Source organism: Aeromonas sp. s4 (assembly GCF_040907855.1).
GTDB lineage: Bacteria > Pseudomonadota > Gammaproteobacteria > Enterobacterales > Aeromonadaceae > Aeromonas > Aeromonas caviae.
Genome location: NZ_JBFOCP010000056.1, coordinates 1 through 56,635, shown reverse-complemented (window position 1 = coordinate 56,635; position 56,635 = coordinate 1). Strand labels below are relative to the sequence as shown.

Below are 56,635 nucleotides of genomic sequence, written 5' to 3'. Positions count from 1 at the left end.
GAAGGGGATGAGGATGTCGCTCTCCAGCTGGCTCGGCTTGGTGTGGCTCTTGCCCGCCAGGGTCAGGATGGATTTGCCCTCCGGGGTATTGTCACCGAGCGAGGCCAGCATGGCGGCCTGGGCCAGCAGGGAGGGGTCCACGCCGGGGGCCGGGATCAGCTCGTCCGCCATCCGGTTGCCGAAAGTGATGGTGCCGGTCTTGTCCAGCAGCAGGGTGCGCACGTCGCCGGCGGCTTCCACCGCCCGGCCCGACTTGGCGATCACGTTGAGCTTCACCAGCCGGTCCATGCCGGCGATGCCGATGGCGGAGAGCAGACCGCCGATGGTGGTCGGGATCAGGGTGATGAACAGCGCCAGCAGATAGAGCCGGGGCACCTGGGTACCGTTGTAGTCGAGGAACCAGGGCAGGGTGGCCACTACCAGCAGGAAGATCAGGGTCAGCCCCACCAGCAGGGCGTCCAGCGCCATCTCGTTGGGGGTCTTCTGCCGCTTGGCCCCTTCCACCAGGGCAATCATGCGATCCAGCGTGCTTTCGCCCGGGTTGTTGCTGATGTGCACCCAGATCTGGTCGGAGACGACGGTGGTGTTGCCGGTCACGCCGCTGCGGTCGGTGCCCGACTCGCGGATGACGGGGGCGGATTCGCCGGTGATGGCCGCCTCGTTGACCGAGGCGATGCCGGCGACCACTTCGCCGTCGGCCGGGATCATCTCGCCGCTGCGCACCAGCACCAGATCGCCCTTGTGCAGGCTGGTGGCCGGTACCCACTCGCCCTTGTCATCCTGCGGGCTGGTGACTCGACGTGCCTTGAGCTGGCTCATGCCGGCCTTCAGGCTGTCGGCCCGCGCCTTGCCGCGCCCCTCGGCCAGGGTCTCGGCGAAGTTGGCAAACCAGAGGGTGAGCCAGAGCCAGGCGGTCAGCTGCCAGGCCAGCGAAGGAGAGACGCCGGAGAGCGGTTGCCCCAGCAGCGACTCCAGGGTCGCCATCACGGCCGCCAGCCAGAGGGTGAACAGGATGGGGCTGCCAAACAGCGCCCTGGGGTTGAAGCGATAGAGGGCTTCCACCATGGCCTGCAGGATCTGTGATTTCTGTTTCTTGCCCTTCACCTGAATGGTGTCGGTGCTCATTGAAGCGGACTTGCTCATTGGAAAGCTCCCTGCATCGAATAGTTGGTCACGCAGATCAGTGGGGTGTGCCGCATCAGAAGGCACCTCCCAGCAGGCTCAGGTGTTCCGCCACCGGGCCCAGCGCCAGCACCGGCAGGAAGGAGAGACCCCCCATCAGCAGCACGGTGACGATCAGCAGGGTGATGAAGAGCGGGCCGCTGACGGGGAAGTCCCCTTCGCTCGTCTCCTGGCGCGGGGCGCAGGCCAGCTGGCCGGCGATGGCCAGCACCGGAATGATGTAGCCGAAGCGGCCGAGCAGCATGGCCAGCCCGATGGCGATGCACTGCCAGCTGTCGGCGGCGGCAAAGCCGGCGAAGGCGGAGCCGTTGTTGCCGGCGGCCGAGGCGTAGGCATAGATCAGCCGTGACAGGCCGTGGGGGCCATCGTGACCGATGACGGTGGCGGAGTTCGGCATCAGCAGGGTAATGCCGCCGATCACCAATACCCCGACCGGCATCACCAGCATGCTGGCGACCACCCACTTCATCTCGGTGATGCCGAGCCGTTTGCCCAGATAGGTGGGGGTGCGCCCCACCATCAGGCCGCACAGGAACACGGTGAGCAGCACGAACAGCATCATGCCGTAGATGCCGGCACCGACGCCGCCGAACACCACTTCACCCAGCAGCATGTTGATCATGGCGACCATGCCGGCGAGCGGGGCGAAGCTGTCGTGCATGGCGTTGACCGAGCCGTTGGAGGCGGCGGTGGTGGCCACTTCCCAGATGCTGGACAGCACGGGGCCGAAGCGGCTCTCCTTGCCTTCCCAGTTGCCGGCTTCGCTGGTGAGGTGGGCGAGGGCCGGATCCGGTTTCAGCTCCTGGCCGATGGCGAGGCAGAGCCCCAGCACCAGCATGATGGTCATGGCGATGAGGATGGCGCGACTGTGAGCCAGATCCTTCACGTAGCGACCCAGGGTGCAGACCATGGCGGCGGCCAGCGTCAGCAGGGCGACCATCTCCAGCCAGTTGGAGAGGGCGGTCGGGTTCTCGAACGGATGGGCCGAGTTGATGCCGAAGAAGCCACCGCCGTTGGAGCCGAGCTGCTTGATGGCGATCTGGGAGGCAGCCGGGCCGAGCGGCAGCAGCTGCTCCTGGCCTTCCAGTGCGTGGAACGGCAGGTAGGCAGACAGGCTCTGGGGCACCCCCTGCCAGACCAGCAGCAGCGCCAGGATCAGCGCCATCGGCAGCAGCATGTAGAGACAGAAACGCACCAGATCCTGCCAGAAGTTGCCGAGGTGGGTGGTCTGCTGGCGGGCGATGCCGCGAAACAGGGCGATGGCGACGGCAGCGCCGGTGGCGGCGGAGACGAAGTTCTGGGTGGTGAGCCCCACCATCTGGCTGAAGTAGGAGAGGCTGGCTTCGCCGGAGTAGGCCTGCCAGTTGGTGTTGGTCATGAAGCTGACCGCGGTGTTGAAGGCGAGTTGCCAGTTCAGCCCGGGCAGCTGCTGCGGGTTGAGGGGCAATAGCCCCTGCGCCATCAGGATCAGGAACAGCAGGCCGAAACCGGCGCCGTTGAAAGCCAGCAGGCTGAGGGCGTAGGACTTCCAGTCCTGCTCGCGCCCGTCCGTGCCGCAGCAGGCCAGGGTGGCGCGCTCAAGCGGGGCCAGCCAGCGACTCTTGCCTTCAAATACCCGATAGAGGTAGTTGCCAAGCAGAGGCGCCGGCAGCAGCACCAGCAGCACGAACGCGACGGGATAAATGATCTCTTGCCACATATCCGGTTCCTCACTCATGAGTGCGCGCGAGGGCGCGCAGCAGATAGCCCGCGAGGGCGAGGACCAGCAGCAGATATAGCCAATTCATAACGACTCCGTTGAGGTAATTAGCGTCAGGGATCGATGCATATCCGTGTCGATCCCATGGGTCTCATTGACGCTCAAAGGGTATGTAAAACGGGCGTAAAGGCGCCATAAAGCCCAATTTGGCTGGCGTAAAATCGGCGTAAAGAAGGCAGGTTTTGTTGGCTGGTGGACAGGCAAGGCACAAAAAACCCAGCCTGAGCCGGGTTTTGGTAGCAAGTGGTGGAAGCTGACCCGATGGTGATGAGGTCAGCTTCAACCCCGCTTATCGCATGGTCACAAACTCTTCCGCGCTGGTCGGATGGATGGCAACGCAGTTGTCGAAGTCCGCCTTGGTGGCACCCATCTTCATGGCGACGCCGAAGCCTTGCAGAATTTCGTCCATGGCGAAGCCGATGCCGTGCAGGCCGACCACCTTCTCTTCCGGCCCGACGCAGACCAGTTTCATCCGGGTGGGCTGGCGATGCTGGGTCAGTGCCGAATACATGGCGGTGAACTGGCTACGGTAGACCTTCACCTGATCTTCACCGTATTCGGCGACGGCTTCCGGCTCGGTCAGGCCGATGGTGCCGATGGGCGGGTGGCTGAACACCACGGTCGGCACCAGATCGTAGTTGAGGTGCTCGCCCGGCTTGTTGTTGAACAGCCGCTCCGAGAGGCGGCGGCCTGCCGCGACAGCCACCGGGGTGAGCTGGATGCGGCCGGTGTTGTCACCGACGGCATAAAGGTTGGCGACGTCGGTGCTCTGGAACTTGTCGGTGGGGATGAAGCCCTTCTCGTCCAGGGTGATGCCGGTGGCAGCCAGATTGAGGTTGTCGGTGGCGGGCACGCGACCGATGGCCCAGATGAGGCAGTCCACGGTGAGGTGGCGACCATCTTCCAGTTGCAGGGTCAGGCTGTCGTCGGCGTTCTTGATGACGGCCTTGGGAATGGCGTGGGTGTGTAGCTTGGGCCCTTCCTGCGCCATGATCTCCACCAGGGTCTCGTGGATCATGGGGTCGAAGTTGCGCAGCGGCGCATGTTTGCGCACCACCAGATGGGTCTCGGAGCCAAGTGCCTGCATCACGCCAGCGATCTCCACGGCGATATAGCCGGCACCCACCACGGCAACCCGTTTGGGCTGGCTTTGCAGGTCGAAGAAACCGTCGGAGTCGATACCCAGTTCGGCGCCCGGAATGGTCGGGACCTCGGGGCGGCCGCCGGTGGCAATCAGGATGTGATCGGCGCTGTAGTGCTCGCCGTTCACCTCGACGGTATGGCTGTCGACGAAGCGGGCAAAGCCCTTGATGACGGTGATCTGGTTCTTGCCCAGCACGTTCTGGTAGGACTGGTGAATGCGCCCGATATAGGCCTGACGGGATTCGACCAGCTTGGCCCAGCTGAAGTGGTTGAGCGTGGTGTCGAAGCCGTAGTCGGCGCCATATTTCAGGGCATCGGCGATCTGGCCTGCATACCACATGGCCTTCTTCGGTACGCAGCCGACGTTGACGCAGGTGCCACCCAGCTCTTTGGCTTCGATCAGGGCGACTTTCTTGCCGTACATGGCTGCCCGGTTGGCCGAGGCGATGCCGCCGCTGCCGCCACCGATGGCGATGTAGTCAAAATGCTGTGCCATTGTGAGGTTCTCCGCTCGTTAAGAATGCAGTCACAGCATGATGGGGATAAAGCGGCCGGCTCACAAGAGCCGGTGCTCAGTTCTGCTGGATGGGCAGGCGAATGTGGAACTGGGCGCCCTGGCCCGGTTCGCTGGCGCAGTGGATGCGGCCGCGCAGCAGCTGGACCACCAGGTTGTAGATGATGTGAGTGCCGAGCCCGCTGCCACCCTGGCCCCGCTTGGAGGTGACGAAGGGATCGAAGATGCGCGGCAATATCTCCGGGGGGATGCCGCGGCCGTTGTCACTGTAGTCGATGACCAGCTCGTCTCCCTGCTGCGCCACCTGGATGGTGATCTTTCTGGGCCTGTCCCAGCCATCGAAACCGTGATGGATGGAGTTGAGGATCAGGTTGGAATAGATCTGGGTGAAGCTGCCCGGGAAGGAGTAGATGCTCAGCTTGGGATCGCACTGGATGTCCACCTCGCACTGGGCCTTCTTGAGCTTGTAGCCGAGGGAGACCACCACCTGATGCAGGTTGTCGGCGAGGCTGAAGTTGTATCGGGCCTCGGAGGACTGATCCACTGCCACCTGCTTGAAGCTGGCGATGAGCTCCGAAGCGCGGCGTAGGTTGCCTTGCAGCAGTTGCATCGACTCGTCGAGATTCTGGGTGAATTCGTTGAGGTAGGTGCGGGAGAGCTGCTTGGCCTCGATATGCTGCTTGAAGTCGGCCACCCGCTCCTGCAGGTAGGAGGAGGCGGTGACGCTGATGCCGATGGGGGTGTTGATCTCGTGGGCCACGCCGGCAACCAGGGAACCGAGGGAGGCCATTTTCTCCGACTCCACCAGGGTCTGCTGGGCCTGCTTGAGATCGTCATAGGCCTTGCCCAGCTGGTCGTTGGCATCGCTCAGGCTGCGGGTGCGTTCTGCCACCTTGCCTTCCAGCTGCTCGTTGAACAGGGTGATCTCCCGCTCGACCTTTTTGAGGGGGGTGATGTCATAGCCAAAGCCAATCAGGTACTTGAGGTTGGGCCCCTCGTAGAAGGGAGCGAAGGTCCACTGCAGTACCAGCTCGTTGCCCTGCTGGTCGTGCATGGTGATCTCCCTGTCCTCCAGGGCGCCCTGATCGGCCAGGGTGGCGGCCAGCTCGTCACGCTGCTCCTTGCTGACGAAGAGATCCAGCCAGTTGTGCTGCAACAGCTCCTGGTGGTGATAGCCGGTGAGCAGGATGGCCGCCGGGTTGATGCTGGCGATGTTGAGATCCGGCTCCATGCAGCAGATGACCATGTTGGCGGAGTTGATCAGGGTGGCGGAGAAGTCCCGCTCCTGCTGGAGCTGATCGGCGGCCTGATGGCGGGCCGTGAACTCGTCGTTCAGCCGGGTGCGCATCTGGTTGAGGGTGGCGGCCAGGGTATCGAATTCGTCAGGGGACTTGCGGGGCAGGGGGCGACCTTCCAGGGTCAGCTCCACCGCGAGGCGATCCAGGCTCAGTTTCTGGGCATAGCTGACGATGCGGTTGATATGACGGATCACCAGATAGTAGATGATGACCAGGATGCAGAACGAGACGACCAGGGTCTTGATGGTCTGGCTGACCAGGATCAGCACGGATTTCTCGATGAGGCGCTGGTAGACCTGCTCCAGGGAGGCGGCGACGAACAGCTTGCCGACCACTTCCCCCTGATAGCTCAGGGTGAACTCGCGGGAGATGTCGTATTGGGGCTGCTCCACCCCCTGGGTGAGCAGGGGCACTTCCGAATTGCCCAGCATCTCCTTGACCATGACGAACTGCATGTTGGGCAGATTCATGATGCCCTCGATCTGCACCTTCACCTGCTCTTCATCCAGATTCCAGAGACTGGCCGAGATGGGTTGCAGGAAGGAGGCCTCGATCTGGCCGATGCTGGCCTCGATGACGGTCACATCCTTGTTGTAGTCCCAGGCGAGCTGAAGCACGGTGATGAGCAGTGCCAGCACCGTACTGCAGATCAGAATGTAGGAAAGCAGACGATAAGAGAGTCCGTTAAGGCCGACGGCCTTGGAGAAGATTCCTGACATGGCGTCCTTGCGGTCTGGATTGAGTGCGGTTTAGTTTAACTGCTTCATGGACTTATGTCGTGTGTCATCCAATGGATAAAAATAAGGCCCCTTTCGGGGCCTTTTTTGTGTGGGCTGGGATCAGTGACCGCCCTTGGCTTTTGCCGGGATGGATTCGTCGAATTCCGGCAGCGGCTTGTGTTCGGATGCCAGGAAGGTGTAGATGACCGGCAGCACGAACAGGGTGAACAGGGTGCCGATGGCCAGACCCGCCACGATGACGATGCCGATGCTGAAGCGCTGTGCCGCCCCCGCACCCGAGGCATAGAGCAGCGGGATAAGGCCTGCGATCATCGCCGCCGTGGTCATCAGGATGGGGCGCAGACGGACCTTGGCAGCCTGCATCACGGCTTGCATCCGGTTCAGACCATGGAGCAGCTGCTCCTCCTTCGCCACCTCGCAGATCAGAATACCGTGCTTGGTAATCAGACCGACGAGGGTGATGAGACCGACCTGGGAGTAGATGTTCATGGTGGCCATGCCCCACGCCAGGGCGATCAGCGCGCCACTGATGGCCAGCGGCACCGACACCATGATGACCAGCGGGTCACGCACGGATTCGAACTGGATCGCCAGCACCAGGAAGATGATGGCCAGGGCCAGGGCGAAGGTGGCGTAGAGCGCATTCCCTTCGGTCACGAACTGGCGGGCTTCACCCATGAAGTCGTAACGATAGCCTTGGGGCAGCTTCTCTTCCGCGGTCGCCTTGAACCAGTTGATCGCATCCCCCATGGCCACGCCCGGTGCCGGCACGGCGCCGATGGTGGCGGAGTTCAGCTGGTTGAAGTGGGGCAGGGCACGGGGCTCTCCCTTCACTTCAATCTTGATCAGGCTGCCCAGCGGGATCGACTTGCCGTCGGCGGCACGCACGTAGTACCCCTTGATGGACTCGGGGTTGAGACGGAACTTGCGCTCCACCTGCGGGATCACCTCGTAGGAGCGGCCATCCAGGTCGATACGGTTGACGTAACCGTCCGCCATCATGGTGCCCATGGTGATGCCGATGTCTTGCATGGTGATGCCGTAGGCACCCGCCTTGTCCTTGTCGATGCTGATCTTCATGGTGGCCGAGTCGTAGTTCAGATCGAGATCCGAATAGACGAACTGGCCGTTGGCCTGGGTTGCCGCCAGCATCTCACCCGCGATCAGGAACAGGCTCTCGAAGCTGTTCGGGGTGGTGATAACGAACTGGATGGGCAAACCGCTCGACGCCCCCGGCAGTTCCGGGAACTGGAAGGTGGTGATGGCCATCCCGGGGATGTCCTTCACCAGACCGGCGACCCGGTCCAGCACCTCTTTCTGGCTCGCTTCACGCTGGCTCCAGGGCACCATGGAGGCGATACCGAACGCCTGATTGGAGTTGAACACCCCCGAGAAGACCTGGGAGTAAGCAATCTCCGGCTGGTCGTCCAGGACTTTGTTCACGTCCGCCATGGTGTTTTCGATGTAGTCCAGGTTGGCGTTGGAAGGCGCCGTCCCCAGCACCGCCATGACGCCTTTGTCCTCGGACGGGGCCAGCTCGCTCGGAATGAACTTGAACAGCAGCGGCAGGCTGGCGAACACGATGACGGCAAACAGGATGACCACGATGCGCTTTTGCATCACGGCATGGAGCATGGCGTCGTAGCGGGCCGTCATCCGGTCCAGCAGATCGTGCACGGTACGCTCGAACTTGCCGGGCTCCTCGTTGGCCCTGAGCATCTTGGCGCACATCATGGGCGACAGGGTCAGGGCGATGATGCCCGAGACGAACACGGCGCCCGCCAGGGTCAGCGCGAACTCCTTGAACAGGGAGCCGGTGATGCCCCCCATCAGGGCGATGGGCGCATACACCGCCGCCAGGGTGACCGTCATGGCGATGACGGGCACGGCGATCTCCCGGGTACCTATGATGGCGGCCCGGAACGGCTCTTCCCCTTCCTTGATGTGACGGTCGACGTTCTCCAGCACCACGATGGCGTCATCCACCACCAGACCGATGGCCAGCACCATCGCCAGCAGGGTCATGAGGTTTATGGAGAAGCCGAACATGTCCATCATCATCACCACGCCGATGAGGCTCAGGGGAATGGTGATGATGGGGATGATGACCGCCCGGAACGAACCGAGGAACAGGGTGATCACCACCAGTACGATGGCGGCCGCCTCCAGTATGGTCTTGATGACCTCGTGGATGGATTCGTTGATGGCGATGGTGGAGTCATACAGGATGTTCACCTGCATGGTGCTCGGCATGTTGCGCTTCAGGCTCGGCAGCAGCTCCAGCACATCGTGGGCGATGTTGATGGGGTTGGCTGTCGGGGCTGCGTTGATGGCCAGAACCACGGCCTCGCGGCCGTTGGCGCTGGCGCGATAGATGTCGTGGCTCTTCTCCAGGGAGACCTTGGCGATGTCGGAGAGACGGATCACCTTGCTGTCGCGGGTGGCGACCACCAGACGCTTGAGCTCTTCGATGTTGCCGACCTGGGTCTCGGCGTTGCCGTTGAACAGGGTGAAATAGCCGGTGGCCTGGCCGGTGGCGGACTGATAGTTGTTGCTGTTGAGCACCGTCATCACGTCGCTTGAAGTCAGGTCAAAGGCGGCCATCTTGGCCGGATCCAGCCACACCCGCAGGGCGAATTCGACCCCGCCATACAGATCCACCTTGGAGACCCCGCCCACGGTAAACAGCTGGGGCTTGATGACCCGCTCCAGGTAGTCGGTGATCTGGCTGGAGTTGAGCTCCGGGCTGGTGAAGCCCATGTAGAGCACCGCCGTGGTGGAGCCGGTGGAGGAGGTGACCGAAGGGTCTTCCGCCTCTTTGGGCAACTGGGAACGCACCGAGTTGACCTTGGCCAGGATGTCGGACAGCGCGGCGTTCGGATCGGTGTTGAGCTTCATGTACGCCGTCACCGTGGAACTGCCCAACTGGCTCGAGGAGGTCATGAAGTCGATGTTGTCGGCCTGGGCGACCGCCTGCTCCAGGGGCTGGGTGATGAAGCCCTGGATCAGGTCCGCACTGGCGCCATAGTAGCTGGTGTTGACCGTGATGACGGTGTTGATCACCTCGGGGTATTCACGCACCTGCATCTTGAAGATGGCCTGGAAGCCCAGCAGGGCTATCAGGAAGCTGAGCGAGATCGCCAGCACAGGCCGTTTTATGAATATGTCAGTAAATCGCATCGCAGCTCTCCGCGCTTACAGCATCGGGGTTTGTGCCGGAACGGCAAGGGCATCGTTCTCGACCACGTGCACCTTGGTATCGTTGCTCAGGCGAACCTGACCCGACAGCACGATTCGATCGCCAGCCTTGATGCCGGACAGCACATGGACATCGTTGCCGCGACGCTCACCTGCCTTGACCACCACCTGCTTGGCGCGTTTCACGCCGTCAGCCTCGTGAATGACGTAGACGTTCTCGCCATAGAGGGTGAAGGAGATGGCGGACTGCGGGATCACGATCTGGTCCTTCACCGTGGGCAGTATGATGCTGGCGCGGGCGAACATGCCGGAACGGAGCTGGCCGTCGTTGTTCGGGATGTCTGCCTGCACCTGGATCAGGCCGCTCTGATAGTTGACCGCGGGCTCGATGGCCGTGATCTGGCCGTCAAACTGGGTCTGGGGATAGGCATCCACGTTGATCTTGATGGTCTGTCCCAGGGTGATTTTGGAGATGTCGGTCTGGGGCACGGTGAAGCGCAGGCGCATCACGCTGGTGTCTTCCAGGCGCACGATCTCGGTACCGGGCTCCAGATACTGGCCGAGGAAGACGTTGCGCAGGCCCACGGCGCCGCTGAAGGGGGCTCGCACCTCACGACGGGCGATGGTGGCCTTCAGACTGTCTATGTCCGCCTCGAGGGAGCGGTAGCTTGCCTCGGCATCATCCAGCTGGTCACGGGAGATGGAGTTCTTCTGATAGAGGTTCTTGTAGCGCTCGAACTTGGCCCTGGCTGCCGGCAGCCTGGCCTGGGAAGAGTTCAGATTGGCTTTTTCCACACTGGAGTCCAGGCTCAGCAGCAGTTGATCCGCTTTGACATGTGCCCCGGATTCGAACCGGATGCTGTCGATGGTGCCTGACAGCTCGCTGGAGAGGGTGACCCCCTGGTTCGGCTCGATGAAGCCGATGGCTTCAATGGTGGGGACCCAGTCCTGCGCCTTGGTGACCATGGCGGTGACCGGGAACTCGGGCTCGGGCCGATTGGCCATGAACTCTGCAATCTTCTTCTGCTTGAACATATTGAAGCCGATGACACTGCCAAACAGGGCGAGTGCTATCAGCAACATGATGGCCATCCACTTTTTCATGAACAGGCTCCTGTGATGGAAACATTAGGGTTTAAAATGGCATTCCAGCTGGCCCGGATGACCGTCTCCAGCTGTTCCTGCGTCAATTCGAAATCGTGAACCCGGCGCTGCTGTGCCAGGTTGGCCACGCAATCCAGACTCAATGCTTGCAACACCAGAATGGGGAGATCGATGAAGAGTCCCTGTTGGCGTCCTTGCTCAAAGAAGCGCTCAAGTGGCGCCCACGTCGCCATTATGACCGGATCCCGCTCCAATTCAGCCCCCAATGGAGAACTTTCGTACTGCAATTTGCACTTGAGTGCATTGGGGTAGCTGGTGAAGATGGCATCGATGTTGAGCCAGAGGCGCCGATACTGCTCATAGGACACCTCTTCTATCTGCACACCTTCCATGACCAGGGGATGACACTTGAGGATAGTGTGCTGATAGAGCTGGCGGATCAGGTCATCCTTGTCGCTGAAATAGCGATAGATGGTGCCTGCCGCCACCTTGGCTTTCTTGGCGACCACGGCAATGGAAAGGCCGTAGAAGCCCTGCTCGCCGAGGATCTCGTGAGCTGCTTCGAAAATGCGTTCTTTCTTATCCATGGTTATCAGAGGTCAACGACTGAATGAACGTTCATTCATTCTAGGTGGGCGCAAAGGCAAGTCAAGCATTGCCCATCATCTCTGACCCTATGGGGTGAGGGATTCAAAAAGTAGTAGGGAATTGCTGGATCCAGCCTGAACAAAACAAAAATAGTTGAAAAGGGTCGGAAGTGATTGAAAAACAGGCACTTGATTCTTTATGTCAAAAAAAGAGTAGACAAGGTCGGCATCATCATCAATAATGCGCCCCGTTCGACAGCGTAGCGCCCGTAGCTCAGCTGGATAGAGCGCTGCCCTCCGGAGGCAGAGGTCACAGGTTCGAATCCTGTCGGGCGCACCATCAAAAGTGCGCCGGTTAAACGGGCGTGTTGAAGAACGAAAACAGCTGTGGTGGCTGTAGCTCAGTTGGTAGAGTCCCGGATTGTGATTCCGGTTGTCGTGGGTTCGAGCCCCATCAGCCACCCCATTTTACAGCTTGTCAGGTACGCGAAGGTGGCGGAATTGGTAGACGCGCTAGCTTCAGGTGTTAGTGCCCCCCGGGTGTGAGGGTTCGAGTCCCTCTCTTCGCACCATACTTGCTGTATGACGAGGATGACCAGATGGTCATCTTTGTGTTTTTAGAATACCCCTCGGTGATTAGCGCAGCCCGGTAGCGCATCTGGTTTGGGACCAGAGGGTCAAAGGTTCGAATCCTTTATCACCGACCACATTTGAAAACCCCGCTCAGGCGGGGTTTTTGCTTTTTGGCGTTTCTCTTCCGCTTTTTCCTGTCACGTCTTTTTACACTTCTTCAGGCGCCTGTTCGCCACGAGTTCGGTATGCTGGGCCCGGAGCCGCGAGACAGGGGACGCTCGGGCACGGACCAGATACAAGGCCTATGCATCACCATATCACTTCTCTTCAACTCTCCGTGCTGGCCATGGCCGCACTGCTGCTGGGTGGTTGCGCCCTGCAGCCGAAACCGGAAGATCTTCTGATGGGCGCCGCCCCCAAGCCAAAGGCCGAACTCGAGGCCACCTTGGTAACCAGTGGTGGCTTCTGCGTGACCCTGAGCGAGCAGGGCCGTCTGCTGACCCAGCCCTGCGATCAGCAACCGAACCAGTCATTCAGCTGGGATGTCGGCGCCCTGCAACTGGCCGGGGATTGCCTGGTCGCCAGAGGGGAAGATGGTCTGGGGATGGAGGTGTGCCGGGAGGAGAGCCATCAATGGCAGTGGCAGGGGGATCGTCTGTTTAATCGGCAGGTGTCGCTGTGCCTGGATGTGGCGGGTCGCCGTCATAAGCCGGCCGTCCCCCTGCGCCTCGCCGAATGCTATGGCGGCGCCAACCAGAGCTTTGAGTGGACGCCATCCGGCACGCTGTTGAACCGTCTGATGCACCCGGCACTGGCGTGGTGACAAGAGAGCGAGAAACAAAAAGGGTGGCCACATGGGCCACCCTTTTTCGATCCGCGATGGGGATGCCTAATCAGCGGGTCTGGGAGGCGAACAGTTTCTCCAGATAGACGGCAACGCCATCTTCATCGGAAGTGAGGGTCTGTTCGTGCTCTGGCAGGGCCAGTTTGAGGCGATCGTGGGCGTTGCCCATGACCACACCACGGCCCACCATGCTCAGCATCTCGAAGTCGTTCATGCCATCGCCGAAGGCCACGGCCTGTGACATCTCCAGGCCGTGCTGCTCCAGCACGGCGCGCACGGCATTACCCTTGTGCACACCGGCATGCATCACCTCGAGGCAGTCAGGCAGGGAGAAGGTGACGTTGAGTCGATCACCATATTGCTGGTTGAGGTGCGCCTCTATCTTCAGCAGCTTGTCGTGGTCGCCGATGTAGAACACCTTGTTGACCCTGTCCTTCGGGTGGCTGGCGAGATCAGCCAGGCGGTAGCTGAAGCCGGAGTCGTGATGGAACTTCAGCAACCAGGGCAGCTCCTCTTCCACCAGCCACTCGTCGCCGTAGTAGACGTTGATGTGGATGGATGGGTCGCGCTCCATGGCGATCAGCTCGGCCGCCACCGTGCTCGGCAGCGCCTGGTTGTAGACCAGCTGATCCTGCTTGTCGTGTACCACGGCGCCGTTGGAGGTAATGAGGTAGATATCCAGCCCCAGTGCATCGCGGATGCTGCGTACATCCACATGGTGACGGCCGGTGGCGACCACGAACTTGACGCCCTGATCGACCAGACGGTGCAGGGTATCCCGGGTGCGGGAGGAGATCTGGTGCTGCCCGTTGAGCAGGGTACCATCGAGATCGGACACAACTACCTTGAACATCATTACCTCGACTTCAATTGAACGCCGGGGGAGTGTACCCCAGCGTCTGCCGTCACCCCATTTATTTAGGGATCCAAAAAATAACCAGCCCCTTCTGGTCGCGTCAGTAGCGTGCGAAGAAGGCCAGGGTTGCATTGAGCGCGGCCTGGCGCTGGGGATCCGCCTCGATGAAGAGCTCGTGCCAGGCCCCTTCGATGCGCAGCGGCTTGCTCCCTTCACATTGGGCCTTGGCGCAGAAGGCCTCCTGGGCGGCGTTGTCCACCACGCTGTCCTCGCCGGCCTGCAGCAGCAGCAGCGGCGTCTTGATGGCGCCGGCGTCGGCTACGGCCGCGTCCGATCCTGTGATGGCCTGATGGATCCAGTGGGCGGTGGCGCCCCCCAGCCTGACCTGGGGATGCTGCTCGTAGATCTGGCGGAAGGCCTGATAACGCACCGTGCTGTGGGTCAGCTCGTTGTCGGCAAAGCCGTGATCCTCATAGGGTCCCTGACCCGGGCCGTAGGGGGGCTCGCCCACCCAGCCGCCGACCGTGCCGATGGTGGCCGCCAACCCCTTGGCCAGCCACTTGGGCAGGCCGCCGAGGTTGATGCCCATCATGGGGGAGGAGAGCACCGCCGCCTGGATGTCGTTCGGCCAGCGTTCCAGATAGCGGGCCGAGATGGCCCCCCCCATGGAGTGGGCCAGCAGGAACAGCTTGGCAGGCTTGTCCGGTACAATCACTTCGTCATGAAACTGTTTGAGATCGGCGACATAGTCGTCGAACTGGTCGACATACCCCTTCTCTTTGTCGGCCAGCATGCGGTCTGACATTCCCTGGCCGCGATGATCGATGAGGTAGAGGCTGTAACCCTGGCACCAGAGATCCCAGGCCAGCTCCTGATACTTGAGGTAGCTCTCGACCCGGCCGTTGACGATGAGGATGGCGCGATCGATCTTGGGTTGGCGCAGGGCGGCATAGCGGAGGGTGACCCCGTCCTTGCCCTTGAACTCCCCCTCGACGGCATGCTGGCGCCAGAAGTCGGGTAGGGTCTGCTGATAGAGGGCGGGGATGTCGGCTTCAGTGGTCAGCTGGTAAGGGTTGCTCACGGCAAGGGCTCCGGCAGAAAACAGGGTCAGGGCCAGCAGGGGCAGGTGGTTAAGCTTCATCAGTGTACTCTTCCGAAGGATCATCCGATTGCTGGGCGGCCCAGCCCTTGCGGGTCAGCTGCATCTGCTGCCACCAGAGTTCGTCCGCCATGATCTCGCCGGCCGGACCGAGCTGGGGGTAGGGCATCTCTTTCTCCTTGCAGAGCTGGGCATAGACGGGATAGCCCCCCTCGAACAAGATGGTGTTCTGCTCTTCCAGGCTGAGTGGACAGCCGCGCTGATAGCAGCCGGCCAGCTCGCGCTGGCGCTGGGCCTCGTAGAGGATGGCGGCGGCGGCCACCGAGACGTTGAGGGACTGCACCATGCCCACCATGGGGATGACGATATGGTGATCGGCCAGGGCCAGCGCCTCTTCGCCGATGCCGTGCTTCTCCTGGCCCACCAGGATGGCGGTGGGTCTGGTGTAGTCGATGGCGCGAAAGTCCACGGAGCTGTCGGAGAGGTGGGTCGCCAGGATCTGCATGCCGGAAGCCTTGAGTTCGGTCACGGCACTGCCGATGTCCGGGTGCAGCTTCACGTCCACCCAGTTCTGGCTGCCGCGGGCGGTGCCCTTGCGCTTGTGGATCCAGCTCTTGGGCCAGACCGCATGCACCCGGTGGATGCCGATGGCATCGGCAGTGCGCACGATGGCGGCCAGGTTGTGAGGTTTATGAACCTCTTCCATGCAGACGGTCAGGTCGAGCTGGCGCTGGGCCAGCATGTCGGAAATGCGTTTGAAGCGTTCAGGAGTCATGTCGGTTTCTATGTCGTGAGGCCGGTGTATGCAACAAGGCTGGTGGCCTGCGGCATGGGGCCCTGGGTATCTCTTGAAAAGCAGCAGGCGGCTTGCGCCGCCTGTGTTCAGTTTTTCTGTCGGCTCACCCTGAGCACGTTGGGCATGACCCGGATCTTGCGCATGATGTTGGCGAGGTGGATCCGGCTCTTGGTGGTGATGAGCAGGGTGACCACATAGACCCGGCCATCTTTCTCCTCGGTGCTGATGGCGTGGATGTTGGCGCCGGTGGCGGCAATCACGTTGGCCAGCTCCGCCAGGGCGCCCTGGTGGTTGACGATCTCGATGCTGATGCCGGTGCGGAATTCCTGCTCTTGCTCCTTGTCCACCTCCCACTGCACCGGCAGGTATTTGTCCGGTTCGCGGCTGTAGCCCTTGATGTTGCGGCAGGACTCCTGGTGGATCACCAGTCCCTTGCCCGGGCTGATGTGGGCGATGATGGCGTCCCCCGGGATGGGGCGGCAGCAGTTGGCGAAGGTGACCAGCATGCCGTCGGCCCCCTTGATCGGCATCTTCTTGCTGGTGGATTTGGGCTGCTCTTCCGGCGGCAGCTCATCCCCCAGCATGCGGCGGGCCACCATGACGCTCATGGCGTTGCCAAGGCCCACGTCGGCCAGCAGCCCCTGCAGGTTCTCGTGTTTGGTGTCGGCCAGCACCTGCTTGACGCGGGCTTCCGGGATGTCTTCGATGTTCTTGGCGCCCAGCGCATGGTTGAGCAGGCGACGACCCAGCACCACAGACTCTTCGGTGCGCAGGTTCTTCAGGAACTGACGGATCTTGGAGCGCGCCTTGGTGGTCACCACGAAGTTGAGCCAGGCCGCGTTCGGGCGGGCGCCGGGGGCCGTGATGATCTCCACCGTCTGACCGGAGTGCAGCGGGCTGCTCAGCGGATAGGGGTGGCGGTCGACCCGCGAACCGACGCAGGCATGACCGATGTCGGTGTGCACCGTGTAGGCGAAGTCCACCGGGGTGGCGCCGGCGGGCAGCTCCATGATGCGGCCCTCCGGTGTGAAGACGTAGATCTCGTCGGGGAAGAGGTCGGTCTTGACCCCCTCGATGAACTCGAAGGAGCTGCCGGCGCTCTGTTGCAGCTCCAGCAGGCTCTGCATCCAGCGCTGGGCGCGGATCTGGGCCGTGGTACCCGAGCTGTCCCCATCCTGCTTGTAGGCCCAGTGGGCGGCGACGCCCTTGTCAGCCATCTGGTCCATGAACTCGGTGCGGATCTGCACCTCCACCGGTACCCCGTGGGGCCCCACCAGGGAGGTGTGCAGGGACTGGTAGCCGTTGGTCTTGGGGATGGCGATGTAATCCTTGAAGCGACCGGGGCGCGGCTTGTAGAGGCTGTGCATCTGCCCAAGCACCCGGTAGCAGGTGTCTATGTCTTTCACTCTCACTCTGAAAGCATAGATATCCATCACTTCGTGGAATTGCAGTTCTTTCTTCTCCATCTTGTTGTAGATGGAGAACAGGTTCTTCTCGCGTCCGCTCACCTGGGCATCGATACCGGCTTCCCGCAGACGCCCCTCAATCTCGCTCTGGATGGAGTCGATGATCTCGCGCCGGTTGCCACGGGCGCGGCGCACCGATTCCCGCAGTACCCGGGAGCGCATGGGGTAGAGCGCCTCGAAACCGAGCTCTTCCAGCTCGTTCTTCATGGTGTGAATACCGAGGCGGTTGGCGATGGGGGCGAAAATCTCGAGGGTTTCCCGGGCGATGCGGCGGCGCTTGTCCGGTCGCAAGGAGCCGAGGGTACGCATGTTGTGAGTGCGGTCGGCCAGCTTGATCAGGATGACCCGGATGTCCTGGGTCATGGCCATCATCATCTTGCGGAAGTTCTCGACCTGGGCTTCCTTGCGATCGCGGAATTTGAGCTTGTCGAGCTTGGAGACGCCGGACACCAGTTCGGCGACCGCGTTGCCAAACAGCTCGGCCAGGTCGTCCTTGGTGACCGGGGTATCTTCGATGACGTCGTGCAGCACGGCAGCCATCAGAGTCTCATGATCGAGGCGCATGTCGCCCAGGATGCGGGCCACGGCAACGGGGTGGGTGATGTAGGGTTCACCACTGGAACGCATCTGTCCCTGGTGAGCATCACGGGCTACCACATAGGCTTGCCTGAGCTTCTCAACCTGCTCGGGTGGCAGGTAGGAACTGGCTATTTCTTTAAGATTTTCAAATAAATACAAGACAGTCCCCGCAGCGGTTAAACGGCAATCCGTGAAATTGAGGGTATGCCCTCGAGTTTGCGAGGTTTTCGAGCGGTTGTAAATGGGGAGAACAGCCGGCACCCGGGCGGGCGCCGACTATGGGAAGCGACTGACTTAGCCGCGACCTTCTGCGATGGCAGCAACGGCAGCCAGCTCGGCGGCTTCCTGCTCTTGCTGCTCGTAGCGGTCCTGAGTATCCATCACCTGGTTGTTGACCAGACCCAGTTCGATCTCGCGCAGGGCGATCACGGTCGGCTTGTCGTTCTCTTCGTCGACCAGGGGATCCTTGCCTTGTACCGCGATTTGACGAGCGCGGCGCGCGGCGACCAGCACCAGGTCAAAACGGTTACCTACCTGTTTTACAGCATCTTCTACAGTAACGCGGGCCATGCGGGACTCCAGTGTTTGGGCTTTCTGTGATTGAAAAAGCGGTGTTTAAAAATGACGCAAAAGTTTACTTGTTTTTGGCTTACTCTGCCAGTAGCTGTTTCAGCAAGTTTTGCTGGGCCTGCTGTTGCTGACGCATTTCCAGGCGCTGGCACTCTATGACGGCCCTGAGCTGGAACAGTGCCTGATCAAAGTCTTCATTGATGATGACATAGTCATACTCGTCGTAGTGCACCATTTCGGCAATGGCTTTCTCCATCCGGCCCTTGATCACCTCGGCGCTGTCCTGGCCGCGGCCGATCAGGCGGCGCTCCAGCTCCTCGCGGCTGGGGGGCAGGATGAAGATGGACTTGGTCGGCATCAGTTCGCGGATCTGGCGGGCACCCTGCCAGTCGATGTCGAGGAAGACGTCGATGCCCTGCGCCAGACAGGCCTCGATGGCGGCGCGGGAAGTGCCGTAGTAGTTGCCGAAGACTTCTGCCCACTCCAGAAAGTCACCGCGCTCGATCAGCGCCTTGAACTCTTCCACCTTGACGAAGTGGTAGTGCACCCCGTGCTCTTCACCGGGACGGGTGGCGCGGGTGGTGTGGGAAACCGATAGCTGCATCTTGCCGGCGGCGTTGTGCTGGGTCAGCAAGGCATTGAGCAGGCTGGACTTACCGGCCCCGCTCGGGGAAGAGATGATATAGAGAGTGCCTTGTTGCGCCATGTCTGTACCTTTAAGCGATGATCCGCGCTTTGGTTGTAGCAGAGGCCGCCGTCTTGTGCCCGATAAGGGAGACGGTTGCTCGCAATGCGCGGAGGAATCAGAGTCAGGAGGATGTAAAGGCGGCGAATGTTAGCAGATGGGGGCGGATAAAAAAACGGCCGGAATCATATTCCAGCCGATCAAAATATCCGTAGCTTGCTGTGCGGGCGTTACCCGCATAGAGGGCCATTCTGCCCACGGAGCCGGGGCCGGGCCATCAGATTATCCCTGCGCCAGGGCTCGGAATTTCCGAGTTGCCCTGGGTCGGTAGAAGATGCTTGTCGGTACAGAGGCGGTCGAAGGCGGCGATGACCCGCTCGCGGCTTATCTTGGCCATGGCGTCCGGATCCTTGAGGCGGGTGCGCCAGCCGAGCTCGGCCAGCGGCTTGCCGGTCTCCTGCTCAATCAGTTCCTGATAGACGCTGACCAGATAATCCCGGCACAGATAGGGGCCGGTACGGGCGGGGTTGTGGTGGGCGTAGAGGCCGATCACGGGTGTCCCCACCAGGGTGGCCATGTGGGCCGGGCCGGTATCCGGGGCCAGCACCAGGCTCGCCTCGCCAATCAGCGCCAGCAATTGCTTGAGGCTGGTCTGCCCCACCAAATCTTCCGGCTTGCTCTGGCTGAGGCGCTGGATCTCGGCGGCGAGATCCCGCTCCAGCCTGGCCGGTCCGCCGCACAGATAGACCTGAAAGCCCTTGTCTGCGGCGTGATCCGCCAGCGCGGCGTAGCCGGCGGCAGTCCAATTCTTGAATGCCTTGCTGGCAGCGGCGCAGATGAGCAGGGTCGGCTTACCACCCACCTTCTCCCGGGCCCAGGTCTGGTGCTCGGCGCTGATGGGCAGTTGCCAGTCCGGGGTCAGATCTTTTATCCCGAGCTCTTTGGCGAAGGCGAGAAAGCCGTCCAGCACGTGGGGGGAGGCGGGTGAGGGGACCCGATGGTTGGTGAACAACCACTGACCGTCGCTGGCGCGCTCCCGATCAAACCCGAGTTTGACCTTGGCCTTGATGCCGAGGGTGGCGATGCTGGCGCGCATGGCGGCCTGCAGGTGGAGCAGGGCATCGAACCTGCGCCCCTTGAGGGTCTGCCAGAGATCGCGATAGCCGCGCCACCCCTTGCTCTTGTCGAAGGGAATGACCTCGACCCCCGGCAGATCGGCGAACAGGGTCGCCTCAATCTTGCCGGTGATCCAGGTGATGCGGGTCTGGGGCCACTCCCGCTGGATGACGCGCACCAGCGCCAGCGCGTGGCAGCAATCTCCGATGGCGGAGAGCCGCAGGATGCAGATGGAGGAGGGCGGCGTTTGGAACAGCGGCATGATGTGGCGCAACGATGGCAAAATGGATGGATGGCATTATGCAAACTCCCCTGTGGATTGTAAAATTGCGCCGGTTGCCCGACCGGCACGGCTTTCTGAATGGATGCCCTGCACCCACTATCGACCGGAATTCTCATCATGCTGACACACACCACCCACAACCAGGTCTGCTGGTATGCCGACGGAGTCTTCCGCGATCCTTCCCCTGCCTTGTTCGATCCTGTCTGGTGGCAGACCCATCGCCAGGTGGTGGGCTCTTCCATCGGCCGCGGGGTGACCTGGTTCGTGAAGGATGAGTCCCGTCACTTGGTGCTGCGTCACTACTACCGTGGCGGCATGGTGGGCAAGCTGGTGCGTGACCGGTTCTGGTTTGAAGGGGTGGAGAGCAGCCGGGCCATGGCTGAATATCGTCTGCTGGCGACCCTGAGTGAACAGGGGCTGCCGGTGCCGCGCCCCTTTGCGGCCCGCATGGTCAAGCAGGGGCCCTTCTATCGGGCCGACATCCTGATCGAGCGCATTCGCGGCGCCAAGGATCTGGTGGCCCTGCTCAAGCAGGGGCCGATCGCCGGTGAGGTGTGGCACAAGATAGGCAAAACGGTGCGCCAGTTGCACGATGCAGGGGTCTATCATGCGGATCTCAACAGCCACAACCTGCTGCTCGACAAGGAGGGCAAGGTGTGGGTGATCGACTTCGACAAAGGAGCCATCCGCTCCCCCGGCAACTGGCAGCAGGCCAACCTGGAGCGGTTGCTGCGCTCCTTCAACAAGGAGTCGCAACTGCACACCAGCTTCCACTTCGTGCCGGAAAACTGGCAGGCCCTGATGGCAGGCTATCAGGGCAAGGTGGCGTGACGTCGGGTTCCACTTCGTAGCTGGAGGCTGGCAGGCCCTGATGGCGGACCACCGGGGGCGAGAGGTGCGAGGCCAGCGATGCTGGCGCGGTTGCTCGGCGCCAGCACCAATGTTACTTATTGAGTGTGATTGCTTGGACAGATATTCAGATCCGGTTTCGAGGCGCGTGATGGAAAGGTATGAGACTCCCGGGGTTGAGGTCACCACTCCCCTTGAGGTGACGCTGATGGCACAGGCCATGGCGATGTTGGAGGCCGGGATCTGGACCTGGTCGGCCGGGCAGGGTCTGAGGCGGGACCCTTCCTGTCTGCAACTGCTGGGTCTGGAGGGGGGCGAGCTGGGAGATCTCGGCTGGCTGGATCGGGTACATCCGGATGATGCTCCCCGTCTGGCAGAGGCCCTGGAGGCCTGTCAGCATGGGCGCAGCAACGGGCTTCGACTCGAGTACCGCATCCTGCACCATCAGGGCCATTACATCCGGCTGGAGGAGCGGGTCCGTCGCGACGAAGGGGGTCAACTGCTGGGGGTGGTTCGCCATCTGGATGCCGCCATGGCGCCCCTGGAGGATCGCCACGACACGGATCCCCTCACCGGCCTCGAGAGCCGCAGCCACTTCGAGCTGTTGCTGGATGAACGGCTGGCCAGCGAGAGCGGCAGTTTCTGTCTGCTGCAGTTCAGCGTGGATCACCGCAGCAAGATCCTGCAGTTGTTCGGGGAGGCGGCCTGCGACGCCATGCTGGCCAAGCTGGCCCGCATCGTGCGCCGCGAGCTGCGCCGGGAAGATCCCTTCGCCCGTTGGGACGAAGACGGCTTCATCCTGATGCTCTCCCAGACCGATCGGCTGAGCGGCCTGGAGATTGCCGAGCGGCTGCGTCTCGAGATCGCCGACGCCAGCCTGCTGCCCCAGCGTCCGGTGACCGTGAGCATCGGCCTGGTGCAGAGCCAGAGTGCCGAGCAGCTCGATCACCTGCTGGCCCGGTTGGCCTCCTGCCACGGTCAGGCGAAGCGGGAACACAACGCCGTGGTCGGCTGACGGCCAGTCACTGTCCGCGTACCCATTGACGCCGATGGACCCATCAGCGTCAATGGTTTTCAGTCAGCGCTTACTGACCTGCTGACGCTGGCAGACCCAGAGAGAAGCCAGCATCAGCAGGGCGCCCAGACCGAGCCTGAGCAGGTCGGTATCCTTTCCCCAGAGCACCAGATTGACCAGCAGACCCGCGGGGATCAAGGCGTTGTTCATGATGGCCAGCACGCCGCTGCTGACCAGGGTCGCCCCCTTGTTCCACAGGAAGTAGCCGAGCCCGGATGCCCCGACCCCCAGCCAGAAGAGGATGCCCCATTGCAGGGAGCTGGCGGGATATTGAGGTTTGCCCAGCAGCCACCAGGCGGGCAGGGCGATCACCAGGGCGCCCAGATAGAAGCAGCCGAACACCGCCAGCTGGGGCGGCTGCTCAGCCTCCCGGGCCAGCAGCACCTTGTAGCCTACCTGGCCCAGAGCGAAGCAGACGTTGGCGCCCTGCACCACCAGGAATCCCAGTACATAGTTTTCGGTCAGGCCGTCGAAACGGATGACGGCCGCCCCCAGCACCGCCAGCAGGGCCCCCCACAGATAGACAGGCTTGAAGCGCCCTTCCAGCAGGTCGTGGATCAGGGTGACATAGATGGGGGTGAAGATGGTGAACACCAGCACTTCCGGTACCGTCAAGAGCAGGAAGGAGTGGTAGTAGAAGAGATACATGATGCCGAGCTGGATGGCACCGAGGGCCATCAGCTTGGCCACCAGATCGGGGCGCAGCCAGCGACGGCGCAGGAAGGGCAGAAACACCAGGCTGGCGAGCACGATGCGGGTCAGTACCGAGAAGTAGGCATCCACCTGACCGGCAAGGTAGACCCCGATCAGGCTGAAGGAGAAGGACCAGAGCAGGGTAACCCCTATCAAGTAGTTCATGTGATTGAATTGTCGTCAGTTGTCAATTTGGAGGGCGCTATGATGGCCGAGTTGGAAGGCGCGATCCAGCGTTTATGGGAAGGGTTGTCACAGATCGGAGCATTTGCCTTCGAGGCGAGCAACGGGGCCGGATCCGCCACCGACTGGTGCGGTCGCGGGGAGGGGGCCGTGGTGGTGACCGATCACCATGGGGGGTGGCTGTATGCCGAGACGGGTCGCTACACCACGCCCCATGGCCGGGAGCTGACCATGCACAACCGCTTCTGGTGGCAGCGCACCGCACGGGGGATCATGCTCTCCCACCTGCGCTACGAGCAGCCGGTGATGTTGTTCGAGCTGTTGCCCCGGGGGGACGGGCACTGGGTCACGGCCGAGCCTCACCTGTGCGGGCAGGATCACTACAGCGCCGAGCTGACCGAAACCGGCGAGGGTTTCCTGCTCGCCTGGCAGATAACGGGGCCGCGCAAGAACGAGCGGTTGAGTTATCGCTACGGACCAGAGGCGCAGAGATAAAAAAACCGGCGCAGGGCGCCGGTAGAGGGGACAAATCGGAGGTTTTGTTAAAACGGTCCCAAAAACAGGAGAGATACACTCTCGTCACACACGCAGAGAGGGTCTTCAGGCATTCAGTGCATAGTTCAGCATGGCTTGCAGCTTGCTGTCGAAGAACCAGGGCAGCAGCACCATCAGCAGACCCAGCACCCCGGCCAGCCGGTGGCGATACTGCCAGCCGGCTATCAGTACCAGACCGCCGCAGAGGGTGGTCAGGATGCCTGACATAGGGCAGCCTCCCGCTGTTGGCGGCGCTGCTGTGCCCACTGGTTGAGGGCGACCGAACCCAGGATCAGGGCCAGCGCCACGCCCGTGGTGGACTGGATCTGCTCGCCGAGGAACAGGGCTCCCAGCATGACGCCGAACAGCGGCACCAGGTAGTTGCTGAAGGAGGCGAAGGTCGGGCCCGCCTTCTGGATCAGCGCCATGTAGAGGAAGTAGACCAGGCCGGTACAGAAGATCCCCAGCATGGCGACGGCGCCCATGGCCTGCTGGCTCGGCAGGGTGAGGGTGCTCAGGTCGGCCACGAAGGGCGCGGCCAGCAGCAGCTGGATGGCTGAGGAGATCAGGATGTTGCGGGCCACGACCACAGGATGGTCCTTGGCGAAGCGCTTGATCATCAGCAGGCCGATGGCGAAGCAGCTGGCACCGAACAGGATGGCCATGGCACCGAGCAGGCCGGCATTCATGCCGCTGGTCAGCTTGGGCCAGAACAGTACCAGCACGCCGACGAAGCCGATGATCACGGAGACGAGGCCGCCCTTGGTGATTCTTTCACCAGAAATAAACAAGGGAGCCGCCAGAATGGTCACAAAGGGGATACAACCCATGACCACGGCCGCGATGGCGCTGTCCACATACTGTTGTCCCCAGGCCACCATGATGAAGGGGATGGTGGCGTCGAGCAGGGCGATCAGCATATAGGTTCGCCAGGGTGTGTGTTCACTCTTGAGGCGCATGAACAGGCAGAGCAGACCCAGGGTCAGGCTGCCGCACAGGGCGCGTCCGGCGGCCACCATGATGGGGGGCAGTTCAGCCACGGCCTGGTGCATGAAAATGAACTGGGAGCCCCACAACAGGCCGATCGCCAGCAACAACAGATAGCTACGCATTTGAATCTCCGATGTAATTCGCCTGCGCATTCTATGCAATCTGCTACTATGCCAAAAATGAATTGTCGTCATTCAACTATGGCCAATATCGATGGAACTGCCCCTCTCCCGCCTCGACCTCAACCTGCTCACCGTGTTCGACATGCTGATGCAGGAGCGCAACGTCACCCGTGCCGCCGAACGGCTGCACCTCTCCCAATCCACCGTCAGCCATGCGCTGGGACGCTTGCGCCAGGCGCTGGATGACCCGCTGTTCGTGATGAGTCGGCGCGAGATGATGCCGACCGAACGGGCCAAGGCGCTGGCGAGCCCGGTGCGCCAGGCGCTGGCCATGCTGGAGCAGGGGCTGCGTCAGGCCAAGGGATTCGACCCGGCAAGTGCGCGGCGGATCTTTCGCATCGCCACCCCGGGCTCGGTGGAGCACGGCCTGGTGCCGGTGCTGGTGGAGTGGATGGTGCAGCAGGCTCCCCACTGCCGACTGGAAGTGTGCGAGCTGGCGGACAGCGACTACGAGCGGGAGCTGGAGAAGGGGGAACTGGATTTGGTGATCGGGTTTGCCGGTGCCAACCACCTCTCGCCCCGGTTGTGGCGCGAGGAGTGGTTCAGCAATCCGCTGGTCTGTTTGTCGCCCCTCGGCAGCGCTCTGCCCGACATGCTGGGGCCGGGAGAACTGGTCAGCCGCCCCCATATCCACACCTCCAGCTGGGGCCACAGCCAGGCCATGGTGGATCTCTGGCTGGCCCGTTTCGGGGTGGCGCGGGAGCTGGGGGTCAGGCTGCCGAGCTTTATGGCGGTACCGCCGCTGATGGCGACCGGCCGCTACCTGGTGGTGGTGCCCGAGATGATCGGGCGCCACTTCTGTCGCCACTATCCGTTGCGCTTGCACCAGCTGGAACCCGCCATCCCCATCGTCTACCTGATGGCGGGCCACCCGCTCAGTGCCCATGACGAGGCGATCGGCTGGTTCAAGGGGCTGTTGCACCGGCTGGCGAGGGAGCGCTACGGCGCGGATGCGCTCGGCCATCCCGCGCCGCAGGGGGCAGATCACGCCAATCCGGAGAAGTAGTCCAGCCCCATCGCCCCCTTCACCTCGGCCAGCACCTCGTCGGTGAGGGCCCGGGCCTGCTCGGTACCCTGCTGCAACAGGCGCAGCAGCTGGCGCTTGTCGGCGATGGCTGCCTCGCGCCGCTCCCGCATCGGAGCGAGCAGGGTCTGCAGGCAGTCGTTGAGTACCTGCTTGCAGCGCATGTCCCCCAGACCACCGCGCTGGTAGTGGGCCTTCATCTCGGCCACCAGGGCCTTGTCGGGGTGGAAGGCATCCAGATAGGCGAACACCGTATTGCCCTCCACCTGACCCGGATCGCTCACCTTGAGGTGATTGGGGTCGGTATACATGGCGAACACCGCCTGCCTGATCTCGTCGCTCGACATGCCGAGTTCGATGGTGTTGCCAAGGGACTTGGACATCTTGGCCTTGCCGTCGATGCCGGGCAGGCGGCCGGTGTCGCTCAGGATGGGCAGGCACTCGGTCAGCACCTCTTTGCCAACCAGGGTGTTGAAGCGGCGCACTATCTCGTTGGTCTGCTCCAGCATGGGCAGCTGATCCTCGCCCACCGGCACATGGGTGGCACGAAAGGCGGTGATGTCGGCGGCCTGGCTGACCGGATAGACGAGGAAGCCGGCGGGCAGGCTGCGCTCGAACCCTTTTTGCTGGATCTCGGCCTTCACCGTGGGGTTGCGCTCCAGCCGGGCGACGCTGACCAGGTTGAGGTAGTAGGTCGTGAGTTCGGCGAGGGCGGGCAGGGCGCTCTGCAGGCAGAAGGTGGTCTTGGCCGGGTCGAGGCCAGCGGCCAGGTAGTCGGCCATCACCTCCAGCACGTGATCGGTCACCTTGGCCGGGTTGTGGCCGTTGTCGGTCAGCGCCTGCAGATCGGCGATCATCACGAACTGGCGGTAATGGTGCTGGGCGGCCACGCGCTGGCGCAGGGAGCCGACGTAATGGCCGATGTGCAGTTTGCCGGTGGGGCGGTCACCGGTCAGGATCACGGGGTTGTGCATGTCACTCTCTCCAGTTGGGTGAGCCGGGAGGCGACAAAGGGATGAAAACAATGACCGCCTCTCGGCGGTCACGGTGTTTTCTTTGGGAAATTCTACATAGAAAAGCAGTGCCGCCTGTTTAGAAGCAGCACCACCAGTAGTTGTGATTGAATGAGGTCATATTCATGGCAAATCACACTACGCCTGTTCGATCACTTCTGCAAGGGCACGACCAGCATGTCGCAGGGCACGGTATTCATCAGCTGGCGTGCGCTCGAGGTGAGCAGGCTCCAGAAGCTCTGGCGATGGCCGCACACCAGCAGGTCGATCTGGTAGTCCTTGACCGCCTGGTTGACCCGCTCGCTCAGATCGCCGCAGATCACCAATTTCTTCTCGATGGGGTAGTCCACCGAGGCGAGGAAGGCTTCCAGCTTCTCCTTCGCTTCGGCGATCACCTGGTCCTGCACGTTGTCGATGTCGATGTCGATCATTTCGGTGTAGAGATCCTTGAGGTCCACATCCACATGGATCACCGACAGCTTGGCGCCGTTGGAGCGGGCCCGGTCGACCGCCTTCTCGATCACCTTGCGGTTGTCTTCCGACAGGTCGATCGCGGCCAGTACGTGTTTGTAATAGGTTCCATTCATGGGAGTTCTCCTCACTGATCCTGGGTCCACTATACCAATGTCTGCTGAAACTAAAACGGCATCGTCGCCACAGTTTCAGGATTTGCCTGACCCCGAACCGGAAGGCGTAGAGGTGCAGGTGGCCGGGGAGTGCATATTTTGAACAGGAGTTTGACGCCGGTCACAGGCGTGCTATTGCCCCCGGGAAGGTGGGGGAATAGGATGTGCCCGTGCTTCGCAATGAACACAAAACAACAAAAAGCATCTGAATACCGCTTTGGGGAGCCTCGCGCTCCCTTTTGTTTTTCTGCCCTCTTCCAGCCCATATCCCGTCCGACATCAAGGTAATCCCGCCCCCCTTGGTTATGCTGTAGCCAGTTCCCTTGGCAAAACGGCCAGGGCTCCTCACCTGCAACCGGGTGACGCTGTCATGGCCGTTTCTCATGTCCCACCGATGCACCGGAGAGTCCTTCATGATCATTCATCCCCAGATCCAGGGTTGTGTTGCCCGCAATTGCCACCCCATGGGTTGTCGCGCCGCCGTGCTGCAACAGATCGAACAGGTGCGGGCGGCGGGGCCGTTCAACGGGCCGAAACGGGTGCTGGTGCTGGGGGCATCGTCCGGTTTCGGGCTGGCGTCCCGGATCGCGCTCACCTTCGGTGCCGGGGCCGATACCCTGGGCGTCTCGTTCGAGCGGGGTCCCTCCGGCAAGGGGCTCGGCAGTGCTGGCTGGTACAACAACATCTGGTTTCGTCAGGCGGCGGAGCAAGCCGGTCGCATCGCCGTCAACCTGATCGGGGATGCCTTCTCCGACACCATGCGCCAGCAGGCCATCGACGTCATCCGCCAGCAGCTCGGGCAGGTGGATCTGGTGGTCTATTCGCTGGCGAGCGGAGTCAGGGTGATGCCGGATGGCACGCAAGTGCGCTCCGTGCTCAAGACCACCGGCCAGCCATTCAGCGGCTGGGGGCTGGATCTGGAACAGGACACCCTGGTGCAGCAGTCGCTGGTGCCAGCCACCCCGGAGGAGATCCGCGACACCGTCAGCGTGATGGGTGGCGAGGATTGGCAGCGCTGGATGCAGACATTGCAGCAGGCGGATTGCCTGGCCCCCGGCGCCCGGACCGTTGCCTACTCCTATATCGGCCCCGAGTCCACCTATCCCCTCTATCGGGACGGCACCATCGGCTATGCCAAGGAGCACCTGCACGCCACCGCCGAGACCATCAACCTGCAACTTGCCGGGATTGGCGGTCATGCCTGGGTGTCGGTCTGCAAGGCGCTGGTGACCAAGGCGAGCGTGTTTATTCCGGTGCTGCCTGTCTATCTGGGCCTGTTGATGGGGGTGATGAAGGAGCGTGGTGTCCACGAGGGCTGCATTGAGCAGATGCAGCGGCTGTTTGCCGACAAGATGTACGGGCCCAGAGGGGTCGTCGCCGATGGCAACCGGCTGATCCGGATGGATGACCACGAGCTTGAGCCAGCGGTGCAGGCCGCCGTCTCGGCACTCTGGCCCAAGGTGACGCCGGAGAACTTCCGCGCCCTGGGGGATTTTGCAGGGTTGCGCCAGGAGTTCATGCAGCTCAACGGCTTCGAGCTGCCGGGGGTGGATTACGGTGCGCCGGTGAACGTGGCGTCACTCACTGAGCTGACGCCCTGACACCCGCACGAGGGGGCATCAGGCAACGTTGCAGGCCAGTTCAGGGGAAAGATTGGGAGACTGGGCCAGCACGGTCTGGTTGCGCCCCTGGCGCTTCGCCTGATACATGGCCATGTCGGCCCGATGGATGAGCTGGCTCAGGCTGTCATCCTGCGTCGAGCGTTCCGCCACTCCGATGCTGATGGTCATGTGGGGGGCGGCCAGGTAGGCGATCCGGCTTCTCAGCTGCTCCGCCTGCCGCCAGCAGGTGGCCCCGTCCTGGGTCATGGCCACCAGAAATTCTTCCCCGCCCCAGCGCCCGATCAACTGCTGGTCCGGCGCCCAGCTCTTGAGCTCCCTGGCCAACTGCCGGATAGCCTGATCCCCCGCCTGGTGACCATGCTTGTCGTTGATCTGCTTGAAGTGATCGATGTCGATGATGAGCAGGGTCAGGGGCGTTTCGTGCAGCCACTGCTGACCCAGTCTCTCCAGCAGGGCGCGCCGGTTGGGCAGACCGGTCAGCTGATCGAAGGTGGCGAGCTTGTAGAGGTGGCGCGAGCTGCGGTGGAGCCTGCGGGTGGTGAGCCCGAGCAGGATCAGGGCGACGGCCAGCAGCACCAGCAGCAGCAATTGGTAGTAGCGGGCACTCTGCTGGTAGAGCAGTTGCTGGCGCTTGCTCTCGTTTTCCTGCTGCAACGCGCGATTGCTGGCCTCGCTGCGAGCCAGATCCATCTCGACCTGGAAGGCGGCCGCGTGCTGGCTCAGGGTCTGGTTGAAGTGCTGCTTGTAGTACTGCATGTAGCGGGTCATGGCCCCGTAGGCCTCGGGGTAGCGGCCCAGATCGGCCAGTAACCTGGCCTGCATCGCCCGACCATCCATGGAGAGAGGGGCGGTGTGCTCCATCAGCAGTTGCAGGGCCAGCTGCTTCTCGCCACGACCCAGCAGGGTTCTTGCCCTGATCTCGGTCAGACGGGAGGCCGCCTGCGGGCTATCCAGCCTGTCATAGATGGCTTGTGCCTCCTCCAGGCTGCGCCAGGCTGAGTGCCAGTCCGCCCGTGCGTTGAACACCATGGCCTGGTAGCCGAGGACGATGGCGCGATAGTGGGGTGACAGGCTCGGCGTGGCCAGCAGGGTATCGAGCAACTGGCTGGCTCTGGCAGGCTGGCCCATGTCGATGTAGAGCCTGGCCATGTTGGCCCGGATGATGGCCTGGCTGTTGGGTTCGTTGAGCTGCACCATCTGGCCGAGGGCATCCTGATAATAGGTCTCGGCCTCACGGTAGAGATTGAGGTCCGCATAGAGATTGCCGAGGGTCATCAGCAGACGGCCGCACTGCAAGGTGGAGAGGATGGAACCCGGCTCTTTCTGCTTGAGGTGATAGGCGGTCTTGAGCTCGAGGATCGCCTCTTTCATCTGCTGGGTACGGTAGAGGGCGAGCCCGTTGAGGGCATGCCACTCCGAGACCTGCCTGGGGTGATGCCGGACCGCCGGCCAGAGCTGGGTGAGCAGCTCGAGCGCCTGATCCGGCGTATCGGCATCCAGGGTCAGGGCAATCTGCTGCAACCGGAAGTCGAGCAGGCGAAGGGTCTCCTGCTGGGCATTGGCCAGACCGCGGGCGCGGGCATTGTCGCGCTGTGCCTGTGGATAGCGGCCAAGGGCTGCCTGGGCCAGGGACCTGGCGTAGAACAGTTCCATATCCTGCTGGGGACTGGCGTCGAGGCGCTGCAGATAGCCGACGGGATCGCGCGCCGCCTGCAATTCAGCCTCTTTCAGCAAGGAGGGAGCTGCCTGCAACTGGGTCATCCAGAGCAGCGCCAGTGCCATTATGAATCTCATTGAATCCTTTCCCCGACCAATGGCGCCATCATAATGGCTGATGTCACCTACACCATGTTTCTTTGCTTCTCTATAACCGTATGGGGGAGAGGATGAGGTGAAAAGTCGTCGCAACTGCGGGGTGCGTCGGTTGTCTCTGGTTGCGTCAGGATGCAACAGTGGCGACAATCGTGGGCAAATCACAGTGGAGAATCATCATGTTGGCCAAAGCCATGATCGAGAAGTTGAACGAGCAGATTAATCTTGAATTCTATTCCTCCAACCTCTACCTGCAGATGAGCGCCTGGTGCGAGGACAAGGGCTTCGAGGGGGCCGCCACCTTCCTGCGCCAGCATGCGGTCGAGGAGCGCCAGCACATGGAGCGCCTGTTCACCTACGTGAGCGAGACCGGCGCCATGCCGGTGCTGGGGGCCATCGAAGCGCCTCCCCATGAATTCAAGTCCCTGGGTGACATCTTCCGCACCACCCTGGAGCACGAGTATCACATCACCAAGTGCATCAACGGTCTGGCCCATGTCGCCTTCACCACCCAGGATTACTCCACCTTCAACTTCCTGCAGTGGTACGTGGCCGAGCAGCACGAAGAGGAGAAGCTGTTCAAGAGCATCGTCGACCGTCTGAGCCTGGTGGGCGAGGATGGCAAGGGCCTCTATTTCATCGACAAGGAGCTGGCCGAGCTGGCCAAGGGCGCCCCGGCCAGCATCATGGACGGCAACGTCTGATAGTCGTGGACACTTAGTGTTCAGTCAGTACAATGACGGCCCCTTGTAAAGGGGCCGTTTTCTATTTGCAGGTGTCCTTGTACCGCTGTGCTGGTGTCTGCCGGGTACAATGACGGTCCTTTAAGGTAAAGGGGCCGTTTTTCTTTTGATGGGTGAGTGACGATGAAACAGGTGGATGTGGTGGTGATCGGTGCCGGGGCGGCCGGATTGATGTGTGCGGCCCAGGCTGGCTACCGGGGTCGCTCCGTGCTGGTGCTCGACAACGCCAAGAAGCCGGGCCGCAAGATCCTCATCAGTGGCGGCGGTCGCTGCAACTTCACCAATCATCAGGTCGGTCCCCATGCCTTCCTTTCGGCCAACCCCCACTTCTGCAAATCGGCGCTGGCGCGCTATACCCAGCAGGATTTCATCGATCTGGTGGACAGGCATGGCCTGAACTACCACGAGAAGACCCTGGGCCAGCTCTTCTGCGACGACAGCGCCAAGGATATCGTCGACATCCTGCTGACCGAGTGCGACTGGGCTGGCGTGACCCTGCAGTTCCAGACCGAGATCCTCACCGTCAGCAAGACAGATGAAGGCTTCATGCTCGACACCAACAAGGGGGAGATCGCCTGCTCGTCGCTGGTGGTCGCCACCGGCGGCCTCTCCATGCCGAAACTCGGTGCCACCCCTTACGGCTTCAAGCTGGCGGAGCAGTTCGGCCTCACCGTGCTGCCGACTCGCGCCGGGCTGGTGCCCTTTACCCTGCATCAGGCCGACAAGGAGGCCTTCGCCGATCTGGCGGGGGTCAGCCTGCCGGTGGCGGTGACCGCCGAGGACGGCACCCGCTTCAAGGAGGCCATGCTGTTCACCCATCGCGGCCTCTCCGGCCCCGCCATCCTGCAGATCTCCTCTTTTTGGCTGGCGGGGGAGAAGATTCACATCAACCTGCTGCCGGATCTCGACATTCCAGAGACCCTCAAGACCTGGGCCCAGGCCCATCCTGCCCAAGAGCTGAAAACCGTGCTGGGGCGCGAGCTGCCCAAGCGCTTCGTCGACAAGCTGGTGGAGCTGGGATGGCTGGTGAGCAAGCCGATGCGCCAGTACAACGAACGGGAGCTGGAGGCGGTGGCCACCCTGCTGGGGGATTGGCAGATCCTGCCTAACGGCACCGAAGGGTATCGCACCGCCGAAGTGACCCTGGGGGGAGTGGATACCAACGCGCTCTCCTCCAAGACCATGGAGGCGCGCACCGTGCCCGGCCTCTACTTCATCGGCGAAGTGGTCGATGTGACCGGCTGGCTCGGTGGTTACAACTTCCAGTGGGCCTGGTCGTCGGGCTGGGTGGCAGGCCAGTACTGCTGAGGGATGCCGCATCCTTGCTGTGAATGGTCCCGTCAGCGGCCTCTCGGGTGACAACTTCCAGTGGGCTCGGTCGTCGGGCTGGGGGAGAGGCCGTACTGCTGACAAAGAGGCTCGGCGGATGAGTCCGAGCGGATCGGGCCGTGTCAGGCGGCCCGAGTGATGGAACCAGACGCGGCCTGCTCAGGCCGCGTTTTTTATGGTCGGTCGCTGGCTGCCGCTTGGCCTCTAGCCTCTCCTGATATTGGGCAGGAAGGCGGTCAGCAGGCCGATAAGGGGCAGATAGGCGCAGACCTGATAGACGGTTTCGATGCTGGTGGCATCGGCCAATTTGCCCAGCAGGGCGGCCCCTATCCCTCCCATGCCGAAGGCGAAGCCGAAGAAGAGGCCGGAAATGGTGCCGACCTTGCCGGGTACCAGATCCTGGGCGTAGACCAGGATGGCGGAGAACGCCGACGCCAGGATGAGGCCGATGACGATCGACAGCACCGAGGTCCAGAACAGGTCGACGTGGGGCAGCAGCAGGGTGAAGGGAGCGACGCCGAGGATGGAGATCCAGATCACCCGCTTGCGACCGATGCGATCGCCGAGCGGCCCGCCGAGCACGGTCCCCGCCGCGACGGCAAACAGGAAGGCGAACAGATAGAGCTGGGCGCTCTCCAGCGACAGGTGGAACTTGTCCATCAGGTAGAAGGTGTAATAGCTGCTCAGGCTGGCCATGTAGAAGAACTTGGAGAACATCAGCAGACCGAGGATGGCCAGTGACCAGCCAATCTGGCGGCGGCTCAGGCCGGTGCCGGCATGGGCCCTCATCCGCCGATGGAAGCTGGCAGCATGGTGGCTGGACCAGCGGCCGACGAAGCTGAGCACGATGACCCCGATGAGTGCGAACAACGAGAACCAGGCCGCACTGCCCTGTCCTTTCGGCACGATGATGAGCGCCGCGAGCAGGGGGCCGATGGCCGATCCCAGATTGCCGCCGATCTGGAACAGAGACTGGGCCAGACCGGGCTGGTTGCCGGCCGCCATGCGGGCGACCCGGGAGGATTCCGGGTGGAAGACGGAGGAGCCCATGCCGATCAGCATGGCCGACAACAGCACGGCGCCAAAGCTGCCTGCCTGCGACAGGTAGAGCAGCCCCACCAGCGTGAAGCCCATGCCCAGAGGCAGGGAGTAGGGCATGGGTCTGCGGTCGGTATAGAGGCCGATCAGGGGTTGCAGCAGCGAGGCCGTGAACTGGTAGGTGAGGGTGATGAGACCTATCTGGGTGAACGACAGATCGAGCCCCAGCTTCAGGAGGGGATAGATGGCCAGCAGTACTGACTGCATCATGTCGTTCAACAGGTGCGAGAAGCTGATGGCGGCGATCACCGGATAAGCGGTGGTAGTCGGGTTGTCCACCGCGGGCGGGGCGGTGATCGGGGTGTCGGTACTCAAGGTCTTGTCCATGGCTGGGGGATCACTCCCTCTACCATGCCCTATCCCGGCGTATCTGGACATAACCAAAGTGGGCGAACTCCCGGATTGCGTTCGCGTGGCGCGCAGGCCGTTCATGCTGACGGCGTGTGGATGGCTGGTCAGATCTTGTGCTTGGCGCGGGGCGGATTAGTATAGAAGGCCTGCCGCCGTTATCCGGCCCATCGCCCGCCATGGAGGGAACATGTTCGAAAGCCTGGGTGTCATCAACGTCTGGACCTATCTGGTCGGTCTCTTCTTCATCATCATCGCCCCGGGCCCGAACTCCCTCTACGTGCTGCGAACCGCTGCCGTGCGCGGCATAGGCCCGGGTTATCGCGCCGCTCTCGGCGTCTTCGTCGGCGATGCCATTCTCATTTTCTGCGCCTATCTGGGGATCGCGTCCCTCATTCGCACTACCCCATTGCTGTTTACTCTGGTGCGCTATCTGGGCGCCATCTACCTGCTTTATCTGGGGGTGAAGATCCTGCACGCGAACTTCATCGCCAAAAAGGCGGGACCGGCGTCCGAGATGGATCCCGGTGAGCGCTATTTTACCAAGGCCCTCACCCTGAGCCTCACCAATCCCAAGGCGATCCTGTTCTACGTCTCTTTCTTCGTGCAGTTCATCGACTTCAGCTATGCCCACACCTGGATCTCCTACCTGGTGCTGGCTGGCATGCTGGAAGCGATGAGCTTCGTCTACCTGACCCTGCTGATCTTCGGCGGTACCCTGATGGCCCGCTTTTTCCGTCAGCGCCAGACGGCGGCCCGTCTCGGCAACGGCCTTATCGGCCTCTTCTTCATGGGGTTTGCGGCCAGGCTGGCGACGCTCTCCTCCTGACCCTGGGGATTGCTGACCGTCCGGTGTCGGGCACCTAGTCTGGCCAGCAATCCTTGCCCACCGGGATGAAGCGGGACTGGTAGACGATGAGCTTCTGGTTGCCCGGCTGATTGATCCCGGGATTGTGGTAGGTCTCCCCGGGCAGCAGGTACTTGCTGTCCGCCTTGCTGTCCGCCTGCTGGCAGCCCCGTTTCACCATGAACTCGAAATAGGTGTTGCCGGTATTGGTGATGGCGCTCTGTGCCGGGTCCAGCTGGTATGCAAAACGTGACTGACGCGGGCGCACCACCAGGATGGACTGCAGGGCCAGTTTCACCTCGACGGTTCCCCGGTGCTGCGTCTGGCTGCCTTCATCCACCTGGGCTGCTGGTGATTCGGTGAAGGTGATGCGGTAGTAACGCTCATGGTCATCGGCGGGCCCCTTGTAGTAGAACTTGACGTTCTGGGCATGTCTGGCGTGCAGGGTGAAGCGCCTGGGGGCAAACAGCAGCTCACCGGGGACGGTGGGCAGTGTCCTGCCTCTGGCCGTGGGGTCGCTGATTTTTTCCATCTGTATGTCGTACAGCTTGGGTGAAGCACTGTTGTTGGTCAGGGTTCTGGTAATGAACTCCTGCTCTGGCGCCATGGCAAGAGTCATGGCGCCGATGTCGAGGGCGGCGACCTGTGAGGCCAGCAAGCCGCCCAGCAAGGGCCAAAGTAGACGATGCATGTTGTACTCCATGGTCAGCGCCAGGTCCCCTTGATGGTGATGGTGCCGCTTTGTTCCACCTCGCCTTCCCACATCTCGTCGCCCATGGTGCGCTGCACCATGGGATCGGTCAGGTCGAATTCCAGCGCCAGCTTGTAAAACCGGGTGATGCCCTGGCCGTTGACGGGATCATTCCACTCCTGTGGTGGTTGATTGTCCTGTATTCCGAGGGTGCGAATATCCACCGGTGTGCGATCGCAGCGAATGGCGTGCCGTGAACCCGCTCCATGAGCCACCGAATCGAAGACCAGCCTTGTAGGGATGGGGACGGCCTGTTCAGGTGCGAAGGTGCCTGCCGGATAGAAAGTGCAATATCCCCGATAAGGCGACCCCCTGTCCTGTGAAATAGAAATTTCCAGCATATCGGCACTGATGGGGCCGCTATCAGAGATATTGTATGAGAAGCTCAGAATGTCTTTTCCGACCTGCCCCTCCCTGTAAGGATTGCTGACGCCCTCCGAAGACAAGATGGATACGCTGAAGTCCCGTGGTTTTATCACGATTTCAGTGGTGCCACTGAATTCATAAAACCCACTTTCCGGTGCTTTCACATTTCGCATGTTGAAGTTAATCAAACTTCTTGTCAGTTGATCCTGAAGCCCGAGTCTGACCACCTGTTTGAAAAAATTACTGGAGAGAAACAGATAAATAGACGATTGCCCATTGAGATAGCCGATCTTGTAGTCTGCGCCCTTGCTTGCCCAATTGGTGAGGTTTGCGCTCATTTGCACATCTGCACTGGCAATGGCGCTGTTCAGAGCTGCATTTCTTATGTTGGTGTATACATAGGGATCGGAAAATGACTGGCTACCATCCTGACTGAAATCGTAGTCAAGAAAACGGCAGAGAATCCCATCACGGGTACCCAGCCGATAATTCTCGCAGCCTTGTGAACCGGGTAACACATAGGGGGCTCCATTGCTGTCCACGATCACTTCACTGATGGCATTGGTCTGTATAAAGCGCAGATGACCCGCTTTCTTGTGCTGTACCTTTCTCACATACCAGGTGCCGCTGCTTTGATCTATGCAACGCTCACCCGAGGCTGCATCATAGGTTCTGGTGGTCCTGCAGAGGTTCATTTCCCTGTTCAGGATGGCTCCAACCGGCATTGTACGCAGGTAATCAAAGAAGCTGGCGCTCAATTTTGCATGAGCATATCCAGTTGCCGCCTTCGTTAATCCAAAGAAACCTGTTTCATTGACGACGCTCGGCTTGTTGACCGCTTCTGCCGTTTGCGGGTCACATCCAGACCAGCTCTTTATGCAACGCTGATTGATATAAGGATACCGAATCGGGCCGTTTTCCCACATGTCGATATTGTCGTTGGTGACTGTGTAGTTATAGCCATTGTCTGCATATGCCAGGCTGACCTGTCTGGAGTCGGACGTCCAGGCATTGCCACCCGACAGGCGAGGGTCCAGATAATCGGTTGGGGTAATGAATAAATTGTTGTCCTCCTGATTTTCAATAAACAGCAAATGACGAAGATCGGCATCAGCCAGATTATATTTTGTGACAGCCGCACTGCCTTGCTGTGCCCAGCCGGCGCCAAGTGCAATGACCAGCAGCAATCTGTGTGTGATGTTCATGTTCAATACTCTCTCACCATGGCGTAGGTGGGCAGTCCCTGGCAGGTCACGATGCCGACCCAGGCCGCGCCCGTGTGTTGTGCAAGATCCAGGTCGGCTTCACAGAAGTCGCTTCCCCGGCGGAAAGTCAGCATGGGGTTGGCCTTGTCCACGTCCAGGGTGAACTCGCCGACCTCGTTGGTCACCGTGGTGCCGATGTGGTTGTCAATGCGGGCGTTAGCAAGCAGCGAGCCATCTTCTGCCCTTAGTACGCCAAACACGGTGACCATCTCCTTGATGCTGCTGCCGGCATCCAGAGTGGCGACGTTGCCGGGGAACAGGGTGTAGCGCTGCTTGCCGGTGTTGATGTCATAGCTGTCCTTGCCCGTCTTGCTGTTGAGCAGTTCCACCTCGTATTCCTGATAAGGCGAGAGCGCCAGGAAGGTCTGTTCCCCTTGCAGGGGGTAGTCCTGTCCATTCACCTTGGCGAGCATCTGCCCTTCCCGGTGGATGCCGGTATTGATGATGAGGCCTGAACCAGAGGTGCTCCGGCTGGACGCGATCACGTCGTTCTCCGTGGTGATCAGGGCACCCCGTGCAATCAGGTTGCCATTCACGTCGCCGCCATGACCGCGACCCAGCGTCATGGTGCCGCCGATGACCCTGTTCTCGAACCCCAGGGTGCCGGAAAGCGCCATATTGTGTGTGTCGCTGCCGTGCATCATGCGGGAGGCATTCAGCGCGGCCAGATTGATGGCTCCCTCCATGCGCTTCTGATAGTTGAGGTTGGCCGTGGTCTGGCCCTGCTCGTTGCTGCTCATGCCGAAGCTGAACAGATTGTCGAACGGGATGGAGTAGTCCAGGGTGATGCTCTTGTTGCTGAATCCATTGAGTGTGCCACTGTCGCTCTGCAGGCTGGCGCGCATGGAGAGGTTGCCGTATCGGCCCGCATAGAGGTGCTGGTAGTAATCCGCATAACTGCGATCGCTGTTCATCTGACGGTCGTGCGTGGTGTTGAAGGTCAGCTGGCCCATGCCGCTGGCCCAGCCACCCAGATTGATCGTGATGCCGGCAGAGTAGAGCTCGGTTGCACTCACTCCCAGGGCATCGCCTGCATACAGTTTTTCCTGGCTGACCCACAGGGAGGCATTGTCATGGGCTTGCAAGGAAAGGCTGGACGCCAGCCGCCAGGAGTGATCGGTGGACAGCATGCTTTGCAACTGGGTGCCGAGGCGATCCGTGACCTGCCAGCTTGCGCGTGCCTCGCCGACTGCCGCATCCCTGAAAGCATAGGTGGTCGTCGCCAGATCAAGGGTATCCAGCGAGCGTGCCAGCGACAGACCGAGCAGGGGGGAATCGCCGCTGTGCTGGCTGTTCTCCATCATGCCTCCCCACCATTGCCATCCCCACTCCCGGGTAAAGCCCTGATTGCCGCCCAGCTTGGTGACTCGCTGGGTGGTCGTGCTGGTCAGGCGGCCGTCGACATAGACTTCGACCGTGACGTTGTAGACCCCGTTGGGGAACGCGGAGGTGTCGATGTGCTGGTTGCCGATCGCCAGGTTTTGCAGGCCTATCAGGCGTTCATCCCGATAGACCCTGGCCTCGCCGTTGGCGGGCATGAAGACTTGCACCGGAGTGGTCGATTCGTTGGTGGTCTGTTTTCGAGATTGCGCCTGGTTGCCATAGGATGCGCCGTAGAGGCGACCCGTGGTCAGGCCCGTCACCACCCCCAGTGTCTGCAGGTCCCATGTCGAGACCATGCCTGCTGCGATGCGGCGATCATCGAGATCCCGTTCGTACATGGCGCGGTAGATATCGCCGCTCTGCTCCGGCTCACCCAGGTTGTAAAGGGATGCATCCACGGCGACATGGTGCGCGCCCAGCCCGACGGTACTCTCCAGCTGCAGGAAATTGGAGTCCTGGTGCCCGCTCTGGGGGGTATTGATGAAGGAGTAACCCAGGTTGTAGCGCTGTACGCCCGTCAGGGTGTCCACCGTCGGGGTCAGTGCGACACGGTTGTCAGATTGCCTCGCCTGGCCAAAGGCATCCCGTGACACCCGGATGGTGAGCAGCATGGCGACGAGGTCCAGCTGCATGCTGGCATCGGCATCGATCTGCAAGGCGCCATCGGCAGAAAAGGTGCGTCTTTGCTTGCTGGAGAGCAGAGTGGTAAGGGCATCGTTCAGCACGCCTTGCTGCTGGCCGGCACTGAAATCAAGGTGCAACAAGTGCAGCTTGCCGTCTTGCAGCAGCAGGGTGGCATTGCCGATGGTGTCGTCGGTCAGGGTGTCGATCCTGTTGTCCTCATCCGTGTATCGCAGGCGTACCGGTACCGCCAGCCCCTCTTCCAGCGCCTTGGCAAAACTGGCAGGAATGATGACGTTGGCAATTTTGAGAGGGGCAGCAGTGCTGGCCGAGGCTGACATCGCAATCAGCCAGGAGAGCGGCAACAGCCAGGCTTTTTTCAACATATCGAGCACCATGGTTCCGGGTGTGGAGATCGAGAGCCGTCACCCTGCAAGAGGGTGGGGCGGCACCGTGATAGGGGGTTACTTGATGACGACGAATTCCTGACCCAGCCAGAGTCCCAGGTGGCTCTTTGGATCACGCATATTGACCTGCTTGAACCGGCGTTGCTTGCCCGGCAGGTCGTAGTAGGTTTCCTTGCACAGCTCCTCGCCTTTCAGGCAGGGGCCATACGCTACCGTGCGATAGGAGGCATTGCCCTGGTTGGTGAGCGTGTCGTCCTTCAGGTCATAGGCGAACCGGTGCTGGCGTGGTGTTACCACCAGAATGGTGCCTATCTGTGCTGACGTGGTGGCAACCGCCTGACGGCGTTCGTTGCGCTGATCGTCGACGGAGAGCGCCGTGTCCAGCCAGCGGATGCGGTAGTAACGCTCCTTGTCATCCTGCGGACCCTTGTAAAAGAACCTGACGTTGTTTTTGGCATTGGCGGGCAGCATCAGCCTACTGGGTGACAACATCAGCTCGCCGCTGACTTCCATGGGGATCTCCTGCCCTCCCTCTTCCGGTGAGGTGATGCGTGTCACGCTGATCGTGACCAATCTGGCCTGGTTACTGCCATTTTCAATCTGTTTGGCGACCTCCTGGCTGCCTGCATCGATGAAGGTGGTGACGGCGCCGACATTGATTGCCTGGCTGATACCGGGAATGAGCAGCAGCCATATCGCTGCAATTTTCAGGTTCATGATGTGCCCCTAAGAGAACAAAGGGCCCCGCAGGGCCCTCAATGGTAAGCGGTGGATGAGTTAGCTCCAGTTCGCTACGAACTCGACGTTGACTTCACCGCTCCACAGGCCGTCCGGCAGGGCGTCAAAGGTGGTGGGGGTGCCGCTGGCAGTGGCACTTTCAATGTTGAAAGTGAAGGAACCCTGCGCTGTGACGCGTTCGGCATCGTTCTTGAAGCCGTTGGCAAGAGGAGACAGATTCCCCCCCGTGATGCCGGCAGCGGTGTCGATCAGGGTGGTGTAGGCGGTTGTGCTGACCGGTGCGCCGCCCCACAGCACGCCCACATCGACGGTGGAGTCGCCACCCAGGTGATTCAGGGTGCCGTTCAGCTTCTTCGCCTTCAGGGTGAAGTCGGTCGCGCTGGCATCACCCTTGATGGCGACATCGAACAGGCCGTTGACGGTGTTGAACCCCTTGATCCCTTCGGCATATTGGAAGGAGAGGCTGGAGAGCGGGGTGACCACCAGCTCGGAAGTGGTGTCTTTCTTGGCAGTGGCCTGCCAGGTCGCGACGGCAGACGCTTCTACGGCGGCTTGAGCGGTGGCGGCAAAGCCCAGGGTAGCCACGGACAGAGCAATCAGAGTCTTCTTCATTACGATATTTCCTACATATCTTCTGGATGGTATTGACCACCCGGTTGGTTCATTGCCCGTCAGGGGCATGCCTTGCCACGTTGGCGACGATTCGACCAGTCGTGGCAGCCGGACCTGGAATATGTTTCTCCTCGGACCAGCTTGTTTTTTCGTCGACTAAGATAACGATCGGATCTGTTTTGATCGACCGAATGGTGCGTAGGAAAAATCTCAAAGGATGATGGGGCGCAAACTTTATAAAATAATTGCTTTCCCTTTCCTTTCAGTGGGTTGTTGTGTCTCATGTATTTGATTTATATGTTTTTTAGGTCTTTTATTGCGGGAGGAAGAGCACAGGAAAAACCGGGAAGGAGGGGACATCAACGAGGGAGGGGACCCGGCCACCACCAGGCTCCATACGAGGCAAATAAAATGCAATATATTGATAAATATATAAAAAATAAATGAAGCTATAATGGTGATTAACTTGAGAATGCCATTTTTATATTTATTTAACATATTGAAAACAAGAGCAAGCTGTATGGTGTCGTTGCTTGATTTGTAGTTAATATGCTCGTCGGACAGGGCTGAATAACGGATCTATATATGGCGAAGGTATTGATAGTTGATGATCATCCAGCAATAAGAATGGCCGTTAACATGTTGTTGAAACAGGAAGAACATCATGTGCTAGGCGAGGTTGATAATGGTGTCGATGCTATCGCCATGGCCAGGAACACCCATCCAGATATTGTCATTCTTGATATTGGAATACCTCAGCTTGATGGCATCGAAGTGATAAAGAGAATCAAGATGCTGGATATTGGCGCCAAGATTCTGGTGCTGTCTGCACAGTCCACTCATCATATTATGGTGCGGTGCCTGCAAGCTGGCGCCGAGGGATTCTTGTCCAAGCTGGATGATTTGTATTTGCTGAAGGATGCGATCGCAAAAATAGAGAAGCGGCAACTCTATTACCCCCGTGACGTCATCGCCGGCGCCAGGCATGCCCATACGGTCGATCGGGAAGATCTGCTGTCGACCCTCTCTTCCCGCGAGATGAGCGTGCTGCTGCAGATTTGTCAGGGTCATGCCAACAAGCAGATTGCCCAAAGCATGCTGTTGAGCGAGAAAACCGTCAGTACCTACAAGACCCGGTTGATGAAGAAACTCAACATCACCAACATCGTTGATCTGATCAGTCTGGCCAGACGGCAGAAACTGCTGTGAACAGGGCGAAATTGCTGTTGCTTCTGCTGGCGCTGGTCTGGGTGTGGCCGCTGGCGGCCCAGGAACCGGAAGAGCCCCTGCTGCAAGTCTATTCGCGGGATGGCGGGGAATACCTCGATGCCAGCCCCTTGCCGCTGCATGGGGAGGAGTGGCGCTGGTTGCAGGAGCGCGAGCGGCTGATCCTGGGAGTGCCCAGACCTGACAACCCGCCTATGGACATCACCCTGAGGGCGAATGCCTATGAAGGGGTGACGGCCGACATCGTCGGCATGTTGACCCATCTGCTGCACATCGAGATCCTGGTGAAGGGATATCCCTCCAGGGCGGCTGCCATTGAAGCGCTCCAGCGGGGGGAGATCGATCTGCTGAGTACCTCCAATTCCTATGAGCGGGAACAGCATCTTCTGCTGACTGACAAATATATTGCTGACGACCCTGCCATCTATAAAAACATTCAGGTCAAAGAGCGAGAAATAAGAACAGTAGCCGTGCCGGAGTATTATTTGCCGTTCATGGACATCATGCGCTATCTGTCGGACTACAAAATTAAAATATACCCATCCCGCTATAGTGCATTGTCCGCGGTGGCATATGGTCAGGTTGATGCCGTCATGGTGGACATGATCTCCGGCAATTTCATCGTCAACAAGTTCTATCAGAGCAGCATTCAATTATTGAAGCCGCTCTATATCGATACCGCCGGTTTTGCCTTTGCCCTCAATCCCAAGGAGCGGCGACTCAAGAGGATCATGGATATCGCGCTGGGGGAGATCCTCGAGGGCAAGCGGGCGGAAGTGGCCAAGCGCTGGAATGGGGGGGGCCTCTCCATCGGTGCCAGCAGAATCGACCTGAGCCGCGAGCAATGGGAATGGCTGAGCAAACGGGAGAAGATCCGGATTGCGGTGAACAGCGGCATCCCGCCCCTCAGTTTCTATGACGTCACCGGTACCATGCACGGCGTGGTCGCCGATCTGCTGCAGGTCATGCGAGCCAAGCTGGGGGTGGAGCTCGAGGTGGTGCCTGCCAAGACGCCGGAGCAGATGACCCAGTTGCTGGATAGCGGCCAGGTGGATGCGGGGGTGTTGAGCCCTTCTGCCGAGCGCAGGAACCGCTATCTGTTCAGCCGGGCCTTTGTCCTCGATCCCCTCTCCTATGTGGTGGGGCTGCGCCACCGGGAGGTCCCCCCTGCATCGCTGCTCAAGACCGGCACCGTGGCCATGGTCAGAGGCTTTATCTCGACCCAGGCCATCGAGGCGGAATACGGCAAGCTGACGTCGCGGCAGTTCGATACGATTGAAGATGCCATGCGCTGTGTGGCGATGGATGTGTGCGATGTGACCATACTGCCGCTGCGGGTGGCCAAGTACTACGTGAACAGCAAATTCCCCGACAGCCTGATCATTACGGGGGAGCTGTTCGATTCCATCCCCATCGGTGCCGCGTTGGCGGTCACCCCCGCGCATCCCGTACTGCGGGACATTCTGGACAAGGTGATTGCCATCATTCCGCCGGATGAGCTGGAGGGGCTCTCCAACCGCTGGCGAGTGAGCCCCCAGCAGGAAGCCATCACCTGGCAGGAGTTGATTCAGGAGTTCGGGGTCTTTATCGCCTTGATCCTGCTGCTGACCCTCTGGGTTGGCCTGTGGGGGCTGTCCCTGCGCAAGCAGATCCGCGAGCGGCGACTGGTGGAGGGGGCGCTGAGCACCCAGCTCAAGTTCATCGCCGATCTGGTGGACGGGACACCTCACCCCATCTATGCGCGGGATCTGAACGGGATCCTGGTACTGTGCAACAGCAGCTATGCCAGCTTCCTTGGCGAGCCCAAGGTCAGCCTGCTCGGCACGGGCCTGGACGACGCGCGCACGCGCTGGCCTTTTCTTGCTCCCCTGCACGGGGATCTGGTGCTTTCCTGTGACAGCCGCCGTGCCCAGGAGGGGGATCACCGTCTGGTCCTGCCGACGGGCGGGGTCGACGTCTATCACTGGGTTCAGCCTTACTACGATCTGGACGGCAATGTGCAGGGGGGCGTGGGAGGCTGGATCGACGTCAGCGAACGGGTACGCCTGCTCGATGAGCTGGCGGTGGCCAGCCAGGAGGCCCAGGAGGCAAACCGTGCCAAGAGCACCTTCCTCGCGACCATGAGCCACGAGATCCGTACCCCCATGAATGCCATCATCGGCTTGCTGGAACTGGCGCTCAAGCGGGGTCGGCTGCACGAGGAGGATCAGGCCTCCCTCGCCATTGCCCATGGCTCGGCCAGCGATCTGCTGAGCCTCATCGGCGACATCCTGGATATTTCCAAGATCGAGTCTGGCCGGTTCGAACTTGCCCCCGAACCCCATGACATCGTGACCCTGACAGCATCGGTCGTTACCGTCTTTACCGCGCTGGCGAGGCAGAAAAATCTGCGGCTGGATCTCGTCACGGGCAATCCTTCCTGGGTGCAGATCGATGGTCTTTGTTACAAGCAGATCGTCTCCAACCTGATCAGCAACGCCATCAAGTACACCGAGCGTGGGTCGGTCACGGTGACGCTGGCCTCCCGGGTCAGCGATGGCTGGTGTACCGTGCAGCTCACCATTCTGGATACCGGCATCGGCATTGATCAGGCCGAGCAGGCCAGGCTGTTCGAGCCCTTCAGCCAGGCCAGCCAACCCGAGAAAATCCAGCAGTCGGGTACTGGGCTGGGTCTGATGATCTCCCGCTCCCTGTGCGAGACGATGGGCGGCTCCCTGCAACTGGAGAGTGCGCCCGGGCAGGGGACCCGGGTCAGTATCGAGATCAAGCTGCCGGTGGCCGATGCCGTGGCGATGCCCGCCACGCCTGCACAGGAGCCGGCGGTGGAGCCGGTGCGGCGACTGAAGATCATGGTCGTGGACGATCATCCAGCCAACCGGTTGCTGGTCAGCCAGCAACTGGCTTATCTGGGTCATGACGCCACGGCCGTCGAGTCGGGAGAAGAGGCGCTGCGGCTGCTGATCGAAGCCAGGGTGGATGTCATCATGACCGACTTCAACATGCCCGGCATGAACGGCTTCGAGCTGGTTCGCCAATGCCGGGAGCTGGAGCGGCTGCACGGCTGGCGACGCACCGTGATCCTCGGGCTGACGGCCGATGCGCGGCAGGAGCAGATCAATGAAGGGCAGGCGGCAGGGATGGATGACTGTCTGTTCAAGCCCGTCGGACTGGAGGCGCTCGATCACTGCCTGCGTCGGCACATGCAGCGGGAAGAGCAGAGTGACATGGTCGTCTGCATGGAGGAGATCCGGCGGTATCTGGGGCCGCTGACCGCACACCAGTCGACCCTGATGGTGCCTCTGCTGGCCGAGTTCGTGCGGGCCAGTGACGACGATATCGCGGGATTGCAACGGGCCGCGGAGGAGGGGCATGTCGGCCAGTTCATCGACCGCATACATCGCCTGAAAGGGGGCGCCAGGATCATGGGCACTCTGAAACTGGTGGCGACCTGCAGCGAAATAGAATCCTGGGAGCTCGATCAGGCCAGGCTGCCCGAGGCGCTGGCCCGTTTGCAGCAAGAGTACGAGGTCGTTCGGCTGGCGGCGACCCAACTGCAGGTGATGGAAGGGGAGGAATGAAGGCATGGGAACATGCCTTCGGCTCCTGTGGTCAGCCCAGCCAGTACACCATCAACTCATAGGCGGCTTCGCCCACCTGGTCCGGTCTGGCTGACGGGGCCTGATAGCTGAGGTAATAGCGGGTCGCCTGGGCCAGGGGGAGGGCGCGGCTTGCTTCGAGGGGTTGTCCGTTGAGCGCCAGCGTGATCCGGAGATCATCCTGCTGTGGCAGGGAGCCGTAGAGTGCGCGGGCTTGCAAACGATAGGTGGTGTTGAAATCCGGGTGGCTCAGGTCTGCTGCCAGGATCTGGACGGGAGCCTGTGCCGGATCCGAATTGATGGCCTGGAGGCCTGGGTGGGTAAGCGCTACTTCCATGTTGGTCTCTTTGCTGGCGGTGGCCTGCCAGTTCAGCTGGCTCACCTGCGTATTGGCGTGAACGGCGGCACTGCTGCAACCGATCATCACTGCCAGCACCATGCTTTTTTGAAACATAGTTATCTCCTTTGTCGGACTGGGCCCTCCTTGGCGAGGGCCTCCTCTTATCGGCGCTTTCCCCGAAAGCTGAACCGCTCTCCCCGGATTCGCCCATGAGTCGGCGGCAGATAAGGGGTATGATCCGCCCCCTGGCGCCATGCCATTGACGGAGGAGAGCCATGCTCGAAAATCAGATGATGTTGTTGGCGGTGTTTGAGCGGGCGGCGCTGATGCTGATGACGCTCTTTCTTCTCACCCGCACCCGGCCGTTTCAGCGATTGTTCCAGAAGCGTGACCACACCCCGGCCGAGCTGGTGCTGGTGGCGGCCATCTTCTGTCTGTTCGCGGTGTTCAGCACCTACACCGGCATTCCGGTGGAGGGGGCCCTCATCAATGTGCGGATCATCGCCATCATCTCGGGCGGCATCCTGTTCGGCCCCTGGGTCGGCATTCCGGCCGGGGTCATCTCGGGGCTGCACCGCTATCTCATCGACATGGATGGCCACACCTCCATTCCCTGTCTCATCGCCAGCATCATCGCCGGCCTGCTGGCCACCTGGCTGCACCTGCGCTGTCGCAAGTCGCGGCTCTGGCTCTATGGCATCCTGGCGGGGATGGCCTGCGAGGGGCTGACCATGCTGCTTATCTGGCAACTGACCGAGCCCCATGCGGTAGGTGTGGAGATAGTCAGTCATATTGCCTACCCGATGATCGCCGGTGCGCTCTGTATCGGGCTCATCATCAAGCTGGTGCAGGATCTGGATGACGAGAAGGAGCTGATTGCCGCCAAGCAGGCCAAGCTGGCGCTCGACATCGCCAACAAGACGTTGCCGTTTTTCCAGAACATCGATCGCCACTCCCTGAGCCAGGTGTGCGGCATCATTCGCAGCGAGATCAGCGCCGATGCGGTGGCCATCACCGATACCCGCGACGTGCTGGCCTATGTGGGGGTGGGCAAGGATTACTACGAGCTGGACGAGCATCACGCCATCAGCGACATGACCCACAGAGCGGTGCTGCTGGACCAGATCATCATCAACAACGATCTGCGCCAGTATCACCTCTCCGATTTTCACTCGGTCATCATTATTCCGCTGCGGGAAAACGGCGCCGTCAGCGGCACCCTCAAGATCTATTATCGCCGCACCCACAGCATCACCAGCTCCCTCAAGGAGATGGCGGTGGGTCTCTCCCAGCTCATCTCCACCCAGATGGAGGTGTCGCGTATCGAGCAGCTCAAGGAGATGACCCGCAAGGCGGAGTTCACCGCGCTGCAGAGCAAGATCAACCCCCACTTCCTGTTCAACGCCCTCAATGCCATCTCGTCGCTGATCCGCATCCGTCCCCAGCAGGCACGCCAGCTGATCGCGAACCTCGCCGACTACCTGCGCTACAACCTCAACAAGGGGGACACCCTCATCGACATCCAGGAGGAGCTGCAGCAGGTGCGCGACTACGTGGCCATCGAGCAGGCCCGCTTCGGCGACAAGCTGGAGGTGGTGTTCGAGGTGGACGACGTGCATATCCAGGTGCCGAGCCTGCTGTTGCAGCCGTTGGTGGAAAACGCCATCCTGCACGGCATCCAGCCCCGCAGTGCGCCGGGTCGGGTCACCATCGAGGTGAAGCAGCTGGCGGGCGGCATCCGGGTCGCGGTGCGCGACACCGGCTACGGCATCAGCCAGGCGGTGATCGACGGGGTCGCCGCCGGTCGGGTGGAGAGCCGCAGCATCGGTCTGATGAACGTGCATCAGCGGGTCAAGCTGCTCTATGGCGACGGCCTGCACCTCAAGCGGCTGGAGCCGGGGACCGAAGTCTGTTTCTATCTGCCTGATCAGGAGGCAATGCCATGCTGAAAGCCATCATAGTGGAAGACGAATGTTTGACACGGGAGGAGCTGGCCTCTCCTGTGCTCCTTATGGGGGCAATATCATGCTGAAAGCGATCATTGTGGAAGATGAGTATCTGGCCCGCGAGGAGCTGGCTTTTCTGGTGGGGCAGCACAGCAACATCGAGATAGTGGCGAGCTTCGAGGACGGGCTGGAGGCGTTCAAGTATCTGCAGGATCACGAGGTGGACGTGGTGTTTCTGGATATCCAGATCCCCGCCATCGACGGCCTGCTGCTGGCCAAGAACCTGCACAAGTCCAGCCATCCGCCCCACATCGTCTTCGTCACCGCCTACAAGGAGTTTGCGGTGGAGGCGTTCGAGCTGGAGGCATTCGACTACATCCTCAAGCCCTACAACGAGCCGCGCCTCATCAATCTGCTGCAGAAGCTCGAACTGGCGGGCAAGTCCCAGCCCCAGGGTGCGGAGTCCGGGACGCCACAGAACCGCACCGTCAATCTGGTGAAGGGGGAGCGCATCATCGTCACCCCCTGCGAGCAGATCTACTACGCGGAAGCCGACGAGAAGCTGACCCATGTCTACACCCGTACCGATCGCTACGTGATGACCATGACCCTCAGCGAGTTTGTCAGTCGGTTGCCTGCCGAGGGGTTCTTTCGTTGCCACCGCTCCTACTGCGTCAACATCAACAAGATCCGCGAGATAGTGCCCTGGTTCAACAGCACCTATCTCATCCGGCTCCATGACCTGCCGTTCGAGGTACCGGTCAGCCGCAGCAACATCAAGGCATTCCGTCAGCTGATGCGGCTCTGATTGTCATTCATTCCCGCCGATCTGCATTTCATGCCTTAATCGGTCGGCGGGAGCGGCGTCTTGCCTATAGTGGCCCCAGTTTCCTTAAGGCCATTCCTCGAGACGCATCATGACCATCGATCTGAATCGCACCCGCTACCTCACCCTGTTGGGGACCATCATCACCCAGTTCGCGCTGGGATCCGTGTACACCTGGAGCCTGTTCAACGCCCAGCTCTCCGACAAGCTGGACGAGCCGGTGAGCCAGGTCGCCTTCGCCTTTGGCCTGCTCAGCCTCTCCCTGGCGGTGGCCTCCTCCCTGGCGGGCAAGCTGCAGGAGCGGTTCGGGGTGCGCAACGTCACCCTGGGCGCTGGCGTGCTGCTCGGCATCGGCTTCTTCCTCACCGCTCATGCCAGCAACCTGGCGATGCTCTACCTCTGCGCCGGCATCCTGGTCGGTTTTGCCGACGGTACCGGTTACCTGATGACCCTCTCCAACTGCGTGAAGTGGTTCCCGGAGCGCAAGGGGCTCATCTCCGCCTGCTCCATCGGTGCTTATGGCCTCGGCAGCCTGGGCTTCAAGTACATCAACCTGCTGCTGCTCTCCAGCAACGGCCTTGAGACCACCTTCCAGCTGTGGGGGCTGATCGCCATGTCCATGGTGCTGGTGGGCGGCATGCTGATGAAGGATGCGCCCAAGCAGGTGGCCGCCGTGCAGCAGAGCGAGAGCCGTGACTTCACCCTGGCCGAGGCGATGCGCAAGCCCCAGTACTGGATGCTGGCGCTGATGTTCCTCACCGCCTGCATGAGCGGTCTCTACGTCATCGGCGTGGCCAAGGACATCGGCGAGAAGATGGTGGGCCTGCCGGCCGTGGTCGCCGCCAACGCCGTCGCCATCATCGCCATGGCCAACCTGGGTGGCCGGCTGGTGCTGGGCATCCTCTCCGACAAGATGTCCCGTATCCGGGTCATCACCATCGCCCAGTTGATTACCCTGGCGGGCATGGCGCTGCTGCTGTTCGTGCCGCTCAATGCCAACTTGTTCTTCGTGGCAGTGGCCTGTGTAGCGTTCAGCTTCGGCGGTACCATCACCGTCTACCCCTCGCTGGTGAGCGACTTCTTCGGCCTCAACAACCTGACCAAGAACTACGGCGTCATCTATCTGGGCTTTGGTCTGGGCAGCATCATCGGCTCCATCGTGGCCTCCCTGTTCGGCGGCTTCATGGCGACCTTCAACCTCATTCTGGTGTTGCTGGTGGTGGCGCTGGTGCTCTCCCTCACCATCCGCCTGCCGGCTCCTGTTGCGGCTGTCGACAGGGCCTGATCCCTCTCGCTTCTCAAGTCATAAAAAAAGACCCGGGCCTTGGCCCGGGTCTTTGCATGTCAATGGGTGGACTCAGCGTGGGGGCAGACCCAGCAGGGCGCGCAGCTGGTGCGCGGTGGCCTCGACCGCCGGCCAGTCGCGGCCAGTGACGGTGACGTGGCCCATCTTGCGGCCGGGGCGGGCTTCGCCCTTGCCATAGAGGTGAAGGTGCACCCCGGGCAGGGCCAGGGCGCTAGCCCAGTCCGGCGTGCCGTCTTGCCACAGATCCCCGAGCAGATTGAGCAGGATGGCGGGCTGAACCTCAGCCTGTGCCGGCAACGGCAGATCGCACAGGGCGCGCACCTGCAACTCGAACTGGCTGCAACCGGCGTTGTCGATGCTGGGATGACCCGAATTGTGGGGCCGGGGGGCCATCTCGTTGACCAGCAGCTCACCGCCGACCAGGAAGAACTCCACCGTCAGCACGCCCACATAGTCGAGGGCGGCGATGATGTGCTCGGCGATGCGCTGGGCTTCGCGCTCCAGGGCGGGCACATTGGCCGGGGAGCGGGTCTGATCCAGGATGCCGCCGCTGTGCCAGTTCTGCACCAGGGGCAGGGCACTGATGGCACCGCTCGGACTGCGGGCCAGGGTGAGGGCAAACTCCCCCTCCAGCGGCAGGCGTTTTTCCAGCACGCAAGGGACGCCGCTGGCGGCCAGGGCCGCTGGCAATTCGCCCGCATTGTGGATAGTCCACTGCCCCTTGCCATCGTAGCCCTCGCGGGCGGTCTTGAGGATGGCGGGGAAGAGGTCGCTTGGCAGAGCGGGCAGCGGCTCGCCGGGCAGCAGGGTCAGGTTCGGGGCGACCGGTACGCCGGCGCGGGTCAGGAAGGCTTTCTCTTCCCGGCGATCCTGACAGACACGTACTGCGCTCGCGGCCGGGCGCACCGGCTTGTACTGCTCCAGCAGGGCCAGGGAGGCTGCGGGCACGTTTTCGAACTCGCAGGTGATAGCGTCGCAGCGGCTGGCCAGATCGCGCAGGGCATCGGTATCGTCATAGGCGGCCACGATCTGCTCGTCGGCGGCTGCACCGGCGATGCTGATGGGGTCCGGGTCCAGCACGATCACCTTGTAGCCGAGACGGTGGGCAGACATCACGAAGTAGCGGCCGAGCTGGCCGCCACCGAGCATACCCAAAGTGGCGGGGGGCAGTATCATGCCGGCTCCTCCAGGGTGAGCGCCAGCACCCGGTCGCGCTCCTTGGCGCGGAAGCCATCGAGCTGCTGGTGATAACGGGGAGCGTCGCCATCCTGGGCGACAGAGAGCAGGGACACGGCGAACAGACCGGCATTGGCGGCACCCGCCTCGCCGATGGCGAAGGTGGCGACCGGTACGCCCTTGGGCATCTGCACGATGGAGAGCAGGGAATCCATCCCCTTGAGCTGGCGGGTGGGGATGGGCACGCCCAGCACCGGGATCGTGGTCTTGGCGGCCAGCATGCCCGGCAGGTGGGCTGCGCCGCCGGCGCCGGCGATGATGGCGCGCAGACCGCGATCGCGCGCACTGGCGGCATATTCAAACAGGAGATCCGGGGTGCGATGGGCGGATACGACGCGCGCTTCATAGGGTACGCCGTGCTCCTTGAGGATGCGGGCGGCGGCCTGCATCACGGGCCAGTCAGAGTCGGAGCCCATTACCAGGCCGATCATAGGGGGGGTCGTCATTACGGCTTCCTCGGATGTCAAACGTTTGCCGCATGTTACCAAAAAGCCGTGGGATCTGGCTCAACATTTCTTGTGTTTGACCCGCTCGAATGACGGTCAACGAGCCTCAAGGTACGAGAGGGGGCGAGGATCTGCGCCACTTGGCACCGACTTTGGGTAAAAACGACATTAGAAATCCAGATGGCTATACATCCAAGACGGCTCTGCCTATAATCCCCCCGCTTTGGCGCATCACGCTTAAAAGGGAATCCGGTGAGAATCCGGAGCTGGCGCGCAGCGGTAAGGGGGAACGAAGCGACATCAGGGCACTGCCGTCAGGTGGGAAGCCGTCGCCGTAGGCCATCAGCCCCCAAGCCCGAAGACCTGCCAAAGTTCGTATTTCGGGCCGAGAGAAACCGGCCACGAAGTAGATGCTTACGCGAACTTAAGGATCTCTCATGTCCAAGACATTATTGGCGGCTGCCCTGTTGCCAACGGCGGCCTTTGCCCAACAACTGACCATCCCCGTCAATCCCACCATGGTGGTGACCGCTACCCGTGTCGCCCAGCCTGCCTCCAGTGTGCTGGCTCCCGTCAACGTGGTGACCCGTGACGAGATCGATCGCCTGCAAGCCCAGACCGTGACCGACGTGGTCAAGACCCTGCCCGGCGTGGAAGTGGTCAGCAACGGCGGCCGCGGCCAGCTCAGCTCGCTGCGGGTACGTGGTGGCACCTCTTCCCAGACCCTGGTGCTGGTGGATGGGGTGCGCAGCGCCTCTCTGACCGCCGGGATGACCGAGCTCAACAACCTGCCCCTCAACCAGGTGGAGCGGATCGAATATATCCGCGGTGCGCGCGCCACCATTTATGGATCCGATGCCATCGGTGGGGTCATCAATATCATCACTCGCCCGGATCAGGGGACCAATCAACACAAGTTCAACTTGGGTGCGGGCTCCCACAAGCAGCGTCAGGCCGCCTTCAGCAGCGCCAGCCAGGTGGGTGATGCGGGTCAGATCAAGGTCGCTGGTGGTTTCGATGACGAGACCGGCTACAACGTGCATCCCATCGTCGGGGTGAACGATGGCGACAAGCATGGCCACCGGGGCTACAACGCCATGGTGGATTATCAGCAGGCGCTGGCCAGCAACTGGGATCTGTTCGGTACGACCCGCTGGTTCCGCAACATTGCCCAGTACGACAGATCCTCTGCCGCTTCCGCCTGGGGCCCGGCGTTTCATCAACGCAACGAGACCTGGACCGAGAACCAGAGCTACCAGCTCGGCTCCCGCTATCATGACGAGCGCTACCTGAGCGAACTGCGCGGCGCCTTCTCCAAACAGGATGCCTACGACTACCCGGATACCAGCGGCCGCGATCAGTCCGCTGATCGACTCTATACCCGTCAATACACCCTGAACTGGGTCAACAGTGTCAAACTGGACGAGAGCTGGACCCTGGGGGGCGGCGCCGACTGGCAGCGCGACATGCTGGACGATAGTTCCCGCTCCTCTGGCGTCGCCTTCCCGAGTGACGCCGATGAGCGTGACAACACCGGGCTCTATGCCCTGGCCCAGTTTGACAACCAGGTCTGGCAGGCCGAGCTGAGCGGTCGCAGCGATGACAACGAGCAGTTCGGACGTCACAACACCTGGCAAACCGGCGCTGGCTGGCGCTTCGTTGAGGATTATCGCCTCAGTGCCCGCTACGGCACCGGTTTCCGTGCCCCCTCCTTCAACGATCTCTACTACCCGGGGTCCGGCAATCCTGATCTGAAGCCGGAAGAGTCGAAAAGCCACGAGTTGATGCTGGACGGACAGACCGCTGGTGTGGAGTGGCGCTTGACCGGTTATCGCAACGACTTCGAGCAGATGATCCAGTGGGCACCGGACAGCCAGGGCATGTGGACGCCGCAAAACGTCGGCAAGGCGCGGATTGAAGGGGTTGAACTGGAAGGGGAGTTCGAGACCGGCTGGCTGAGCCATCGCGTTTCCGCCGAATACAAGGATCCCAAGGACAAGGCCACCGACAAGCAGTTGCAGCTGATCTCCAGCAAGGGTGCCAAGTGGGTGAGCCAGGCGCAGTGGCAGCAGTTCGATGGCTCCCTGAGCTGGATCTACCAGGGTGAGCGTTATGGTGACGCGGCCAATACCACCCAGCTGGGCGGTTACAGCGTGTGGAACCTGGCGGTGGGCTATCAGGTTGCACCGTCCTGGAAGGTCTCCGGCAAGATCAGCAACCTGCTGGACAAGGAGTACCAGACCTCGGTGGGTTACCCGGCTGACGAGCGTGCCTACTATGTGACGGTGGACTACGCACTCTGATCCCCTTGTCTGGATTCTGAAAAATCAGGGGCCCTGCCATTGGCAGGGCCTTTTCTATTGGCGCCGGGCGGGAGTATGATCGCGGCCTCGCATTCAAGGGGGAGCTCAGGTGGCCAATATTCTCGTGTTCGACTCCGGTATGGGCGGTCTGACTGTCTATGGGGAGATCCGTCGCGCTCTGCCGGAGCACAACTATTTCTACAGTTTCGATAATGCCCACTTTCCCTATGGCGAGCTGAGTGAGGCGGCCCTCATCGAGGCTTGTACCGGACTGGTCAGCCACATGGTGGCCGAGCACGCCATCGATCTGGTGGTGATCGCCTGCAATACCGCCAGCACCATTGCCCTGCCATCCCTGCGTACCGCACTCAGCATTCCCGTGGTCGGCGTGGTCCCCGCGATCAAGCCTGCCGCCGCCCTGACCCGTAACGGCTACATCGGTCTGCTGGCAACGCCCGGCACCGTCAGCCGTGACTATACCCATGAACTCATCGCCCAGTTCGCCCCGGGCAAGCATGTGCTGCTGAAGGGGGCAACCGAACTGGTTATCGAAGCCGAGCGCAAGCTGGCGGGGTTGCCGGTCAATATAGCCCTGCTCAGAGAGGTGCTCGCAGACTGGATGGAAGGGGAGGAGAGGCCGGATACCCTGGTGCTGGGATGTACCCACTTCCCCTTGCTCAACGAAGAGATCAAACAACTGATGCCGGAATGCCAACTGGTCGATTCGGGTCTTGCCGTGGCAAGGCGGGTGGCGCATCTGCTGGCGACACTGCCGGTCCAGGCGCCTGGCGAGGGGACGGGACGTGCCTACTGCACGCGACTGGATGCAGGGGCCCAGAAACTGACAGCCCCCTTGCAAGCTTGGGGGCTGTCGTCACTCGAAGAGGTGGTGTACTGAATATCAGGCGTCGACGTCGTTGACGTCCTTCTCATCCCGGTCCCGCTTGTCATTTGCTTCACGCACTTTCAGGGTGCGCTGCTGATACTCCTTGTCATTGAGCGCGGCGATGGCCTTGGCCGCATCGGCGACAGGCATCTCCACAAACCCGAAGCCCCTGCGTTTGCCGGTGGCCTTGTCCTTCATCAGACGAACTGACAGTACCTGACCTTGCTCGGCAAAGAGTTCGCGCACCGCAATCTCGTTGGCGCGATAGGGCAGGTTGCCTACATATAAGGTACAGGTCTCCTGGCTGGTCGCCTGTTCGAGGGCGGTGGCAGGCGCACGGTTAAGGAAGAGCGGTACCACGAAACCGCCAATGGCCAGACCGGCGGCAAAAATGACTTCGACTTTCAGAGAGAACTGCAGGGCCTGGGCAACCAGATAGCCGAGCAGCGCCAATACCAGAGCAAGAACTGCTGCCTGCACATAAACGGGAAACTTGGATAAATTCATCTTTAAAGACCTTTTGTAAATGAAAGCAAAAAAGGTGCAACACTCTATTCACCTTCATGGTAACCAGCTTTACGACCAGACGCTACCATGGACCACTTGAGGCAAATTATCCGCTTCAGTATGGCATTCCTTCAGCCAGGAAGATCCTGATAAATGCCAATAAAAGAGGGCTGAAATCATCAGCTTGTGGATAACATTGTATATATACACTGGGTAAGTTGTTTCTAACTGGATAATTTGAAGTTTCCGTGACTTTCTTCAAAAATTCCCTTGTCATCGCAATCGGCCTCCCTATAATGCGCCCCTACCAGCACGGCGGAACACGCCGAACTGATGAGCTAGCCTCCTGGTGAGGTGAGCGCCGAAAGAAAAGCGAAAACAACCGCTTGACTTTCGAAGTGAGGGGCGTAAGATGCGCCTCCTCAACGCGATAAGCGTGACGCTCTTTAACAATTTGAATCAAGCAATCTGTGTGGGCACTCACAGCATCGAGCATCAAAAACAATTTTTGAT

The 56,635-nt window shown here is 61.2% G+C and carries 46 protein-coding genes, 4 tRNA genes and 1 riboswitch (1 of these 51 cut by a window edge); of the genes, 20 read left to right on the top strand and 30 right to left on the bottom strand.

Going from position 1 to position 56,635, the window contains the following annotated elements; genetic code table 11:
• The 7 genes from kdpB to AB5Y89_RS18640 all read right to left on the bottom strand — a co-directional run.
• Positions 1–1,143: the 5' portion of a potassium-transporting ATPase subunit KdpB gene (gene kdpB / locus AB5Y89_RS18670; protein ID WP_368224268.1), read on the bottom strand. The gene continues 915 nt to the left of window position 1, outside the view; only the first 1,143 of its 2,058 coding nucleotides appear in the window; its start codon is at positions 1,141–1,143; the stop codon falls past the left edge of the window.
• 55 nt (positions 1,144–1,198) lie between these two features.
• The gene (kdpA, locus tag AB5Y89_RS18665) at positions 1,199–2,881 is read right to left on the bottom strand and encodes a potassium-transporting ATPase subunit KdpA (RefSeq protein ID WP_368224267.1); all 1,683 of its coding nucleotides are present in this window, start codon (positions 2,879–2,881) and stop codon (positions 1,199–1,201) included.
• Positions 2,882–3,230: 349 nt separating this feature from the next.
• A complete protein-coding gene (gene gorA, locus AB5Y89_RS18660) occupies positions 3,231–4,580 on the bottom strand; it encodes a glutathione-disulfide reductase (RefSeq protein ID WP_045522651.1) in 1,350 nt (449 codons plus the stop codon).
• Between the two features lie 76 nt (positions 4,581–4,656).
• Positions 4,657–6,615, bottom strand: a complete 1,959-nt coding sequence (locus AB5Y89_RS18655) for an ATP-binding protein (RefSeq protein ID WP_010672308.1) — start codon at positions 6,613–6,615, stop codon at positions 4,657–4,659.
• A gap of 120 nt (positions 6,616–6,735) precedes the next feature.
• A complete protein-coding gene (locus AB5Y89_RS18650) occupies positions 6,736–9,816 on the bottom strand; it encodes a multidrug efflux RND transporter permease subunit (protein ID WP_045522654.1) in 3,081 nt (1,026 codons plus the stop codon).
• 15 nt (positions 9,817–9,831) lie between these two features.
• Positions 9,832–10,938: an efflux RND transporter periplasmic adaptor subunit gene (locus AB5Y89_RS18645; protein ID WP_368224266.1), complete on the bottom strand. Its 1,107-nt coding sequence runs from the start codon at positions 10,936–10,938 to the stop codon at positions 9,832–9,834.
• Complete coding sequence (locus AB5Y89_RS18640) at positions 10,935–11,525, bottom strand: TetR/AcrR family transcriptional regulator (protein ID WP_042864666.1); 591 nt, start codon at positions 11,523–11,525, stop codon at positions 10,935–10,937. Before AB5Y89_RS18640 ends, AB5Y89_RS18645 begins: the two co-directional genes overlap by 4 nt.
• Before the next feature lie 263 nt (positions 11,526–11,788).
• On the opposite strand from AB5Y89_RS18640, the gene AB5Y89_RS18635 reads away from it, so the two are divergent.
• From AB5Y89_RS18635 to AB5Y89_RS18615, 5 genes are all read left to right on the top strand, one after another.
• Positions 11,789–11,865 (top strand) — tRNA-Arg (locus AB5Y89_RS18635).
• A 50-nt stretch (positions 11,866–11,915) separates the two neighbouring features.
• Positions 11,916–11,991: transfer RNA gene (locus AB5Y89_RS18630), tRNA-His, on the top strand.
• Positions 11,992–12,011: 20 nt separating this feature from the next.
• Positions 12,012–12,097: transfer RNA gene (locus tag AB5Y89_RS18625), tRNA-Leu, on the top strand.
• Positions 12,098–12,155: 58 nt separating this feature from the next.
• A tRNA-Pro gene (locus AB5Y89_RS18620) sits at positions 12,156–12,232 on the top strand.
• Positions 12,233–12,402: 170 nt separating this feature from the next.
• A complete protein-coding gene (locus AB5Y89_RS18615) occupies positions 12,403–12,921 on the top strand; it encodes a ricin-type beta-trefoil lectin domain protein (protein ID WP_043153707.1) in 519 nt (172 codons plus the stop codon).
• A 70-nt stretch (positions 12,922–12,991) separates the two neighbouring features.
• Here AB5Y89_RS18615 and AB5Y89_RS18610 read toward each other — a convergent pair whose 3' ends face one another.
• From AB5Y89_RS18610 to AB5Y89_RS18580, 7 genes are all read right to left on the bottom strand, one after another.
• On the bottom strand, positions 12,992–13,795 hold the full coding sequence (locus AB5Y89_RS18610; RefSeq protein ID WP_049637091.1) for a Cof-type HAD-IIB family hydrolase: 804 nt from the start codon (positions 13,793–13,795) through the stop codon (positions 12,992–12,994).
• A gap of 103 nt (positions 13,796–13,898) precedes the next feature.
• Positions 13,899–14,939: an alpha/beta fold hydrolase gene (locus AB5Y89_RS18605; protein ID WP_049637083.1), complete on the bottom strand. Its 1,041-nt coding sequence runs from the start codon at positions 14,937–14,939 to the stop codon at positions 13,899–13,901.
• Positions 14,929–15,672, bottom strand: coding sequence for a tRNA (guanosine(18)-2'-O)-methyltransferase TrmH (gene trmH / locus AB5Y89_RS18600; RefSeq protein ID WP_368224265.1), 744 nt, complete (start codon positions 15,670–15,672; stop codon positions 14,929–14,931). Before trmH ends, AB5Y89_RS18605 begins: the two co-directional genes overlap by 11 nt.
• A 107-nt stretch (positions 15,673–15,779) precedes the next feature.
• Positions 15,780–17,897: a bifunctional GTP diphosphokinase/guanosine-3',5'-bis pyrophosphate 3'-pyrophosphohydrolase gene (gene spoT, locus AB5Y89_RS18595; protein WP_042079042.1), complete on the bottom strand. Its 2,118-nt coding sequence runs from the start codon at positions 17,895–17,897 to the stop codon at positions 15,780–15,782.
• A 135-nt stretch (positions 17,898–18,032) separates the two neighbouring features.
• Positions 18,033–18,308: a DNA-directed RNA polymerase subunit omega gene (gene rpoZ, locus AB5Y89_RS18590; protein ID WP_005307060.1), complete on the bottom strand. Its 276-nt coding sequence runs from the start codon at positions 18,306–18,308 to the stop codon at positions 18,033–18,035.
• A 79-nt stretch (positions 18,309–18,387) separates the two neighbouring features.
• Positions 18,388–19,014, bottom strand: coding sequence for a guanylate kinase (gene gmk / locus AB5Y89_RS18585; protein ID WP_139700782.1), 627 nt, complete (start codon positions 19,012–19,014; stop codon positions 18,388–18,390).
• Between the two features lie 256 nt (positions 19,015–19,270).
• Positions 19,271–20,371 (bottom strand): glycosyltransferase family 9 protein, encoded by a 1,101-nt coding sequence (locus AB5Y89_RS18580; RefSeq protein WP_049637090.1) that lies wholly within the window; start codon positions 20,369–20,371, stop codon positions 19,271–19,273.
• Positions 20,372–20,509: 138 nt separating this feature from the next.
• On the opposite strand from AB5Y89_RS18580, the gene AB5Y89_RS18575 reads away from it, so the two are divergent.
• Together AB5Y89_RS18575 and AB5Y89_RS18570 are read left to right on the top strand one after the other, a co-directional pair.
• A complete protein-coding gene (locus AB5Y89_RS18575; protein WP_010672321.1) occupies positions 20,510–21,223 on the top strand; it encodes a 3-deoxy-D-manno-octulosonic acid kinase in 714 nt (237 codons plus the stop codon).
• Between the two features lie 169 nt (positions 21,224–21,392).
• Entirely contained in the window at positions 21,393–22,256 is an 864-nt protein-coding gene (locus AB5Y89_RS18570; protein ID WP_053287970.1) for a sensor domain-containing diguanylate cyclase, read from the top strand.
• Between the two features lie 63 nt (positions 22,257–22,319).
• Here the strand turns inward: AB5Y89_RS18570 and AB5Y89_RS18565 are convergent, their stop codons facing one another.
• Positions 22,320–23,174 carry a carboxylate/amino acid/amine transporter gene (locus tag AB5Y89_RS18565; RefSeq protein ID WP_368224264.1) on the bottom strand — a complete coding sequence of 285 codons (855 nt, stop codon included), beginning with the start codon at positions 23,172–23,174 and terminating at the stop codon, positions 22,320–22,322.
• Positions 23,175–23,216: 42 nt separating this feature from the next.
• On the opposite strand from AB5Y89_RS18565, the gene AB5Y89_RS18560 reads away from it, so the two are divergent.
• Entirely contained in the window at positions 23,217–23,687 is a 471-nt protein-coding gene (locus tag AB5Y89_RS18560) for a DUF6314 family protein (protein WP_029313393.1), read from the top strand.
• 105 nt (positions 23,688–23,792) lie between these two features.
• Here the strand turns inward: AB5Y89_RS18560 and AB5Y89_RS18555 are convergent, their stop codons facing one another.
• Together AB5Y89_RS18555 and AB5Y89_RS18550 are read right to left on the bottom strand one after the other, a co-directional pair.
• Entirely contained in the window at positions 23,793–23,954 is a 162-nt protein-coding gene (locus tag AB5Y89_RS18555; RefSeq protein ID WP_010672325.1) for a hypothetical protein, read from the bottom strand.
• Complete coding sequence (locus tag AB5Y89_RS18550; protein ID WP_042882104.1) at positions 23,939–24,838, bottom strand: DMT family transporter; 900 nt, start codon at positions 24,836–24,838, stop codon at positions 23,939–23,941. Before AB5Y89_RS18550 ends, AB5Y89_RS18555 begins: the two co-directional genes overlap by 16 nt.
• A gap of 91 nt (positions 24,839–24,929) precedes the next feature.
• Here AB5Y89_RS18550 and AB5Y89_RS18545 point away from each other — a divergent pair, with 91 nt between their 5' ends.
• Positions 24,930–25,904 (top strand): LysR family transcriptional regulator, encoded by a 975-nt coding sequence (locus AB5Y89_RS18545; RefSeq protein WP_069651602.1) that lies wholly within the window; start codon positions 24,930–24,932, stop codon positions 25,902–25,904.
• Here AB5Y89_RS18545 and trpS read toward each other — a convergent pair.
• Positions 25,883–26,896, bottom strand: coding sequence for a tryptophan--tRNA ligase (gene trpS, locus AB5Y89_RS18540; RefSeq protein ID WP_045522673.1), 1,014 nt, complete (start codon positions 26,894–26,896; stop codon positions 25,883–25,885). The two genes, AB5Y89_RS18545 and trpS, sit on opposite strands and share 22 nt — an antisense overlap.
• A 191-nt stretch (positions 26,897–27,087) precedes the next feature.
• Positions 27,088–27,522 carry a universal stress protein gene (locus AB5Y89_RS18535; protein ID WP_010672329.1) on the bottom strand — a complete coding sequence of 145 codons (435 nt, stop codon included), beginning with the start codon at positions 27,520–27,522 and terminating at the stop codon, positions 27,088–27,090.
• Positions 27,523–27,974: 452 nt separating this feature from the next.
• Between AB5Y89_RS18535 and fabV the strand changes: the two genes are divergently transcribed.
• Positions 27,975–29,162 carry an enoyl-ACP reductase FabV gene (gene fabV, locus AB5Y89_RS18530; RefSeq protein ID WP_368224263.1) on the top strand — a complete coding sequence of 396 codons (1,188 nt, stop codon included), beginning with the start codon at positions 27,975–27,977 and terminating at the stop codon, positions 29,160–29,162.
• Between the two features lie 18 nt (positions 29,163–29,180).
• Here the strand turns inward: fabV and AB5Y89_RS18525 are convergent, their stop codons facing one another.
• The gene (locus AB5Y89_RS18525; protein WP_161646759.1) at positions 29,181–30,965 is read right to left on the bottom strand and encodes a diguanylate cyclase; all 1,785 of its coding nucleotides are present in this window, start codon (positions 30,963–30,965) and stop codon (positions 29,181–29,183) included.
• A 209-nt stretch (positions 30,966–31,174) separates the two neighbouring features.
• Here AB5Y89_RS18525 and ftnA point away from each other — a divergent pair, with 209 nt between their 5' ends.
• Together ftnA and AB5Y89_RS18515 are read left to right on the top strand one after the other, a co-directional pair.
• Positions 31,175–31,699: a non-heme ferritin gene (gene ftnA, locus AB5Y89_RS18520; protein WP_368224262.1), complete on the top strand. Its 525-nt coding sequence runs from the start codon at positions 31,175–31,177 to the stop codon at positions 31,697–31,699.
• Positions 31,700–31,861: 162 nt separating this feature from the next.
• The gene (locus AB5Y89_RS18515) at positions 31,862–33,046 is read left to right on the top strand and encodes an NAD(P)/FAD-dependent oxidoreductase (protein WP_368211535.1); all 1,185 of its coding nucleotides are present in this window, start codon (positions 31,862–31,864) and stop codon (positions 33,044–33,046) included.
• 225 nt (positions 33,047–33,271) lie between these two features.
• On the opposite strand, the gene AB5Y89_RS18510 is transcribed toward AB5Y89_RS18515, so the two are convergent.
• A complete protein-coding gene (locus tag AB5Y89_RS18510; RefSeq protein WP_039040678.1) occupies positions 33,272–34,492 on the bottom strand; it encodes an MFS transporter in 1,221 nt (406 codons plus the stop codon).
• Between the two features lie 211 nt (positions 34,493–34,703).
• On the opposite strand from AB5Y89_RS18510, the gene leuE reads away from it, so the two are divergent.
• On the top strand, positions 34,704–35,342 hold the full coding sequence (gene leuE / locus AB5Y89_RS18505) for a leucine efflux protein LeuE (protein ID WP_151027502.1): 639 nt from the start codon (positions 34,704–34,706) through the stop codon (positions 35,340–35,342).
• A gap of 34 nt (positions 35,343–35,376) precedes the next feature.
• Here leuE and AB5Y89_RS18500 read toward each other — a convergent pair whose 3' ends face one another.
• The 5 genes from AB5Y89_RS18500 to AB5Y89_RS18480 form a co-directional block, all read right to left on the bottom strand.
• Positions 35,377–36,051, bottom strand: a complete 675-nt coding sequence (locus tag AB5Y89_RS18500; RefSeq protein WP_368224261.1) for a fimbria/pilus periplasmic chaperone — start codon at positions 36,049–36,051, stop codon at positions 35,377–35,379.
• 14 nt (positions 36,052–36,065) lie between these two features.
• A complete protein-coding gene (locus AB5Y89_RS18495) occupies positions 36,066–37,682 on the bottom strand; it encodes a hypothetical protein (protein ID WP_319862718.1) in 1,617 nt (538 codons plus the stop codon).
• 2 nt (positions 37,683–37,684) lie between these two features.
• Positions 37,685–40,132: a CS1-pili formation C-terminal domain-containing protein gene (locus AB5Y89_RS18490; protein WP_368224260.1), complete on the bottom strand. Its 2,448-nt coding sequence runs from the start codon at positions 40,130–40,132 to the stop codon at positions 37,685–37,687.
• 78 nt (positions 40,133–40,210) lie between these two features.
• A complete protein-coding gene (locus AB5Y89_RS18485) occupies positions 40,211–40,870 on the bottom strand; it encodes a fimbria/pilus periplasmic chaperone (RefSeq protein ID WP_368224259.1) in 660 nt (219 codons plus the stop codon).
• A gap of 60 nt (positions 40,871–40,930) precedes the next feature.
• Positions 40,931–41,503 carry a common pilus major fimbrillin subunit EcpA gene (locus AB5Y89_RS18480; RefSeq protein WP_010672341.1) on the bottom strand — a complete coding sequence of 191 codons (573 nt, stop codon included), beginning with the start codon at positions 41,501–41,503 and terminating at the stop codon, positions 40,931–40,933.
• Positions 41,504–42,088: 585 nt separating this feature from the next.
• Here AB5Y89_RS18480 and AB5Y89_RS18475 point away from each other — a divergent pair.
• A complete protein-coding gene (locus AB5Y89_RS18475) occupies positions 42,089–42,712 on the top strand; it encodes a response regulator transcription factor (RefSeq protein ID WP_045522690.1) in 624 nt (207 codons plus the stop codon).
• The gene (locus AB5Y89_RS18470) at positions 42,709–46,308 is read left to right on the top strand and encodes a transporter substrate-binding domain-containing protein (protein ID WP_316287166.1); all 3,600 of its coding nucleotides are present in this window, start codon (positions 42,709–42,711) and stop codon (positions 46,306–46,308) included. Before AB5Y89_RS18475 ends, AB5Y89_RS18470 begins: the two co-directional genes overlap by 4 nt.
• 31 nt (positions 46,309–46,339) lie before the next feature.
• On the opposite strand, the gene AB5Y89_RS18465 is transcribed toward AB5Y89_RS18470, so the two are convergent.
• Positions 46,340–46,780, bottom strand: coding sequence for a hypothetical protein (locus AB5Y89_RS18465; RefSeq protein ID WP_045522692.1), 441 nt, complete (start codon positions 46,778–46,780; stop codon positions 46,340–46,342).
• A 161-nt stretch (positions 46,781–46,941) separates the two neighbouring features.
• Between AB5Y89_RS18465 and AB5Y89_RS18460 the strand changes: the two genes are divergently transcribed.
• The 3 genes from AB5Y89_RS18460 (at position 46,942) to AB5Y89_RS18450 (ending at position 50,723) form a co-directional block, all read left to right on the top strand.
• Positions 46,942–48,615, top strand: coding sequence for a sensor histidine kinase (locus AB5Y89_RS18460; RefSeq protein ID WP_039040684.1), 1,674 nt, complete (start codon positions 46,942–46,944; stop codon positions 48,613–48,615).
• A 76-nt stretch (positions 48,616–48,691) separates the two neighbouring features.
• The gene (locus tag AB5Y89_RS18455; protein WP_039040685.1) at positions 48,692–49,420 is read left to right on the top strand and encodes a LytTR family DNA-binding domain-containing protein; all 729 of its coding nucleotides are present in this window, start codon (positions 48,692–48,694) and stop codon (positions 49,418–49,420) included.
• A gap of 109 nt (positions 49,421–49,529) precedes the next feature.
• On the top strand, positions 49,530–50,723 hold the full coding sequence (locus AB5Y89_RS18450; RefSeq protein ID WP_368224258.1) for an MFS transporter: 1,194 nt from the start codon (positions 49,530–49,532) through the stop codon (positions 50,721–50,723).
• A 72-nt stretch (positions 50,724–50,795) separates the two neighbouring features.
• Here AB5Y89_RS18450 and AB5Y89_RS18445 read toward each other — a convergent pair whose 3' ends face one another.
• The gene (locus AB5Y89_RS18445) at positions 50,796–51,920 is read right to left on the bottom strand and encodes a 5-(carboxyamino)imidazole ribonucleotide synthase (protein WP_319896888.1); all 1,125 of its coding nucleotides are present in this window, start codon (positions 51,918–51,920) and stop codon (positions 50,796–50,798) included.
• Positions 51,917–52,426, bottom strand: coding sequence for a 5-(carboxyamino)imidazole ribonucleotide mutase (gene purE / locus AB5Y89_RS18440; RefSeq protein ID WP_029313402.1), 510 nt, complete (start codon positions 52,424–52,426; stop codon positions 51,917–51,919). The genes AB5Y89_RS18445 and purE overlap by 4 nt, the downstream gene beginning before the upstream one ends.
• A gap of 207 nt (positions 52,427–52,633) precedes the next feature.
• Positions 52,634–52,812, top strand: a riboswitch (cobalamin riboswitch).
• Between the two features lie 51 nt (positions 52,813–52,863).
• Between purE and AB5Y89_RS18435 the strand changes: the two genes are divergently transcribed.
• Positions 52,864–54,729: a TonB-dependent receptor gene (locus AB5Y89_RS18435; RefSeq protein WP_368224257.1), complete on the top strand. Its 1,866-nt coding sequence runs from the start codon at positions 52,864–52,866 to the stop codon at positions 54,727–54,729.
• 109 nt (positions 54,730–54,838) lie between these two features.
• Entirely contained in the window at positions 54,839–55,627 is a 789-nt protein-coding gene (murI, locus tag AB5Y89_RS18430) for a glutamate racemase (RefSeq protein WP_368224256.1), read from the top strand.
• Positions 55,628–55,630: 3 nt separating this feature from the next.
• Here murI and AB5Y89_RS18425 read toward each other — a convergent pair whose 3' ends face one another.
• Positions 55,631–56,122 carry an RNA-binding protein gene (locus tag AB5Y89_RS18425; protein WP_029313407.1) on the bottom strand — a complete coding sequence of 164 codons (492 nt, stop codon included), beginning with the start codon at positions 56,120–56,122 and terminating at the stop codon, positions 55,631–55,633.
• Positions 56,123–56,635: the final 513 nt, after the last annotated feature.

What these genes read in the sequence shown, in the direction of transcription:
- kdpA (WP_368224267.1), bottom strand. Translation starts at nt 2,881, where the DNA reads ATGTGGCAAGAGATCATTTATCCCGTCGCGTTCGTGCTGCTGGTGCTG.
- gorA (WP_045522651.1), bottom strand. Translation starts at nt 4,580, where the DNA reads ATGGCACAGCATTTTGACTACATCGCCATCGGTGGCGGCAGCGGCGGC.
- AB5Y89_RS18655 (WP_010672308.1), bottom strand. Translation starts at nt 6,615, where the DNA reads ATGTCAGGAATCTTCTCCAAGGCCGTCGGCCTTAACGGACTCTCTTAT.
- AB5Y89_RS18650 (WP_045522654.1), bottom strand. Translation starts at nt 9,816, where the DNA reads ATGCGATTTACTGACATATTCATAAAACGGCCTGTGCTGGCGATCTCG.
- AB5Y89_RS18645 (WP_368224266.1), bottom strand. Translation starts at nt 10,938, where the DNA reads ATGAAAAAGTGGATGGCCATCATGTTGCTGATAGCACTCGCCCTGTTT.
- AB5Y89_RS18640 (WP_042864666.1), bottom strand. Translation starts at nt 11,525, where the DNA reads ATGGATAAGAAAGAACGCATTTTCGAAGCAGCTCACGAGATCCTCGGC.
- AB5Y89_RS18615 (WP_043153707.1), top strand. Translation starts at nt 12,403, where the DNA reads ATGCATCACCATATCACTTCTCTTCAACTCTCCGTGCTGGCCATGGCC.
- AB5Y89_RS18610 (WP_049637091.1), bottom strand. Translation starts at nt 13,795, where the DNA reads ATGTTCAAGGTAGTTGTGTCCGATCTCGATGGTACCCTGCTCAACGGG.
- AB5Y89_RS18605 (WP_049637083.1), bottom strand. Translation starts at nt 14,939, where the DNA reads ATGAAGCTTAACCACCTGCCCCTGCTGGCCCTGACCCTGTTTTCTGCC.
- trmH (WP_368224265.1), bottom strand. Translation starts at nt 15,672, where the DNA reads ATGACTCCTGAACGCTTCAAACGCATTTCCGACATGCTGGCCCAGCGC.
- rpoZ (WP_005307060.1), bottom strand. Translation starts at nt 18,308, where the DNA reads ATGGCCCGCGTTACTGTAGAAGATGCTGTAAAACAGGTAGGTAACCGT.
- gmk (WP_139700782.1), bottom strand. Translation starts at nt 19,014, where the DNA reads ATGGCGCAACAAGGCACTCTCTATATCATCTCTTCCCCGAGCGGGGCC.
- AB5Y89_RS18580 (WP_049637090.1), bottom strand. Translation starts at nt 20,371, where the DNA reads ATGCCGCTGTTCCAAACGCCGCCCTCCTCCATCTGCATCCTGCGGCTC.
- AB5Y89_RS18575 (WP_010672321.1), top strand. Translation starts at nt 20,510, where the DNA reads ATGCTGACACACACCACCCACAACCAGGTCTGCTGGTATGCCGACGGA.
- AB5Y89_RS18570 (WP_053287970.1), top strand. Translation starts at nt 21,393, where the DNA reads ATGGAAAGGTATGAGACTCCCGGGGTTGAGGTCACCACTCCCCTTGAG.
- AB5Y89_RS18565 (WP_368224264.1), bottom strand. Translation starts at nt 23,174, where the DNA reads ATGAACTACTTGATAGGGGTTACCCTGCTCTGGTCCTTCTCCTTCAGC.
- AB5Y89_RS18560 (WP_029313393.1), top strand. Translation starts at nt 23,217, where the DNA reads ATGGCCGAGTTGGAAGGCGCGATCCAGCGTTTATGGGAAGGGTTGTCA.
- AB5Y89_RS18555 (WP_010672325.1), bottom strand. Translation starts at nt 23,954, where the DNA reads ATGTCAGGCATCCTGACCACCCTCTGCGGCGGTCTGGTACTGATAGCC.
- AB5Y89_RS18550 (WP_042882104.1), bottom strand. Translation starts at nt 24,838, where the DNA reads ATGCGTAGCTATCTGTTGTTGCTGGCGATCGGCCTGTTGTGGGGCTCC.
- AB5Y89_RS18545 (WP_069651602.1), top strand. Translation starts at nt 24,930, where the DNA reads ATGGAACTGCCCCTCTCCCGCCTCGACCTCAACCTGCTCACCGTGTTC.
- trpS (WP_045522673.1), bottom strand. Translation starts at nt 26,896, where the DNA reads ATGCACAACCCCGTGATCCTGACCGGTGACCGCCCCACCGGCAAACTG.
- AB5Y89_RS18535 (WP_010672329.1), bottom strand. Translation starts at nt 27,522, where the DNA reads ATGAATGGAACCTATTACAAACACGTACTGGCCGCGATCGACCTGTCG.
- fabV (WP_368224263.1), top strand. Translation starts at nt 27,975, where the DNA reads ATGATCATTCATCCCCAGATCCAGGGTTGTGTTGCCCGCAATTGCCAC.
- AB5Y89_RS18525 (WP_161646759.1), bottom strand. Translation starts at nt 30,965, where the DNA reads ATGGCACTGGCGCTGCTCTGGATGACCCAGTTGCAGGCAGCTCCCTCC.
- ftnA (WP_368224262.1), top strand. Translation starts at nt 31,175, where the DNA reads ATGTTGGCCAAAGCCATGATCGAGAAGTTGAACGAGCAGATTAATCTT.
- AB5Y89_RS18515 (WP_368211535.1), top strand. Translation starts at nt 31,862, where the DNA reads ATGAAACAGGTGGATGTGGTGGTGATCGGTGCCGGGGCGGCCGGATTG.
- AB5Y89_RS18510 (WP_039040678.1), bottom strand. Translation starts at nt 34,492, where the DNA reads ATGGACAAGACCTTGAGTACCGACACCCCGATCACCGCCCCGCCCGCG.
- leuE (WP_151027502.1), top strand. Translation starts at nt 34,704, where the DNA reads ATGTTCGAAAGCCTGGGTGTCATCAACGTCTGGACCTATCTGGTCGGT.
- AB5Y89_RS18500 (WP_368224261.1), bottom strand. Translation starts at nt 36,051, where the DNA reads ATGCATCGTCTACTTTGGCCCTTGCTGGGCGGCTTGCTGGCCTCACAG.
- AB5Y89_RS18495 (WP_319862718.1), bottom strand. Translation starts at nt 37,682, where the DNA reads ATGAACATCACACACAGATTGCTGCTGGTCATTGCACTTGGCGCCGGC.
- AB5Y89_RS18490 (WP_368224260.1), bottom strand. Translation starts at nt 40,132, where the DNA reads ATGTTGAAAAAAGCCTGGCTGTTGCCGCTCTCCTGGCTGATTGCGATG.
- AB5Y89_RS18485 (WP_368224259.1), bottom strand. Translation starts at nt 40,870, where the DNA reads ATGAACCTGAAAATTGCAGCGATATGGCTGCTGCTCATTCCCGGTATC.
- AB5Y89_RS18480 (WP_010672341.1), bottom strand. Translation starts at nt 41,503, where the DNA reads ATGAAGAAGACTCTGATTGCTCTGTCCGTGGCTACCCTGGGCTTTGCC.
- AB5Y89_RS18475 (WP_045522690.1), top strand. Translation starts at nt 42,089, where the DNA reads ATGGCGAAGGTATTGATAGTTGATGATCATCCAGCAATAAGAATGGCC.
- AB5Y89_RS18465 (WP_045522692.1), bottom strand. Translation starts at nt 46,780, where the DNA reads ATGTTTCAAAAAAGCATGGTGCTGGCAGTGATGATCGGTTGCAGCAGT.
- AB5Y89_RS18460 (WP_039040684.1), top strand. Translation starts at nt 46,942, where the DNA reads ATGCTCGAAAATCAGATGATGTTGTTGGCGGTGTTTGAGCGGGCGGCG.
- AB5Y89_RS18455 (WP_039040685.1), top strand. Translation starts at nt 48,692, where the DNA reads ATGCTGAAAGCGATCATTGTGGAAGATGAGTATCTGGCCCGCGAGGAG.
- AB5Y89_RS18450 (WP_368224258.1), top strand. Translation starts at nt 49,530, where the DNA reads ATGACCATCGATCTGAATCGCACCCGCTACCTCACCCTGTTGGGGACC.
- AB5Y89_RS18445 (WP_319896888.1), bottom strand. Translation starts at nt 51,920, where the DNA reads ATGATACTGCCCCCCGCCACTTTGGGTATGCTCGGTGGCGGCCAGCTC.
- purE (WP_029313402.1), bottom strand. Translation starts at nt 52,426, where the DNA reads ATGACGACCCCCCCTATGATCGGCCTGGTAATGGGCTCCGACTCTGAC.
- AB5Y89_RS18435 (WP_368224257.1), top strand. Translation starts at nt 52,864, where the DNA reads ATGTCCAAGACATTATTGGCGGCTGCCCTGTTGCCAACGGCGGCCTTT.
- AB5Y89_RS18425 (WP_029313407.1), bottom strand. Translation starts at nt 56,122, where the DNA reads ATGAATTTATCCAAGTTTCCCGTTTATGTGCAGGCAGCAGTTCTTGCT.